Here is a 57,671-nt window from a genome sequence, read left to right on the forward strand (position 1 = left end):
TTCCTACAGGGGACTTTCACCCCATTAGTTCATGCCCATGCTGGGCGTACACAAATCAGTACAGCCGACCGCTAACGCGTCGGCTGATTGAAGCGTTAGATGTCCAAGTTACCCATGAAAAGTAAGCACCCAGTATAATTATATGGACTTCCCACGATATTGAGGACGGTTTTATGATTGATAATAAACTGCCCAAGTGGAGGGCTATGGACAAGCAATACGATGATGAACCTCGCAAAGAGGCTATTTAACGATTTGACAACTTCGGCGCGTTCAAGATTGGGTTGCGAAGGGTGTTGGTGTCAATCGGCGGCCATACTATGGTTTTATACTCCTTACTCTAGTCGCTTCACTGCGAAATGAAATGTGCTTAATCTGATGCTGAGTTTTGCTGTATCATGCGATTTTTGGGTTTTTTCAATCTTATCGTGGCTTCGCAGTAGTAGTTAATTGGTTGGGTTACTTAAAATACTATGCGCTTATACAATAAACAGGTAAGCGCGCAAGGAGAATCTTTTGGCGTTTTTGAAAAACTTGGGACTTTTATGTGTTTTGGCTTGCAGTATGGTTGGCTGCGAGAAGGGCGTTGATGAGAAGCCGAAGAGTGAGTCGAACATTGCTAAGCCTTATGTCGCACCGGATTCGGGCTATATAAAGAACCCGTTGTTTGTTGCGAGCGACAGTGGTGAGATGGCTGATTGGAAGCTTTTTCAGCACGCCAGTAATACTTCTTATCGTGTTAGTGTCGATGATAGCGTCTTGGCGCTTACCAGAGTCGGCGTTGAGCCGTGGGGAAAAATAAGCCAGCGGTACCGTAAAAAAGATATCGAGCCGCTGCTGGGTAAAACGCTGGAGTTCTCGGTGGATGTGAAGGCCGAGTATACAGAAGAGTATGGTGAGCCGATGGAACCGCCTTCTGTAGCCGTAAAAATTCGAGGCTTAAGAAAGGGCACCCCTGCCATGATGGGCAGTTCAAACTTATTCTTTAAAAGTGAGCCGATAGTGGAGACGTCGGGTCTGGCTCAGTGGCATCGGTACCATGTTAAATTTAATGTGCCGGAACCAAAAGAGGCCCAAGTGGTGGAAGTAGAGATTTCGGTTGTTATGACGATGGGGGGCACCTTGTGGATGCGGGGCCCCGCATTGGTTGAGTCGCCCGCTGAGTGATTAACGTCGGCAGGCTAGCGGGCTACGCCAGCCGATGCACTGCTGACAAAGTCTGTAATATTTACATCTCTTGGGCTCGCACCGCCTCGCGAGCTAATAGCTTCGCATTACTTTTTTCAATATTCAGCAGCTGCGCTAGTGTGCGGCGGCTGGACTCGCATTCGGCACGTTCGTGCAAATGTTCATACAAATCCACCAGTTGTGCATGGGTATCACTGATTTCCGCACAAATTTTTTCGCAGTCTAAGTTTTTAAAGTCGGCCTCACGCGGGTCGCGCAAGGTGATTGGGTGGCGGTCGGTATAAGCGTAAAACCACGTGTTGAGTGGCCCCAGCGCTTCTTGTTGGCGGAAAAAAGCCAGAGTCTCGGCGAGTTTTTGCTCGTGCGTTGCAAGATAGTTTAACAACAGTTGCTCGCGCTCCGGTGCGCCGCTATCGGCGCAGTCCACCAAGTGTGCCGCTAAGCCGGTGTGAAATTGTTCAATGGCGGATAACAGTTCATCCATCGTTTTGGGTACCATTGCCATTGTGTCTCCTTAGCCTCATCAAGGCTTGCCTTTGTTTTTTGCGCATGTTCATAATTAATGTTCGTTCATAGGCTTAAGCAGGATCAGTGCCAGAGCGTTTATGGTGACGGTGAATGTGGGAGTTTCCCACCACTAGATATAGGAGCCTTTGTGTTTAGATTCAGTTTGTTTGACCGGCGATTGCCGCACTTAAGTCCGCGGCATATTGAGATTAGCTCCCGGTATGACTTTTTTTACGCAATAAATGATTTGCTGGCCGGTGTTTTATTTATCGTGGGAAGTGTGTTGTTTTTTAAAGCCGAGACAGAGTATGCCGCCACTTGGTTCTTTTTAGTTGGTTCGGTTTTGTTTACTGTGCGTCCTGCAATCCGGGTAGTTCGCAACCTTCACCTGCAGCGAGTGAATGGAGGTACCGCGTCGGTTAGCGAGGGGCCGTAAGGGTTGTTTGCGCGCTGAACTAAAATTTTGGCGTAATTCTCTGCGTAAATGTGCAGTTTTTAGTAAAACGTGATCGGCCCGTGATACTTCTGTGAGGATTCGACTGTGTGCTCCCCTGACAATGGGTTATCGGCATTATTTCTGCCGTATTCCATATTTATGTCGAACAGGGAGAACACGATGAAGAGATTATCTGCACTGGCGAGCTTAATGATACTGGCCGCCACGGGCGCTAACGGCGCTGAGTACACTGTCGAAATTCAAAACCTAACACGCAGCACGTTTTTTACCCCATTATTGGTGGCCGCGCACCCGGCAGAGAACCACTTGTTTGCCGTGGGTGGTGAGGCCTCGTTACCGCTGCAGACGATGGCTGAGGGTGGCAACATTGAGCCTTTGGTGGGCGAGATAGATGGCCTTAGTGGTATTGCTGTCGCCAACCCCGCCGGAGGGCTGTTGGCGGCCGGTGCATCTGCCACCGCCATGTTTAACAATGACGATGCCCCCGATAATAATCACCTTTCAATTGTGGCTATGTTGCTACCGACTAACGATGGTTTTGTGGGGTTGGATGCTATGTGGTTGCCTACTGAACCGGGCACCTATCAGTACATGCTTAAAGGCTACGATGCCGGCACCGAGGCCAACGATGAACTGCGTGGCAGTGGGATGCCGGGCGAGCCGGGAATGCCCGTGCCGCCACCGCTAGACCCTCAGCTGGGCAATAACGGTACCGGAATGCCCGGCGAAGCAGAGGGGTTTGTGCATATTCACCGCGGCGTGTTGGGCGATACCGACAGCGTTGCAGGCGGTAGCGATATCGACGCCACCCGCCACCGTTGGTTAAACCCCGTTGCCCGCGTCACTATCACCGTAGAGTAAGGAGACCGCTATGAACAAACAATATCTAATCGCGGGTTTGTGCGTTCTGACACTGGCTTTGGCCGGTTGCGGTAGCGACGATGACGACAGCCCTATGGGGATGACGCCTACCCCTGAGCCGATGCCTGAACCTGAATCCATGACGTTTACCTATGCGGTTAACATTACCAATATGACTCGCGGTCAGCCGTTGTCACCACTGGCCGCTATGGTTTTTGATGGCGAGTTTCAGATGGCAAAAATGGGTGAGCCGGTCAGCGTAGCGTTAGAGGTGTTAGCTGAAAGTGGCGACAATAGCCAGTTACTGGACGCCGCCATGGGCAGCGAACATGTTTATCTGGCACGCTCTGCCGAAGGCGGACCCTTGATGCCGGGTTTAAGTCAGACCATGATGCTAGAGGTAAATACGGCCACCGATTCGCCCGAGGGTATGTATATTGGGCTAGTCTCCATGCTGGCGAATACCAACGACGGTATTACTATGCTCAGCGGCAAAGACCTCGGGGGGCTGCAAGTAGATGACACCATTACCTTTGAGACCCTAAGCTACGATACCGGCACAGAGCGTAATAGCGAAAGCGCCGATACCATTATTGGTCCGGCCGCCGCCGGTGGCTTGCAAGAAGGTTTTAATGCCGAGCGCGATGATTTCGTCGACGAACTTAGGCTGCACAGTGGCGTGGTATCGTTTGATGACGGGATGGCGAGCTCGGCATTAAGCGAGGCCCAGCGCTTTGACAACCCTGTGATGCAGGTAGAGATAACGCGCATGCAGTAATCGCGGGGCTGTGGCGGTGCTTTGCGGGGCTGTCACGGCATCAGTTTTTGGGCTTGCGCGCCCGCGTGGTGAGTTTTGTAACATTCGCCACACGGGTGCGTCTGTTTGTTATTCACCTCTGGTTGCCATTTTGCGAGCGAGGACTGCCCATGGTCGATAATGTCCGTTTAGCCTACGTTAATAAAAAACCACCCCAGCCTCAGGCGCGCAAACGTTTTTTGGTGGTGGAGGACGAACAAGATCTGGCCGAGCTGATCCGGATGCATTTGTCTGAGCTGGATGCCGAGGTTGAGGTGTGCCACCGTGGCGACGATGCCTTACCGCTGGCGCTGCGGCAAACCTGGCACGCTATTGTGTTGGATCTATCGCTGCCGGGCATCGATGGCCTGGATATCTGTCGCGAATTGCGCAGTCAGGGCGTACTTACCCCGGTGCTTATATTAACCTCGCGCTCCACCGAGCTGGACCGAGTGTTGGGCTTAGAGCTGGGCGCCGATGACTACCTCACCAAACCCTTTAGCACGTTGGAGCTGATGGCGCGCGTCAAGGCACTGTTGCGCCGCGCCGAGCACAATAAGACCCCCGCTAACAAACCCGCGCAGGTCATCACCGTAGAGGGCTTGCATATCGATCAAGCGCAGCGCAGCGTAAGCGTTAATGGTGAGCCGGTCGAGTTAACCGCCCGAGAATTTGAACTTATGTGGTATTTTGTCTCGCACCCAGGGCGCGTGTTTCGCCGCTCGGAGTTGCTGGATGCCGTGTGGGGGTATGGCCACGATGGTTACGAGCACACCGTAAACAGCCATATTAATCGGCTGCGCGGCAAAATAGAGCACAACCCCGCCGAGCCGTACTATTTAAAAACTGTGTGGGGGGTAGGGTATAAATTTTGTGGCGAGCCGTGCGCCGAGGTGACCCCGTGAGCCGCTGGTTTAGCACGCTTTATGCGCGTATGTCGCTGGTACTTATCGTGTTGTTTGCCAGCATCGGCGTGGCCTATTTAGTGTTGGTGTACTGGAGCAGCAACCGCTACTACCAAGAGATGACCCAAAGCCTAAATCGCAGTTTAGGGATGTATATTGTCAATCGTGCGCCTTTGATTGATAGCGGTGTAGTGAACCACGCCGCCATGCAAGAGCTGGCCGAGTTGGTGATGGTGGTTAACCCCATTGTCGAGGTGTACCTAACGGATGCCTCGGGAAAAATCCTGGACCACGCTTTTCCTGAGTCCGAGCTGGTTCAGCCGCGTATTGATGTGGCGCCCATTGAAGCATGGTTGAATGATGAGCGCCCGCTGCCGATTACCGGCACCGATCCGCGCACCGGCCGAACAGACAAGGTGTTCTCGGCTTGGCCGGTTGAAGACGATGGTCAGCGCGTGGGTTATCTATATGTGGTGCTGGGCGGCAAGTTGTACCAATCGCTGCGCGACTCCTTAACCGAGAGTTACGTGTTGCGTTTAAGTTTAGGCGGGTTAATTGCCATCGTGCTTTTTGCATTGATAACCGCGGTGTTAATTTTTGCGGCGATGACCAAGCCCTTGCGCCGCCTTGCCCGTGATATGCAAAACTTTCAGCGTGTGGAGCTGAATGTCGCGCACAGTGGCGCTGCATCCGGTGATGAGATTGCCTATTTGCACGATACCTTTCACCGCATGCAAGCAAAAATTCACGATCAATTACAGCGGCTAGAGCAAACCGACCGGCTGCGGCGCGAATTAGTATCTAATGTCTCGCACGATTTGCGTACGCCTTTGGCATCGATGCAGGGTTACTTAGAGACTTTGGCCATTCGTGACGAAAAACTCAGTGACGTCGAACGCACCCGTTATTTAAAAATTGCTTACACGCACTGCCGGCGCTTAACCAAATTAGTGCAAGAGCTGTTTGAGCTAAGCAAACTGGACACCGGCCGCACTGAGCTGAGTTGCGAAACCTTTTTGTTGGCCGAGCTATTACAAGATGTTTTGCAAAAATTTGAGCTTAAAGCCAGCCAGCGCAATATTACCGTCAACGCCGATTTAGCGCGGCGCCCTTATGCGGTAACCGCCGATATTGCGTTAATGGAGCGTGTGTTTGAAAACTTAATCGATAACGCTTTATGTTACACCCCCGACGGCGGCAGTATTACCGTATCGTTAGCGGCGGGCGATAACGGTGTGGCGGTCGATGTGGCCGACACCGGCGTCGGCGTGGCCAAAGATAAACTGCCACGTATTTTTGAGCGCTATTATCAAGCCAAAGGCCAGCGATTTGCGCAGGGCGAGGGCACCGGCCTTGGGCTCGCCATTGTTAAGCGCATATTGGATTTACACCAGTGCCAAATCTCGGTGACCTCGGAGGAGGGGGCGGGCACTTGTTTTTCTTTCGAGTTGCCGCGCGCTAACGTCGGGTAAGTGGCCGCAGACCGCCCATAAAAAACCGGACGGTGGACGTCCGGTTTTGGGTTGACTTGATGCGTTGAGGCTGATGTTAAGGGTTTGGCGCCACCAGAATATCTTTCTCTGGCCCCCAGCTGCCTTGCTCTCGGTTGTACACACCAAACGAGCCGTTATCGTCCCACACGGTAGCGGCGATACCATACTGAGTGGCAAAGTTAACGTGAGCGCGTAAATATTCTAACCGGTCGGCTTGGTTGCAAATGTTCTCAGGGTGTTCGTAATCTTCGTGGGCTGCGCCAAATTCATTAACGGTTACCGGCACCTCGTTGGTTTGTGCCCAGGTGCTGGCGGTTTGGTATACGTTTTCTAGCTCGTTTTTATCTGCCGTTGTGCCCCAGCCTCGGGTGCATTGGCCGGCAAACTCCCATGGGTCGTAGGAGTGAAAGTTGGCAATAAGCTTATTGTCGGCAGGCAGCTTAATATCGGCCAAAGTATCCACCGGGGTATAGCCACTACCGGCAATCACAACCAGTCGGTCGGGGTTGTTGGCTCGGATAATATCCAGTATGCGCGGGTTTAAGTCATTGCTTTGTGCGGGCGTCATACCGTTTGGCTCGTTGAGGATCTCAAACACCAAGCGCGCCGACTTGTGCGCAAAACGCTCGGCAATCTGTGTCCAAATGGCGTCAAAGCGCTCGCGGTTGGCGGCGTTTTGGTAATCCTGCTTTAGCCAGATCTCGTGGTGGGCGTTTAACACAACGTAGTAGCCTTGGGCCAGGGCCCAGTCTACCACCTGCTCGGTACGGTCCATGCGCGATGTGTCTACCGCGTAAGGCTCGCTGGTGGCTGTGTGGTTGTCCCAGGTGGCGGGTATGCGCACGTGGCCAAAGCCTGCATCGGCAAACGCGATTAGGTAAGACTCTTGCGCCGCCGGTGCCCAGTCGCCTTCGTTGGGGTAGGCATCGAGCGTGTTGCCAAGGTTAATGCCAATGCCCATTTGCGCTACCGCCTCGTGGGGCGTGTACTGGGTCGGCTCATCGTAGTGCAACTCTAGGTAATCGAGCGCGGCGCCTGCTTGGGCAAAGTTTAGCGCTATGGTTTGTGGGCCGTCGGTCAAATACACCGCTGCTGTGCTTACATCTTGCCACTCGGGCGCTTCGCTCGCGGCCAGCTCGACCTCACTGTTGCTTATTGTTTGTCCGCCGGCCGCTAACGCCCAACGGCTACTGCTGTTGCTGGCACGTGCCCGGTAGGTCACGGTGTATAGCCCCGAGGTTTGCACATCGACCCGGTAATCTAGGGAGCTGCCGGTGTCGCTAATAGCAAGCCCGCCCGAAAGCGCATCGTCGGCCTCGGTGGTTTTGCTTTGCTCGCTGCAACTGCTGTAGTGCTCGGCCTCAAGCCGGGTAGTGGTTGTGCCGATGGTGGCCGCCACGTCTGGTGCGCACCCGCCGGCCTCAGAGCTGCTGGATGCAACACCGCTAGAAACTGAGCTACTACTAGCACTGGATGCGATGCTGCTCGACGCATCGCTAGAGGTTGAGCTGCTAGAGGCTACGCTGCTAGCGCTGGATGACGCTGTGGGGGGCTCTGACTTAGTGCCGCCGCTGCTGCCGCAAGCGGTTAACACGCTAATGCTGGCGATTAAACCGGTACGTAAAAACAGTTTCGACCACTTGGGTTCAAGCTGGGTTTGCATAGTGAGACCTGTTATTAATATGTCTATCGGCACAATGGCAGGTGCAGCGTTAAGCCGCCCCTGCCATTGTGGGTGCTAATGTTTAAGCGTAGAAGTTAGTGGGGCACATACTCCAAATAATCGTAATAGGCCCACGTGTTTTCCCAGAAGTACTCTTGTGGAAAGTACATACCAGATGCTGAGTTGTCGCCATGCCAGTGGTTGAGCATGATGCGGGTTGGATCCTGAGGCCAAGCGTACTGGGGGATTTCGTTATTGGCCACATAGCCATCGCCATTATCTTTGTACAGAGTGCGGATCACTTGCTGGTTACCCCAAGCATCGTACACATACCACTCAATTTTCCAGCTGGACCAATCAAAGCCGATGGTGACCAGATCTTGGGTGATGTTTAGGCCGTACTGCCCTAAGTCGATGTCTTGCTCCCAGCTCTCGTAGGTGCCGCCTTGGGGTTGGTAAATAACGTTAGTATGAACGACATTGCCCAAGCTTGGCAGAAACTCAATGTCAATCTCCTGCCAGGGGCGCCCGGGTGTGTCGTACCAAGAGGTATAGGTAAAAATCGAGGCTACGGTGCCGGGTGCGTTGCCGGTTTTTAAGCTGCCTTGTATTTTGCCATAACCGAGGTTTTGGTTGGTGCGTAGCTCGGCGCACTGGCCCGGTGTTACACTTAGCGTGATGCCATGGGAGCTGGGGTTGATCATGCTCGGGTCAAACGTGCAACCAAAAGGTGTGCCATTACTGCCGCTGCGGGCTTGCCAAATACTGCTGTTAAAGCCCCAGCTAAAATCATCTTTAAAATAGCCCGATTGGGCGCTGGCGTGAGTGCTCGCCAACAGTGCGATACCGGCGGTAGTCAGTGCGATAGAGCGATAAATATTCTGTAGCATCTTTGACCTCTCGTTATTATCTGTCTTAGTCTTATAGCCTGACCGGCGAGCGCCCTGTGGGAACGGACGACAGGTCTAAGCTTTGTGGGTGGCGTACCTGTACGCTGTGCTAAGCGGCAAGGTGATTGTTGTATCCGCCACAGGTTTACCATAATGCCGGCGCATGAGCGGAGCGCCCGAATGGCCGATGAATCGTGAACTTGGCGCGTCCGACTTTCGGTATTTCTAACTCGGACACCCTGGCCGCGCCCTCTGTGGGCTTGTTGATGCCGGGGTCACTACAATAAGAGACATCACTTTGAGCCACGACTCTCTGCTGTTTAATATTCACGATTTAGTTTTGGTGCTGGCGGCCTCACAGTATGTGATGCTCGCGATCTTGCTGCTGGTCACCCGGCGCAAGGGCGATATTAGCGTGTGCCTATTAGCGGCCATGTTGCTTATAACCGCCGTACAAGAACTGGATACTCTGTTTATTTGGAGCAATACGTTGCGTCAGGCCGTGCTTAACTGGCACCCCAATTTGTTGTTTTTGGGTAGTTTTAGCTACTGGCTGCAGGGGCCGTTACTGTATGGGTTTGTGGCGAGCGTGCTCTATAAGCAGCGGCCCATTCGCAAGCGCTATCTCTTGCATCTGCTGCCCGCGCTGATTGCTGGCGTCCTGTTAATCAGCCACTATTACGTTTTGCCCCGGGCCGACAAAATTGCGGCAATGGCCGATTTGGCGTTTATGTGGACGCCGTTGATGACCCACTTTATGACCGTGTGGCACTTAAGCGTACTGGCCTATGGTGGCGCTAGCTTGTGGCTGCTGTGGCACTACCGGCGCCAGCTGTTAGAGCGCTACGCCAACGTCGAGGTTAGCGAGCGGCGCTGGTTACTGTGGGTGGTGCTCGGTTTTATGTTTATCGCGCTTTGGAAGCTTACGGTGCACTTGCTGGGTGAGCGGGTGGGGGAGGGGCTATCCAATATCCTGGGTATCGCCAGCCACTATATGGCGTTTATCTTTGTTAACGCATTGGTGTTTATTAGCATCCGTTATACGCACTTGTTTGGCGGCCTAGGTGCCGAGCCCACCGGCGGCGAGCCCGAACCCTATAAACCCGAGCAAGTGACACGGGTGAGTGAGTACATGCACACCGATAAGCCCTACTTGTCAGCCGACATATCGCTCGAGTTGTTAGCCAAGCGCTTATCGTTGCCCGAGCGCACGCTGTCGCGCATTTTAAATCAGCATTTTGGCAAAAACTTTTTTGAGTTTATTAACAGTTATCGGGTGGAGCAGACTAAGCATTTATTAAAAGAGCCTGATAAACAACACTGGACGATGCTGCAAATATTGGCTGAGTCTGGTTTTACCAGCAAATCAACCTTTAACGCGATTTTTAAAAAACAGGTGGGTAAAACGCCCTCGCAATATCGCAAAGAGCAAGGTCTGTAGCGAACGTAACCCGGCAATTAAGCAATTTAACGGAGTGAGTGTGGCAAAAAGTAAAACAGCGTTTGTGTGCAACGAGTGTGGTGCCGATTTTGGTAAGTGGCAGGGTCAGTGCAGCGAGTGCGGCACCTGGAACTCTGTGGTTGAGATGAAGCTTGGCCCTGCGCCTAAAGGGGGTGCACGGGGCGCAGAATTCTCGGGTTATGCTGGCAGCACCCAAGCGCAAGTACAAACTTTGGCCGAGATTAGCTTAGAGGATTTACCGCGCCTTTCGAGTGGTACTGGTGAGTTTGACCGGGTGTTGGGGGGCGGCTTAGTGCCCGGCTCGGTGGTGTTAATTGGCGGTCATCCGGGGGCGGGTAAAAGTACGCTGTTGTTGCAAACGCTGTGTAAGCTTGCCGAGTCAACGCCCGCGCTTTACGTTACCGGTGAAGAATCGTTGCAGCAAGTGGCCATGCGCGCAAAACGCTTGGGGCTGCCCACCGATAAACTGCAAATGCTCAGCGAAACTAGCGTCGAACTTATTTGTATGAGCGCCGAAAAAGTTCGACCTAAAGTATTGGTGGTGGATTCGATTCAGGTGGTGCATTTAAGCGATATCCAATCGGCGCCCGGTTCGGTATCGCAAGTGCGCGAGGCGGCGGCTTTTTTAACCCGCTTTGCCAAGCAAACCGGCACAGTCGTTATTTTGGTGGGCCACGTGACTAAAGACGGCTCGCTGGCCGGCCCCAAAGTGCTAGAGCATATGATCGATTGCTCGATTTTATTAGAGGGCTCACACGACTCACGCTTTCGAACCCTGCGCGGTAGCAAAAACCGCTTTGGCGCGGTTAACGAATTGGGCGTATTTGCCATGACCGAGCAAGGTATGAAAGAGGTCAGCAACCCCTCGGCGATTTTCTTGCAACGCGGTGAGGATGTCTCATCCGGCTCGGTGGTGATGGTGATGTGGGAGGGCACCCGCCCGTTGCTGGTCGAGATCCAAGCGCTGGTAGACGACAGCCATTTAGGTAATCCGCGGCGGGTAGCCGTGGGGCTCGATCAAAACCGCCTATCGATGTTGCTCGCCGTATTACACCGCCACGGCGGCATCATGGTGGGTGATCAAGATGTATTCGTCAACGTCGTCGGCGGCGTACGCGTCGCTGAAACCAGCGCTGACTTGGCGTTGTTGTTGGCGATTGTATCCAGCTTTCGTGACCGCCCATTACCACGGGATCTAATGGTATTCGGCGAGGTCGGCTTGGCTGGCGAAATTCGTCCCGTACCCAGTGGTCAGGAGCGTTTGCGCGAAGCCTCTAAACACGGTTTTAAGCGCGCGATTGTGCCGGCAGGCAATGCGCCGCAAAAAACTATTCCGGGGTTTGAGGTGGTTGGTGTAAGTAATTTGACCGAAGCGCTGGAGGCGATTGATTAGGCTGTTCGAACTTGTTGAGCGTTGTCACCCCTAGGGTTCGGTGTCTATCGGGAGGGGGCGAGGATGGGCAACACGAGCAGGAATGCTACATGATATTTTGTAAACGATTACCTTTAATATTTATCTGCACCGCTCTGGCAAGTTGTGGGAGTGATGATAAGCGCGATGATTCAAGCGTGACGTTTACCTCGCTGGCCTGTCCGACCGTGCCGGGAAACTCCTCGATAAAGGAGCCCGAAACTGAAGTGATTAATGACCCTCATCGGTACCTAGAGCGCTACATGAGTGCCGATCTAAACTCCCAGGATAGTCCTCCCCATGTGGATTTTGATACTAGGACGGTACTTGCCGTGTATTCGGGTATGAAAACCTCTGGCGGCCACAGCGTGGCGATAACCGAAATCCGAGAGAGCGATGAAGCGATTACCGTAAATTACGTCGACAAAGAGCCGGGTGGGGCGTGTGGTGTGGATGGGGCGTTAACCTACCCCTATTGTTTTGTCAGTACGGCAAAAATTAATAAGCCGGTTACCTTTTCCAGTAAAACAAAAACGGTTGACTGTGATTAAGTTTTTTAAGCAATTTTAGCCACATTACTGCTGCGCTTGTGTCCGTTACACCACTCCATCACTGGCTTGCATGCCGGGGTCTGCACGGCGTTCGCTGCCCCAGCTGCGGTAGATATAACCTTTGATGGTTTCTAGCTCGTCGATGGTGACGTTTTCGGGCTCGCCACGTTCGAGTGTGTCATAGTGGAAAATATATAAACGCGAGGCAAATAGGGCAACTGGCAAAGATGATTCACCGTAGACTTCGCCGTTGTCAGCGGTATCTACTTTGACGCCGTCGCCCCAGTCTTGCCCGCTGTCGTTATTGGGGTTAAAAAAGTACACCCGCATTTCGCCGCTGGGGTCCAGTGCCACCCGTTGAATAGTAATGGCATGCCAGCCTATAAAACGAGCGGCGCTGTCGGTAACGGCAATGCCTGCTGGCTGTGGATGAATAAGCGGTTGGTTGCCGTTGTAGTAAGGGTGATAATACGCGTAAAAGTGCCGCAAAAAATCATCTAGCGCTGTGAGCTGGCCGGTTGCCACATCGACATTAATACTAAACCCCCGGCCTACCCACCAACCGTGAAACTCGGGGTTAATCCAGCGATGTGGGTCGCCCTCGCGACCAATACACAGCTGGCCCATTTGTGAGTAAACATAATCCAGATGCGGCACTAACAGTAACGATACCGGGTCGAGATCGAAAGGCAATAAACGAGTCGGGTCGTCCAGTAGTGCGCGCGATGAAATAGGTTGGCCTTCAAAGTTCATCACGATTTCATCGTCGCGCACGGCCGACGCAATAATTTGCAGTAAGTAGTCTGGGTCGTTATATGCCCAAATAGAGAGCGCTCGTGCCGATTGGCAAGTCGGGTTATTGCCTTGTCCCACGCCTAATGGCAAACCCAGCATACACAGCACGCCCTCTAATAGTCGTGTTGTTGCCGGGACTTGATTGCCAAATACCAGCTGCAAGCGGTCGTGTGACCATTCGGATAAGACTAAATGCAGTTGCCGCCACAGTGATGGCGCAACTGCGGCGCGATAAAGAATGCCGCGTTCAAGCATCATCGCCAGGCCGTAAGCGGCCTGTGCGGTGGCCGGGTGCACCGCTTGCGCGATTAACGCACGGACGAGCTCACGGTAGCACAGTAGGCTGTCGCGTCCGGTGCCAGATAAGCCGAGTGCGTCGACCAATAGGTGATCGTGTTGTTCGTTTAGGTAGCGCAAAAACATGGCGTGATATGGCGACACTAAGCCTGTGTCGTGCATGGCGCGGGCAAAGCCGGTAGCTTCGGCTTGCAGTGCGGCACTGTCAAAGTATTCGATGCGTTGTTGGTATACCTCGACACCTGGGTCTTCGCGGCACGCCTGGGTGGGGCCAAATAAACTGCTGACTAAGCGCTCGGCGCCTACACCGCTGTTACCCAAATCGACATCGGTGCGAGTGCGGCAAATGGCAATTTGGGTAATCATCTGTTTGACTGGGTCAATCTGGATCGGCCGCTGACGGAGGATGCGCCAGATTTCATCGATTAACGTATCAATGACATGTTCATACCCGATGCGGTCGGCCAAGTGACGCACCAGCATCCGTGGCAGCTCGGCTAGGCGGCCCTGAGTTTCACGTTCGGCCTCGCCGGGGGAGGAGAACAGCAGGGTTAAGTTGATCGCTAAAACCTGGGTCAGGTAATGATGTGCTTGCTCGGCCGAGATGCTTGGATGAAGATAATCGCCTTTGGCCGTTGCCAGCAGGCGCAGCTCGCTTAGGGCCTCAATGGCGAGCACGTCGGCGTTATTGCTTTGCAGCGATTGTTGGGTAAGGCTGGGTACCAAGGTGTGCGGATCGGCCCAGTCGGAGCCGGCAAAGCTGCCGGCCTCCTCTATTGTTTGGGCGCGCGACTCAAGTGCCGCTGCGCCGGCCTCGGTTAGCAAAATGCGTCGCGCGGTGTCGAACACCCGACCGACTTTACCGGGTTTGGCAAAGTCGGGGGCGCTGGCAAGCTTGGCGATGGCATCGTCCATCTGTACCAGCAAACGCTGCAATTTGTCGGACTGTGGCAATTGGCTGGTCATAGGTTAGGCTTATCGCTTATAGAGTCCGCAGCTTAGCAAGGCTTCTTCACACATAAAAGTCTAATTCTTCCTGACGCTTGAGTAAGGTGTGCATTTCTTCGGCGTCCTCACCGACAAAGTACAGCAGCCCCCAGTGGGTGCCAAAGGCAGTGCGCTTTGTGACGGTCTCCTCCATGGGGGTACTCAAATCGTGCGATTCAAAATAAGGGTGGTTTTCGGTCTCTTCGGGAATATCTAAATGGCTAACAACCCGGCGGCGTGGATAAACCCCAAAGCAACCGGCATAGCCTTTGGCATCGACAATCTCGCGGGGGAAAAACTCGCTCACTTCCTGGTCGGTGGCTTTGGGGTCAAATGCCAGCATTAGCCCCTGATAGGCGTTAAACCCGTAAACTCGTTCCAGCAGCTCAAACACTTTAAAGCCCGGCGGACGATAGGCAACTTCGCCAAAGTACATTTCGCCATCGTTTGTTAAAAAGTATTCCGGGTGGACAAAACCAAAATCGATATCAAAAACTTTAATTAGTTTTTCTATTTGCTGGCGAATTTGATCGCGATATTTTTCTAGCTCTGGTGATGCTGGCACATACACCGAGTAGCCCAGAGAAACGTATTCAGAGATATTCAAAAAAGCAATTTTGCCGTTGTGTATCCAAGCCTCTACCGCAAATTCCCAACCATCTAAGTGCGATTCTATGAGCGCAGGAAATTCTTCATCGGGAATCGTGGCTACATCGTCGGGTGTGCGAATCACCCGGTGGCCTAAGCAGCCGGCTTTATCAAATGCTTTAAAGTGGATGGGGTCGGTGGGGTCGCCATCGAGTTTTAATAGGGTTTGATTAACACGCTTTAAAAAACGTACCACGTCTTCGTGATCGTGGGCCTCTTCAAAAATACCCACCCGAATGCCACCCAGCTGTGCGCGACGTTTCATGAGTGACTTATCGCGCATCAGCATGGACTGCCCAAGCAAGCGCGGGTTGTCTAGTAATACAGAGTTAATGGCACCGGCCCATTCAACGGTTTCTTCATACAAAGGCACCGCTACATCAACGCCTTCTTCTTTAAGTTTGTTGGCAATCTCAAACGAGCGTTCATTAAGCCGTTCAAAGTTCCAGGACAAATAAGGGATGTTGTGTTGCTCGCAGTACTCCTGCGCCCAATCGGGCGCCACCACGATATAGCGACGGTCGAAGGTTGCCGCAGCCTCTACTGCATTTAGGCTCCAGCCAAGTAGAGCGATATAACCTTTATTCGGATCGATATCCATAACATCCTCGCTTTATAATCAAGTGAACTGAACGGTTGGACCATAACCGGTCACATGGGGAATACATTGGAACAGTAAAGAACTCTGTTCGCCAGACTACCCACGGTACAGGGCATTGGCTGTTACCGCAAATGAATGCGGTTTAAGCGAAGGCTATAACCTGTTTAAAGCGCCACTCTAGGGCAGTAGGCCGCTGTAGCTTTCACACGTGCTACTGCTCGAGGTCACGATCGTCATAAAGTGGCATGGTTTTGCCGGATAACGCCATAACAGTGTCAGCATGGCGTAGCGATTCTCGGCTGGTCGAAAAAATGCCTATGATGTTTTGTTTACGTGTTTCGGGTTAGGTTTAGATGTATTAGGTTAGGGTTAATTTTTTGTCAAGTGAGGGTCGATATAAAGCGTTTAAGCCTTAGTGGTGTTCCTTTTCTTCCTCTGTGCTAGGTTATTTTTGTTAGCTTGAAGTAACGCTAGGGGTTTGATATGAATAAAAATATAAACGTTGGTAAGGTGGAGTGTGTGGGGCTGGTGATTCTCGCAGCGGTGTTTATTCTGTTGTTGGTAATAGCCGATTTTACTGTGGCGATAATGCTTGTATTACCTGCGGGTATAATATTAGAGCTGATGATTTTGGTTTGTAAGGCCAATAAAGCTTCACCGTGATGGCAGGTTTGTTGCGATAAGTTGGATAGTTAAAAATAGCTTAATGTGGATGGTGGCGAGGGCGATTACCTCCTTTTTGCTTAAACGTTTTTTTAATGCTTATGATGCTCCGTCGGCCAGTTTACCTCTGGCAAATATTCAAAGCCGGGCCGGGCAAACAGAAAGCCCTGAAACAGATTAAAACCCACGGCACGCAGATACTGATATTCCGCCTCGGTTTCCACGCCCTCGGCGAGTGGCGTTAGGTTTAATTCGGCACACAGGGCTAAGGTGTGGCGGATAATGGCCTGTTTGACGGGGTGGCTATCTATATCGCTGAGTAGCTCGCGGTCTACCTTTACAATATCCGGCTGGAAGGTGGCGAGCATATTTAAGCCAGCATAACCCGCACCAAAGTCGTCCAGTGCCGTACGAAATCCACTTTGCTGATAGTAGCGGATGATATCGCGCAGGTGCGACTTGTCGCGTACGTTCTCCACCTCAGTGATTTCGAACAAAATGCGCTCAATGGGAAAGTTGTAACGGACCGCCGCGTCGAGGGTAGTGCGTATACACAGTTCGGGCCGATAAACCGCGTTGGGAAGAAAATTAATACTGACGTAACCGGTAATACCCAATTGCGCCGCAAGGGCGATTGCTTTGACACGGCAGGTTTGATCAAAGCGATAAAGATTGTGCTCGTTTACCTGCGCCATGACTTGCCCTGCAGATTCGCCGTTCAGGCCTCGCGCTAGCGCCTCGTAGCCCACCACCTTTTGTTGACTAACATCGACGATGGGTTGAAACGCCATGGAAAAATCAAAACCTAGTGCCTGCCCATGGGCGCAAGCGGCACACGTTAGTTCGCTGTAATCGCTGGGAGTTGTACCGCGTTTGGGCATAAGGTAAGTCCGCCTCCTCGTGTGCCGGTGATGAGCTGCTTTGCCATAGTGAGGCAGCTTTGCCGCGTTGACTTTAGCATGTATAGCGGCGGCCTTTTAACCCTGTGTATTGTGGGGCAGTGACACAGGCCTTAGCTGGACAGCGTCGCAGTGCATTAAGTGAAGTATGGTGGAAAGTAACAAGGTTGACCACTCTTAAGGTTTTTAACGACAGGTGCTTTACCTAGCTTTGCTAAGGTGCGGTTTTCAGGCTTACGTTAAGTGCGCAAATGTATCATCGCCGACTAACCTCGCAGCGTGCGCGATGGAGAAAATAGGTGTGAATAGCGGTTCGATCAATAAAGAGCGCGGGGAGCTGTCTGAACTGTCGCAAGAGTTGGTTCGCGGCGCGGCGAACTTGCGAGAAATGACGTCGCAAAATCGGCTAGCCATTGCCGAGTTTAAAACGTAAAAGGGTGGTTTCGTCAAAGGACGCTGAGGTTTACGGGCTTAGGTTGCGCTTGTGAGCGTTGCTTGCGTCTTTAGAGCAGCTCATGCAGCTCTCGCTCGGCGGCTTCGGCACCGATGTTTAGCTCCAGCATGCGGCGCAGGTGGCGAATGCTGGTTACATCAATCGAGGTGCAGTTAAGGCCGGTGTGGTCGCTCTCGCGGTGTGCCACTTGAGTTTGCATACAGATCTCCTGTTGCTCTGAAAGTGCAATCTCGGCGCGCACCGGGGCGTCGGGGTCGACCTCTTCGGGCAAAGCGCCCTCTACGAGTAACCCTTTTAAAGAGATATCAAACAGCTGGGCATGCCAATGAAAACCGGCCTGAGATAGGATGACCTCTGTGTGAAACGGAATACGATGAAAGTGGCGGCGCTCTGAGTCAGTCATGGGGTGATCCGTTATTGGTTTCGCCATAATTGTAGTCGATCTGCACGGCTCTTGCCGGCTGTTATAATGGCCTTTACAACAGCTAGCCTGCGACACCGCAACGAGACAAGTTATGACGCAATTACGAGTAGGCATTGATCTGGGCGGCACCAAAACCGAGATCATTGTGCTAAACAATACCAGCGAGGAGCTTTATCGCAAGCGTATTCCCACTTATCGCGATGATTATCAGCGTACCTTGGCGGACCTTGCGCTGTTGGTCAAAGAGGCCGAGGCGGCGGTGGGGGGCAGTGAGATTCCGGTGGGTTTGGGGATTCCGGGTACCGTATCGCGTAAAACCGGATTCGTTAAAAACGCTAATTCGACGTGGTTGAATGGCCAGCCGTTGCAAAAGGATATCTCCGCGCAGCTTAAACGCGATGTTCAGATCACCAACGATGCCAACTGTTTGGCGGTTTCGGAGGCGACCGACGGCGCCGGCGCCGGGTACGATTTTGTCTTTGCGGCGATTTTAGGCACCGGCTGCGGCGGCGGAGTGTGTTATCGGGCGGCGCCCTTGGCGGGGCCTAATGGTGTGGGCGGCGAATGGGGCCATAACCCGCTGCCTTGGACCCCCGAGCCGCAACTGAATGCACGGCCCTGCTATTGCGGCCGCTACGGCTGCCAAGAGACGTTTATATCGGGCACAGGGGTTGCCGAAACGTATCGCTTAGCGACAGGTGCGCGCCTGAGTGGCCCAGAGATACTGGCCGCCAGCGATAGTGGCGATACGACCGCACTGCAGGTGGTCGATGCCTATATGGAGCACCTGGCTCGTGCGTTTGCGGCGGTAATTAACGTGCTGGACCCGGATGCAATTGTGTTGGGCGGCGGCGCCTCCAATGTCAGCGCTATTTACCGTGAGCTGCCTAAAAGGCTGCCACGCTACGTATTTGGCGGCGAATGCGATACCCCGATTTTACAGGCGCAACACGGCGACTCCAGCGGCGTGCGCGGCGCCGCGTGGCTGAACCCGCTGTAGCAACCTAGGCACAAAAAAGCCCGGCAGGCGCCAACCTGTCGGGCTTTTTTGTGCCTAGCCGTATCGGTTAAAACAAGTGGGCGTTAACCCACATATGGGTGACGATACTGCCGACGTAACCCAGCGCAATTACCGGTGCCCACTTGAGATGACCGGCAAAGGTGTAGTGGCCACGGGCTTGGCCCATTAGTGCCACACCGGCGGCGGAGCCTACCGACAACAAGCTACCACCGACCCCGGCCGTGAGTGTAATCAGTAGCCACTGGCCGTGGGACATATCAGGCTCCATACTCAGCACCGCAAACATCACCGGGATGTTGTCTACCACCGAGGACATTAGCCCTAAAAACACGTTGGCGTAGGTTGGATCCCAACTGGAGTAAAGGGTGTCTGACAGCATGGCAAGGTAGCCCATATAGCCCAAACCGCCCACGCACATCACCACACCGTAAAAGAACAACAACGTGTCCCACTCGGCACGCGCGACTTTGCTGAATACGTCAAACGGGATGACGCCCCCTAAACGCTCCAGCGCGCGCGAGTCGCCGGCGCGCTCGGCACGGGCGCGTTTGCGGGCCAGTGAGCCGGGCAGGGTACGGCGTAAAAAGTAACCAAAAAACTGCAGGTAGCCAAGGCCGGTCATCATCCCCAGTACCGGCGGTAGGTTAAGCACTAGGTGGCACAGCACGGCAGTAATGATGGTAAGCACAAACAGCGAGAGGATACGCAGCGCGCCGCGTTTAAGCTCCACCTCTTCGTTGACGGTGCCGGGTTTACGGTTGGCGACAAAAAAGCTCATGATCAGTGCCGGTATGCCGTAATTGACCAGTGAGGGCACAAACAGCGCTAAGAACTCGTGAAAATCGACCAAGCCCGCCTGCCAAACCATCAAGGTGGTGATATCACCAAAGGGGCTAAATGAGCCGCCCGCGTTGGAGGCGACCACCACGTTAATGCAGCACAGGCTAATAAAGCGCGAGTCGTCACCGGCCACTTTTAAAATTACCGCGCACATCAGCATCGCGGTGGTCAAGTTGTTGGCAAACGATGAGATAAAAAAGGCGAGTATGCCGGTCAGCCAAAACAGCGTGCGTAGCTTAAAGCCCTTACGTACCATCCAGGCGCGCAGCACATCAAACAGGCGGCGCTCTTCTAGGGCGTTGATGTAGGTCATTGCTACCAGCAAAAACAGCAATAGCTCGGCGTATTCCAGCAGGGTATGGCGAAAGGCCGCTTCCGATTCGTGCGGCAGGCCCGCTTGGGTGTACACCCAGCCGATTAGCATCCAGATAATACCGGCGGCAACCAACACCGGCTTGGACTTTCGCAGGTGCAGCTTTTCTTCCAACATTACGACGATGTAAGCAATCACAAACAGAAAGATTGCGATGTAACCAACCACCGAGTGGGTTAGGTTAATCTCACCGGTTTCGGCAAGAGCTGAAGGCGATATGATGCACAAACATATCCCCAATAACGCGAGCGCGCGGGAGTATAGGTTAGACATTGTGGCTACCAGATTTTAGTTTTTGAGGGGGCGTGGTGCGCGGGCAGGGGTCTAGGCCTTCAAGTGCACCAATAACGCGCGCGTATATTACCACAGTGTTTCACCGAGAACAGCGGGCAAAGCCGTTAGCGGCGGGCTTTTACGGCTTGTTAAGCGATGAAAGCGCTACCATGCACAATTTAATGAATGCTCGTCGCCTCTTGCTTCTTTGCCGGCTCGTGGTTGCGCACAGTGTTGGCTAAATCACACTTTGCAAAAACTGCCGGTGCTAAGGTGAGTTCACTCACAAAAAAGACCTGTGCTGGAGTTCGCTATGTTGTTTAACCGCAAAAACCCACAAGCTGCCACCGAAACTTTGCGCCACGCCGGTGCGGGTGCGGCCCCCGTCACTCCAGCCAGCCCTTTGCCCAACAAGCGCGACAAGCGTATTGCCGACGTTCCGGTTTCTCGCCTTAGCACGCACGCTCGCTGGCAGCCCGCAGGTAATTGGAGCGGTATTTTTGATCTGGCCGTCTGGTTGCGTCTGCCTCAGGGCAGTGCCCACCCCCTGCAATTAGCGCTGCGTTATACCGATCAAAAAGGCGAGAAAACCGTGCTGGTGGATATCTGCAAGCCAGGGACTTACAAAAGTGCCCTGCTCAATGGCAGCGTAATGATTGAAGCGCAAGGCCGGGTTCGCGATATGGGTTTGTTTTTACTGGGTCTGCCGGGGGATATCCCCATGGGCCTCGAAGAGTGGCACTTCTTGCCGCAGCTTAAGCGGGCGGTATAAGCCTCGTTTGTTTGACCCCCTCCTGAATCTTCCCCTTCGTCACGACCGCCGGCGCACCCTCTAGGCGCTGGCAGGTATTTCTTTATTAGGCTGCTATACTCACCCGTAGGTCGCGCGATTAAGCGATCGATTGCCGTTTTGTAAGGGACTGCTAAACCCCGCTGGTGGTCGATATAGCCGTTAAAAACAAATGCGCGCCGGTATGAAAGGATCTAACCGGATGACTGTACGCTTTACTCGAATTTTACCGCTGCCCTTTTTATGGTTATTACTGTGCTGCCACGCCCATGCGCGCGCCGATGCCGCTGTGCCCTCAGTGCGCGTGGTACTGGGCACCAACACTCCATCGGCCTACAGCGCCGATAAAACCTCCAATAGCCTCGGCCAATCTGCCGAGCTGGTCCGCTGCGTTTTTGCCCACCTACCCTTCGAGGTCAGTTTGCATGTGCAGCCGTGGCGGCGCGTACAGCAAGAGGTGCTAACCGGTGCCTCTGATGGCTTTTTTACCGCTATGTCAGATCCGCAAGTAGATCAGTATGCGGCGCTTACGGACCCCCTTGTGCTAGAGAAGTGGTATTGGTTTAGTCGCTCCGATACGCCGCGCGATGCCAACCCAGTCAGGTTGCGCAGCGGCACCATACTCGGCAGTCAGCAACAGCTGTGGTACGAGCTCAATGGTCACTCCAGCACCTTATCGGCACAAGATTTACCCCAGCTTATTAAACTGCTGCTCGCCGGCCGTATCGACGTGATTCTCGCCGATCGCGAACACTTTATTGAAGCTGCCAGCGCTTTGGGCGTGACGGCTGAGCGCTATCAGGCACAGTTTTTTCGCTATGTGCCTCTGGGGGTTTACCTCGGGCGGGAGTTTCTTGCCGATAACGCCGACTTTATTGCGCACTTTAATCAAAAAATACCCTTATGCGTTCCCGAAGGGTTTGCGTTGAACCCCCTTGAAGAGGCCATCATTCGCCAGCGTGTTGAGCCGGTAGTAAACCGCTGGTTAGCGTCGCCAGCACTGGCAGGGGTACTGGCTGAGTACAATCAAAAGCGAGCTCGTTTAACCGACTCGCATATTCAGCAGCGCGACCATTTTTGGCGCGAGGCATACCGCCGGGCAGATACCGAATCGCTCGATGACATGCTGGCGCCGACATTGATGGCTGAGCTGGCACAGTGGTACGGCGAGGATGCCACGGGGTATATCAGTGAAATTATCATTACCGGTGCGCGGGGGCTTAACCTTGCCGCAGTGCCTTATAGCTCGGACTACTGGCAGGGGGACGAAGCAAAGTTTCGCCAAGCTGTGGTGCAGCCGGCCGGGCAGTGGTTTTTTGACGAGGTTGTGTTTGATAGTTCCACCCATCGCTTTCAGGTGCAGGTAAGTCTGCCCGTTATGGTTGCGGAGGCCGTCGCCGGAGTTATTACGGTAGGAGTTGATATCGAGCGGGTGTTACACGAGGTCGATGGCTAAGCTGTTAGCGGTCGCGAGATGGTCCCATTAAGGCGGCCATTTTGTAAACTTTTCACTTGGCTCTGTTTTTTACGTCGTTATTTGTCTAATTCACCCGCGATAGCGGGGATTTAAATCGGCCCCAATTTTGCTCTGTAGTTAACACGGTAATGGACTAAACCTTCACAACAGAGCGTACTATGACGGATAAAACTCATAAACCCACAGTCATTATTACCGGCTGCGCCGGCAACTTGGGCAGCAGCTTAGTAGCCACGTTAAAGCAAGGTTACACAGTGATTGGCCTCGACCAAGATGAGTCGCCGTTAGCCGACGCAAGCTTCCAGGTGGATTTGACCTCGGCCGACTCGGTGCAGCTCGCCCTCGAGCGATTTGCCCGAGAGTACGGGCACGAGGTCGCCGCTGTCATTCATTTAGCCGCTTACTTTGATTTCTCGGGCGAGAAATCGCCGCTCTACGATGCCGTGAACGTCCAAGGGACTAAGCATTTATTGCAAGCACTTAAAGATTTCACGGTCGAGCGCTTTGTGTATTCAGGCACAATGCTGGTACATAAACCCGGTGTGCCGGGGCAAAAGATCACCGAGCAAACCCCCATCGCACCCGGCTGGGCTTATCCCGAATCTAAAGCGGAGACAGAAACGGTCATTGCCGAGCACGCCAGCATGCCTTATAGCTTGCTACATCTGGCCGGTCTGTACGATGAGCAAACCGCTGTGCCTACGTTGTCCCACCAGATAGCGCGTATTTATGAGGACAGTTTAAAAAGTCATGTGTACGCCGGCAACGTCGGTGCGGGCCAAGCGTTTATTCACCGCGATGACTTAATGGCGCTATTTGCCCAAGTGATCGAGAAACGCAACGACTTACCGCGCGAGCACGTCTTGCTCGCCGGCGAAGAACACACCGTTAGTTACGAGGCGCTGCAAAATCACATAGGTGCACTTTTACATGGTGAGGACAGTTGGTATACCCGCTCGGTGCCCGAGGGGATAGCAAAAGCGGGTGCTTGGTTAGAGGCGCGGTCAGAGCCGGTGGTGCCAGATGATTTTGACAAAGGCGAGAAGCCTTTTATTCGCGCCTTTATGATCGACATGGCCTCCGATCACTATGAGCTGGATTGCACCAAAGCCAGGCAAGAGCTTGATTGGCAGGCACAAAAAAATGTATACGATGAGCTGGAAGTTTTAGTAAAAAACCTAAAGGCAAACCCGCTCGAATGGTACAAAGCAAACGGTATAACGCCTCCCGACTGGATGACCTCGGCGGCGCAAAAAAAGCAAAACCCCGATACGCTGTTAAATAACTATCACGACTATATTGCGCGCGCCCACTACCAAAACCTGTGGGCGCCTTTTTTGACCATTGCACTGGGGGCCTGGTTGGTTACCTCCCCCGAGGCGATGGGATATGGCGATTCGCCCCTAGCCATTAGTGATCGTATTAGCGGTGCATTGTTAGGCTTGTTTGGCACCTTGGCGATTAGCTGGCGTATGCGACTGGTACGCTGGGCCAGTGTGTTGGTGGGGTTGTGGCTGATGTTCGCGCCTTTAGTATTCTGGACGCCCAGTGCCGCCGCGTATTTAAATGGCACGGTTATCGGTATGTTGGTGATTGGTTTTGCCGCACTCGTACCGCCTATTGTTGGTGTGTCGCCAGCGGCCGAAATGAGCGGGCCAACGATTCCACCGGGCTGGCGTGTTAATCCATCCAGCTGGTTTCAGCGCGCGCCGATTATTGCCTTGGCCTTAGTAGGCTTTTTGATTTCTCGTTATCTAACCGCGTATCAGTTAGGGCATATTGATGGCGTATGGGAGCCATTTTTTAGCGGGCCAAACTCCCCTGACAAAAACGGTACCGAAGAGATTATTACCTCTAGTGTCTCTGAGGCGTGGCCAGTGCCCGATGCGGGGCTCGGCGCTCTTACCTACGCGTTGGAGATTTTAACCGGCTTGCTCGGTTCTACCCGACGCTGGCGCACCATGCCGTGGTTGGTGGTATTGTTCGGGTTTATGATTGTGCCGCTTGGTATTGTCTCTATCACGTTTATCATTATTCAGCCTATTGTTATTGGCACTTGGTGCACTCTGTGTCTGCTTGGCGCTCTGGCGATGTTGATTCAAATCCCCTACTCATTGGATGAGCTGATTGCCACGGGGCAGTTTTTAAAGCGTTGTAAAAAAGCCGGTAAACCCGTACTAAAAATATTCTTTGTTGGCGATACCGATGAGGGCAAGAGCACCAAGGCGCCCGACGATTTTACCCGCTCGCCTTTAACCGTTATTAAAGACATGGTCGGTGGCGGTATTACCGTGCCGTTAAGCTTGCTCGCGGCCATACTGATTGGCATCTGGTTAATGTTTACCCGCTTAACCTTAGGGCATGCCGATCAACTAGCTAACTGGGAGCATTTAATCGGCGCGTTGGTGGTTACTGTCAGTGTCTGCGCTTTTGCTGAGGTGGCAAGGCCGATGCGTTACGGATTGGTAGTGCTTGCGCTTATGCTCTTACCCGCGCCGTTTTTTGCCGGTGCTGGTATGCTGGCCTATGCAAGCTCGGGTATTTGTGCCGCCGCACTCATTGGTTTGGCGCTGGTGCCTTTGTCGGTGCGCGGAGAGTATGGCGGCTGGAACAAACTATTGCGGCGGGAGAAGGTTTATAGCGAGTCAAGCGCACCTAATAGTAACCATTGATACAGTTTTTCTTTGACGCCGCTCGGGGCCGCTAACGCCATGCGCGCCAGTTCATCACGGTATTGCTGTTGATTGGCGTTCAGGCCGCAGCGCAACAATGTGGCGGTGGCTTTGTTAGCGCCGGCGCTTTCTGAGAGCAGCGTTAACGCCCGGCTTAACCTTTGCTCAGTGGCGGTAAAATCGCTGCCCAGAGGAAAGTGCTTGAGTGAGCCGCTATCAAAACCGCTTTTCAGTGCGCTGTGTAACCGCTCTGGCGTGTTGTGGCAAAACGCCGCGGGGACTTGATAGCTCTGGGGTAATTTCCCACGGGCTTTCGCTTCGTTAAGCAATGACTCTTGAAAGCGGGAGTCGGCAATCTCAATCATCGCGGCAATCACCTCGGCATCGCTTTTTCCTCGCAAGTCAGCGACACCGTATTCGGTGACGACAATGTCGCGTAGGTGGCGAGGAATTGTGGTATGGCCGTAGTGGGTAACGATATTAGACGATAGCTTGCCGCCGCGTTGGCGTGTGGCCCGCACCGTGATTATAGAGCGCGCATTTTTTAACGCGTGAGCTTGTGCCACAAAATTATATTGTCCGCCCACACCGCTAATCACCTGGCCGTTTTCTAAGCCGTCGGATGTGACGGCACCGTCGGTGGTAGCAATCATGGCACAGTTGATAAACCGCGCGTTTTGTCGGGCTTGGCGTTTATCCTGCTCGCTGCCAAGCGCATGACCATAGGCATCGTTGATAAAGTTAACTGGCATCATCGCGATTTGCTCGCGCTTATTTTGCGGAAGCGCTTGCAGTTGTCGGTAAAACAACGGGCTGCCCATAAAAAAGCCCGCATGCAAGCAGTAGCCGTTTACTGTACGGGTAAGAATACCCGCTTCTATCAGCTCGACAAACCCTTCGACGAGCATTTCACTTAAACCGTACAGACCTTGTTTAAAAGGCCCGCTTTCACTTTTAGGCCAGCTGGCGGCGCACTGCAATTGGTGGGTGAGTTGTTTGAACTCTTGTGGTGATTGCTGGCGCAGCACGAGTGCAGCGGCAATGGCATCGCCGATGGAGCCGATACCAATTTGCAAGGTTCCGCCGTCGGGTATTAAACGGGCGCAGTGTAGCGCTATGGCATGATCGGCGTAGCTTACCGGTTGGTGCGGCGGCATAAAAAGCGCAAAGTCGTAGGCCCGCTCGTCCAGTACTAAATCTAGCTCGTCGCTTGCGCGTATAGCGGCGCCGCCTAAAAATGGCAGTTGCCGATTAACTTGCACTGCCATTAAAAAGTCGATTTCGCCACGGCTGCGTTTGTCGAGTAAGTCGACCGTTATATCGGGATTACAGCTTAAACTGTAACTCGCGCCCAATGGCTCGGACGAGCTCTCTGGGGCAACTTGTTGAGTAATAACATTCACACCGGCGCTAATCAGGTAGTCCAAAGCATCGGTGTAGTTAATGGAGGTGTAGTTCTGTTGCACAAGGTCGCAGCCGATCCAGCCTGCAGGCTGCAAAAAAAACTCGGTTACCGATATATTGTTGGGCAGGGCTTTTTCTTTTAATGCTTGGGCGTACTCAAGGCGCGGGTAACCGCCAAAAAAGCGCTTTGAGATTGGCGCTAAGAAACGCCGGCCGAGCTCATTGGGCGCCGTAGGCGTCTCAAGTGTCAGGGCGGTAAAAATATCGAGGGTTAGGCTGCTGTCTTGGCGGGCTCGCTGGTACAAAGCATTCACTAAGTGGTTGGCTTTGCCCAAACCGAGCGGTAGGCCAAGCACAATGTGCTCGCCTACTCGCTCAATTATGTCGTCAACTAGTGCGTCGGGGGTGTGGCAGTGCTTCATTATGTCTCGGAAGACCAGCCCGCGTCAGGGGTGTAACGCTCCCCGTGTTGCCCTGCTAATTTTTCTAGCTCGGCTTTAATTGCTGCGTGACCTCGGGCTTGACTGTAGTGCATGGGGCCACCACGGAAGGGCGCAAACCCGGTGCCAAAAATCATAGCGCCATCGAGTAAGTCGGCGTCGTCAATTACGCCTTCGCGCAAGCAGCCCATACAGGTGTTTAGCATAGGCAGTAGCAAACGGTCGGTTAGGTTGTCCGGCCCGGAGGCGGCGTTGTCCGACTTTTTAGGTTTGCCTTTTTCCCACACGTACAAACCTTTGCCGGTTTTTTTACCTAAATCGCCTTTGGCGACTTTGTCCGCTAGCCACTGGGGTACCGCTGGCATGGGTTGTTCGAGTCCTGCGTTAAGCATCTCGGCCACGCCCATGCAAATATCCAAACCGACCACATCGGCCAGCTCGACCGGCCCCATGGGCATGCCAAACTTCTCCGCAGCCCGGTCGATGGTTTCGGGGGCGATGCCCTCGTCCATCAGTACCATGGCTTCGAGCAGGTAGGGTGTTAGTGCACGGTTTACTAAAAAGCCAGGGGTGCCGGTCACGGGAGTGGGTAAGCGTTTAATTTGTCCGGCAAACGCCAGTGCTTTTTGGTAGGTGGCGTCACTGAGCTTGCTGTGGCGCACAATCTCTAGGAGCTGCATTTGCGATACCGGGTTAAAAAAGTGCAGCCCCACTAAACGGCTTGGGTCTTGTAGCTCTTGCTGTAAATCGTCCAGCGGAATACTCGAGGTGTTGGTGGCCAAAATTGCCCCGTCTTTTAACAGTGGCTCGACTTGGCTGTACACCTGCCGCTTGATCTCAATTTTTTCGGGCACCGCCTCAATGATTATATCCGCGTGGCGTGCGCCGTCGTGGGTTAAATCGGGAATCAAGCGATCGAGTACGGCGCGTTTGGCTGCGACACTCATGCGTTTTTTGTCGCACAGCTTGGCGGTGCGGGCCACAGCTTTACCGATGATTTCGGCTTTCATATCGAACAGGGTAACGGTTAAACCCTGCAGGGCGCACCAACCGGCAATATCGCCGCCCATGGCGCCGGCCCCGATCACGTGTACGTGTTTGGCTTTCTCTACGCTCTCGATATTACTGGCGAGTTTTTTCATTTTTTCTTGCAAAAAGAAAACCCGCACTAAGTTGCGCGAGGCGTCGGTAAGTAGCAGCTCGGAGAATGAGTCCACCTCGGCGGCCAGCATTTTTTTGGGGTCGCCATCGGCGTTTTCCCATAAATCAATGAGCTTGCCCGGGGCGGGGTAGTGTGCCGGCGGCGCTTTAGCGGCGGCTTGGTCGCGCATTTTTTTGGCAATAAACTTGCGGGCCGGGCCGGTGTTCATCAGTTTGGTTTTAAGACCTGGTTGTTTGTGCTTAAGCTTACCGGAAATGGCCGCGTCGATGGCGCCGTATACATGGCGCTCGGGCACCAGCGCATCAATAAGCCCGAGGCTTTTAGCGCGTTTATCGCGCACGGTTTTGCCGGTAAGCATCATGGTCATGGCCTCTACCGGGTCGATTAGCTTAACGCTGCGACCGGTGCCGCCAAGGCCTGGGTGTAAGCCTAGTAAGATTTCGGGAAAGCCGAAACTGGCCCCAAAAACACCCACGCGGTAATCGCACACTAATGCCAATTCTAGGCCGCCACCAAAACAGTGGCCGTGTACCACCGCGACTTTGGTAAATGGGAGTGCGGCGAAGCGGTTAGCTACCGTGTGGGCGGCCTGCAATTTGTCGCGCGCGGCATCAAGGGTGTCGATTTGGCGAAATTCTTTAATGTCGGCGCCCACGCAAAAACTACCGGCTTTGGCCGAACGCAACACCAGCGCTTTAGGCTTGTCGGCTTCAAGGGCCATTACCACTTCGTCTAGCTCTTGGAGTGCGGCTTGCGACAATACGTTGACCTCGGCGTCGGCGCAGTCGAACATTAACCAAGCGACACCATCATCGGCGACGCGCAACTGCCAGTGCTGCCACGCTGTGGCGACGTGACCACCAGCTTCACTAAATGGGCCTATGGCTTTTGCCCGGTCGCTCAGGGTTTTAAGTACTAATCCGTTCATAAGTTTCTCCTGGCTTAGAGCATTTCGATCAGCATGGCGCCAGCTTGGCCGCCGCCGATACACTGGGTGGCAATACCGCGCTTGAGGCCTTTTCGCTCCAGCGCGTTTACCAAGTGCAACACTATGCGGTTGCCGCTGGTGCCTACTGGATGACCAAGGCTGATGGCACCGCCATCAATATTAAGCCGTTCGCGGTCAAATTCACCCAATACACCGTCAATGCCAAATACACCGTGGCAAAAGTCTTTGTCGTTCCAGGCGGCAAGGCAGCCAAGCACCTGCGCGGCAAAGGCTTCGTTTAGCTCCAGCAACTCGATGTCGTCGAGGGTCATGTTGTTGCGAAGGGCCAGGCGACCAACGCTGACGGCAGGCCCCAGTCCCATAATTTCGGGCTCTAGCCCCGACCACTCGCTGTCGCGGATTACGGCTTTGGGTTTTAAGCCGTGTTTTTTAACGGCCTCTTCGGAGGCGAGAATTACCCAGGAGGCGCCGTCGGTGATTTGCGAGCTGTTGCCAGCGGTGACCTTGCCGTAGGGCCGCTCGAATACCGGCTTAAGCTTGGCTAGGTGCTCCTCTGAGCTGTCGGGGCGCACGCCGTCATCGTGGGTGTAGACGCTGCCATCGCTGGCCACCATGGGCATCACTTCGTTATCGAGCCAGCCGGCTTTTTGCGCCTCGGCCAGACGCAGATGGCTGCGCACTGCATAGGCATCGGCTTCGGCTCGGCTGATATTAAATAAGTTGGCGACTACCTCGGCAGTCTGGCCCATGTTTAACTCCACCACCGGGTCGGTCAGGCCTTTTTTAAGGCTGATCTCGGGTTTGAAGTAACCGGGCTTGAGTTTGAGTAGATGCTTGAGTTTGTCGGGTAGTGAGCGCGCTTGCCCTAGTTCGGCCAACCACTTGGTGGCGTCATCTTGCAAGATGAGTGGCGCGTGGCTAAGCGCTTCGGCGCCGCCGGCCAAAATTAAATCGTCGTTGCCCTCGCTGATGTAGCGAAACGCGGTTTCGATCGATTGCATGCCCGAGCCGCAGTTAATCTGCATAGTAAAGGCGGGCATAGTCTCGCCAAGACCCAGGCGCAACGCGGCAATACGTGCCGGGTTCATCTCGGCGGCAATCACGTTAACACAACCCAAAATGACGCGGCTGAAGTTCTCGGCGGCTACCGGCTGACGCAACAACAAAGGCCGGCCAGCCTGGACGGCTAAGTCGACCGGGGTAAAGGGGCCGGGTTTGCCCCGTGCTTTGATAAACGGGGTGCGCGCCCCGTCGACGATATAAACCGGGCGGCCGCCGTTGGTGCTGGCCTGGGTGTGCAAGCTCATAGAGGTTCCTTTTTGTTGTCCACTCACAGGGTTTCAGTATGGCAGCAAAACCATGATTATGCAGATATTGTACGCCACCTGAGTGCCCATTAGACGCTTACATTGCTGTCTTGTTTGGCGCCGTAAGGTGGTAGCGTTTGTGATAAAGGTAGCAGGATTGATGCCGATTTGGCGCCTTTGTCGGTTTGCCCGCCGGAGCGGCCCAGTGGGCGGCCTAGCTCGCTGGCACCTAAACCGGAGCTTATCTCGGGCTAAGAATATTGCAAAATTTACCAGTTACGGTGTTCTCTACAAGATTTAAGTCGCCATAGTAAGCCCGCAGCGAGGCCTGGCCGCGAGCGGCGTGCTGGCATGGTGTTTGCGAAACTGCTGGGGAAGGCATTGGCTTGTTGTGGGTTCGACTCCGCTGCACCAATGGTAACGCGTAATAGCAAACAGGAGAGCGCAATGAAAGTTCAAGATGTAATGACGCAGAAGCCTGAATATTTAGATGTTAACGCCAGTATCCGCGAAGCCGCTTTGGGGATGCGTGAGTCCGGTCGCGGTTTTACCCCGGTAGCCGATCATGAAAAAATTGTGGGTATCGTCACCGATCGCGATATTGCCCTGCGCGCCGTGGCCGAGGGTAAAAATGGCGACGATAACGTCGGCTCTATTACCAGCGGCAAAGTATTGTATTGCTACCAAGGCGATCAGTTATCGGACGTACTGCAAAACATGCAAGATCAGCAAGTGCAACGTTTGATTGTTTTGAACAACGACAAAAACAAAGATTTTGTCGGGGTGGTAAGCTTGGCGGATATTGCCAATCACTGTACAACGGACGATTTAGGCCGTCGCGTGGTTAATGCGTGCCGGCACTATCATTAATATACCGGTTAATGCTTGGGCCGCTTAGCCAGCCAGCGGTCCAAGGCGTTGGCAAAGCGCTGGCGGTCTGCTTGCGACAGCGTGGGTGATCCACCCGTGTCTATGCCACTCGAGCGCAAGTTGTCTAAAAAGTCTCGCATGTTTAACCGCGCTCGAATGTTTTCTTTGGTATAAAGCTCGCCTCGGCTATTAAGTGCCGTGGCGCCTTTGTCGATCACATCGGCGGCCAGCGGAATATCTCCGGTAATTACCAAATCGCCGCTATTCACCCGCTGATGAATCTCGTTGTCGGCCACATCAAAGCCGCGCTCAACTTGGCGGAATTGAATGTAAGGTGACTTGGGTATTTGCAGCGACTGATTGGCCACTAGGGTTACTAGCACCTGAGCACGGTTAGCCGCCTTAAAGAGAATCTCTTTCATGGCGACGGGGCAGGCGTCGGCATCGACCCAGATTTGTGTGGTAGCAAGCTCCGTCACTTATAAGTCAACTTTGCCGCGGAGCTGCTTGGTGCGCCCGCGCTGAGTTTTTTTGTCCATACGCTTTAGTTGCGAGCCGCGGGTGGGCTTGGTCGGGCGCCGCGATTTACGTTGCACACCTGCCTGTTTAACCAGCGCTTGTAAGCGCGCGAGCGCATCGTCTCGGTTTTTTTCCTGGGTGCGAAACTGCTGCGCCTTGATGACGATAACGCCTTCTTTCGTAATGCGTTGATCCGTCATCTTAAGCAGTTGCTGTTTGTAAACATCCGGTAGGCTTGAGCGGCGGATATCAAAACGCAGGTGCACGGCGCTGGAAACTTTATTGACGTTTTGGCCCCCCGCGCCTTGCGCGCGGATGGCCGTCAGCTCGATTTCCCAGTCGGCGATTTGCACATTGTTAGTAATAAATAACATGGCGCTAAAGTATCGCAACCGGGAAGTAAAAGAAAGGCCTTAACCGCGAGCTACATGCTTGGATAGTCGGTATAACCTGCAGCACTGCCGCCGTGAAAGGTGCTCGGGTCGGGCTCGTTTAGCGAAGCATTTTGGGCAAAGCGCTCGGGCAAATCCGGGTTGGCGATAAACTTAACCCCAAAGGCGACGGCGTCGGCTTTGCCTTCGGCCAGCCATTGGTTCGCCTGATCTTTTTCAAAGCCTTCGTTGGCAATATAAACTCCTCCAAACATTTGTTTTAAGTCAGGGCCCAAGCTGTCGTCCGCCTCGTGCTCTCGGCTACAAATAAACGCTAGTTGGCGTGTGCCCAGCTCGCGAGCGATATAGCCAAAGGTTTCGGCGGGGTTGTCATCGCCCATATTCTGGCCATCGCCGCGTGGCGCTAGGTGCATGCCGACCCGGCCAGCGGGCCACACCTCTAGCACGGCGTCGGTCACCTCAAGCATTAATCGCGCCCGGTTTTCGAGGCTGCCGCCGTAGCGATCGGTGCGCTGGTTGGTGCTGGTTTGTAAAAACTGATCCAGCAAGTAGCCATTGGCGCCATGAATTTCTACGCCGTCAAACCCGGCTTTTTTGGCGTTTTCGGCGCCCTGTTTAAATTGTGCGATTACCTCGGGAATTTCTTCCAGCTTGAGTGCTCGCGGGGTGACGTAATCTTTTTTCGGGCGCACTAAGCTCACGTGCCCGGCCGGTTGAATGGCGCTGGGGGCGACAGGCAATTTGCCATCCAGATAAAGAGGGTCGGATATACGTCCTACGTGCCACAATTGCAGCAGTATTTTGCCGCCCTTGGCGTGTACTGCATTGGTAATTTTTTTCCAGCCCGCCACTTGGGCCTCAGACCAAATGCCCGGTGTGTCTGGGTAACCTACGCCCATGGGGGTTACCGAGGTCGCCTCGGTTAAAATCATACCGGCGCTGGCGCGCTGGCTGTAGTACTCCAGCATTAGCTCGTTGGGCACCCGGCCTTCACTGGCGCGACAGCGGGTGAGCGGCGCCATAATAATGCGATTGGCAAGCGTTAGCTCGCCGAGGGTAATTGGATCTTGCAGGCTGGGCATGGTAGCTCTCCGTTCTGGTTGGGGCTAAAGTTCACGCGAGGCAGGTTTCTATCGGTTGCCTGATAATAGATATGGGGCGCATGCCGGTCATATCAATCCTTGACCAGCATGGTTAACGAAACTTGATTGTCGCTCTGAGCAACTTGGTGCGGCTTTATCTGTTGCGCTAAAAGGTGACGCCCAGGTAAACGTAGGCACTTTTTTTACCTGTGTCGGATTCGCCGTAGGCTAGGTAGGTGGGGCCTAGAGGGCTGTCCCAGCCCAAAAATAAGCTACCGCTGCGAATCAAATCACTGTAATCAATAGCGTCTTGATCCTGCCATGCGTTGCCCGCCTCGTAAGAGAGGCCAAAATACAGAGGCAGGTTGAGTATGCGATAGTCGTTATCGGCAATTCGATAGGTATATACAACACTTGCAAAACGTGTGTGCTGGCCAGAGATAAAATCGCTCTCATTACCTGATAAGTTTAAAAAACCGCCTAAGCTGTATGAGCCTACCAGTGACAGGGGATCGTCGTTAAATGTGCTTTGCAGTTGTAAGCGGCCGCGCAAACTGTGGCGACCAAGCGATAGCGCTTTGTTTACCTCAAGCTCGACTTGAGTGGCGTTATCTTTAGTGCCAAAAAGGCTGATGTTGCTGCGTTTAATGGCCGATAATATCTTCCAGCCGCGCACCGGAAAGCTGGCGTTATCTAGGCTGTCGTAATCGATGGTTAAGACGCCGCCTTGTTCGCGGTAGTCTACCTCCGGTTGTGCAAGTTCGGCGGCGATAATAGCGGGTAAGGTTAGGTTGCCGTCCGAGTAGGTGTAACCGGTAAAAATATCCAGGCGGTCGTACGAATCCCACCCTACGCCCGTGATCGCGCCGTATTCGTTAGAGATAACCTCGCCAAAGGATTTCCCTTCAAGGGTGTACGAGAATACATCCCGCTCGGCAAGCATTCTGCCGCTGGCGTAAAAGCCAGAGGTTCTAAGTGGCCAGTAGAGTGCGGTGTTAAAGCTTTTCTCAGTGCCGAACGCAGCGGTGGTGTACCACTCGGCGCCGTACGGTGATAGGTTAGTGCGGCGGTATGAGGCGCCCAGCTGGTAGCGACTAAAAGATTTGAGGTTGTCTTCAAACGATAGTTTAAAATCTAAATAGCCTGGGCCCCACTCTTTTTCCTCAACCACAGTATAAAGTCGGTTGCGCTCATCTTGCTCGTCTATGCTGGAGCGAGCGCGAGCGATAGTGCCTTGACCGTATAACCGCTCGATCCCTTTGCGAATCTCCCACGGCGAATAGGCACCGCCGGCGTGGATTTCCATGCGGTGCAGAATATAGTCATCGCTAAGGCGGGTGTGGTTAATCAAGGATATATCGTCAATGGTGATTTTGGCATCGCCACGTAAAGATTTCGCCGGGCTTTTGGGTACGGCACTGCCACTTATTTGCGCAATGCTGGCACTGGCCTCAAAAGCCGCTATGGTTGCATCGTAGCCTTGGTCCGCAGCGCTGGCTGCTTTGTCAAAGCTCAGCAGGGTGACCTCGGTGAGCTCGGGGTGGATAAGCACGTCTTTTTCGGTGAGTAAGTCGATTTGTTGGCGGACGTTTTCTTCAGTTAAAAAGCTGGTGAGTTGCCGCAAAATACTAAGGCCTGATTGTAGGTCGTCACGAGTCATCGCCGGTGAGCCAATGTCTACGGCAATCACCATGTCTGCCCCCATCTCTTGGGCAACGCTAATGGGTAAGTTATTGGCGATACCGCCATCGACAAGCAAGCGTCCATCGCGTTCAATGGGGCGCACCACACCGGGCAGTGACATGGAGGTTTGCAGTGCGGTGGTTAAATCGCCGCGTTTTAGTATGACTTGCTCGCCGGTTTCTATGTCGGCAGCTACGGCGCGAAAGGTGATAGGCAAGTCGTCAAAGCTTTTAAAGATAACGTGGGTGCCCATTAGCTCATCAAGCAGTGATTTCATCCCTTGCCCCTGCAGAAAACCTTGGGGCAATCTTAGGCTGTGGCCGTCAAACCCTAAACCTAATTGAATGGGGAACTCGTCAATTTGCCGCTTGCGGCGATTGGGAATTTGGCTGCGCGGTAGGTCGTCGTGGTAGCCTGCGTCCCAGTCGGCTTGTTCAAACATTTGTAGAATTTCGTTGGAGGTTTTACCACTGGCGTAGAGCGCGCCGACAAAGGCGCCAATGCTAGTGCCCACCACAATATCCACCGGGATGCCGCGCTCTTCCAAAGCGCGAATTACCCCGATATGGGCGCCACCGCGGGCGCCGCCCCCACCCAATACCAGCGCGACGCAAGGGCGGTTAAGCTCGGCGGGGCAGGGGGTGGTCGCTGCGTAACTTTGATTGGCGCCGCTGAGACAGAGCAGAAGTGCCAAAAGCATTAACGCGATTCGCTGCATAAGGGTAAAGCCTTGCCGACCAAGACAAACGTGTAGCGGTCATTAAATAACGTTAAGGGAGCAATTGCCAGTGCAGTGCTTTAATGATGGGAGTGATATTGGGTCGAGCGGAATAAAAACAAATGCGGCGGATGCCCGTTGCAAGCATCCGCCGCGCTAACGATTAAGCTTTTAACGGTTTGTATTTAACCCGCTTAGGCTGGGCGTCGTTACCCTTACGTTTGACAAAGTCTTCATGGTAATCGGTGTAGTTACCTTCAAAGAAGACCGCCTCTGAGTCGCCTTCGTACGCCAGAATATGGGTGGCAATCCGATCCAAAAACCAGCGATCGTGCGAAATAACCATCACGCAGCCGGGGAAGGCTAAAATCGCGTCTTCCAGTGCGCGCAGGGTCTCAACGTCCAGGTCGTTTGATGGTTCATCCAGCAGCAAAACGTTGGCGCCTTGCTTTAGGGTGTTGGCCAGATGCAAGCGGCCGCGCTCACCACCGGATAACTCGCCGACGCGTTTTTGCTGATCGGAGCCTTTAAAATTAAAGCGCCCCACGTACGAGCGGCTTGCTACTTCGTAGTTGCCGATGCGCAAAATATCTTGCCCGCCCGAGATTGCCTCCCACACGGTTTGTTTGTCTTGCAGGTTCTCACGGCTTTGCTCTACGTAAGCGACATTAACCGTCTCGCCTAAAGTAATGGTGCCGCTATCGGGTTGTTCGGTGCCGGCAATCATACGGAACAAGGTCGACTTACCTGCACCGTTACCGCCGACAATGCCCACCACGGCGCCTTTGGGTACGCTCATGGTTAGGTTGTCAATCAACAAGCGATCGCCATAGCCTTTGCTGACGTTTTCCAGTTCGATAACTTTATCGCCTAAACGCTCACCGGGCGGAATGTAAATCTCGTTGGTTTCGTTGCGGGTCTGAAACTCCTGGCTTTGCAGCTCGTCAAACCGTGCCAAGCGCGCTTTGCTTTTAGCCTGACGGCCTTTGGGGTTGGTGCGCACCCACTCGAGCTCGGCTTTAATGGCTTTTTGGTGCGAGGCTTCGGCTTTGGCCTCTTGCTCCAGACGCTTTTCTTTGGTTTCCAGCCAGTTCGAGTAGTTGCCCTCGTAGGGGATACCGTAGCCGCGGTCCAGCTCTAAAATCCACCCGGCGGCGTTGTCCAAAAAGTAGCGATCGTGGGTAATGGCCACCACGGTACCGTTAAAGTTTTGCAGAAACTGCTCTAACCAGTGAACACTCTCGGCATCCAGGTGGTTAGTAGGCTCGTCCAGTAACAGCATGTCGGGGCGCGATAACAGTAACCGGCACAGGGCGACACGGCGACGCTCACCACCGGATAGCTTGGTGACATCGGCATCCCATGGCGGCAGGCGCAACGCGTCGGCGGCGATTTCCAGCGTGTTGTCCAGGTTGTGGGCATCCCACGCCTGAATAATGTCTTCACAGCGCGCCTGCTTTTTGGCCAGCTCGTCAAAGTCGGCATCGGGCTCGGCGTAAGCGGTGTAAATACCCTCCAGCTCGGCCAGTGCATCCACGGCCTCGCGCATGCCGTCTTCCACATTGCCGCGTACGTCTTTTTCCGGGTCGAGCACCGGCTCTTGCGGCAGGTAGCCGATTTTAATGTCGGGCATGGGGCGGGCTTCACCGTTAAATTCGGTGTCAACGCCGGCCATAATGCGCAGCAGAGTGGATTTGCCCGAGCCGTTTAAACCCAGCACGCCGATTTTGGCGCCGGGGAAAAACGACAATGAGATGTCTTTTAGAATTTCACGCTTAGGCGGGACGACTTTGCCCACCCGATTCATGGTGTATACGTACTGTGCCATTTAGCTTGCCTCGTGCTGGCCGCCAGCGGGCGGATATGGCCGGAGTCGGCCGATTGCAGATAAACGCGCAAGTTACCGAAAGGCGCCGCTTAATTCAATCTTTTATGATCGTTAAACGATCAGCCAGGGGGCTTATTAGCTCACCGATTTGGCGCGTGTGTAGACCGCCGCCACAAACTTGTAACAATCGCTCAGTAGTCTCATGCGCACAATTACCTCTTGGAGTTTGCTATGAGAAAGAGTTTTCCTTATATCTTAGCCGCGTGTAGCACCTTGGCGCTGGTAGGTTGCGGCAGCGATGATGACGACAACATCACTGATGAGCCGGTGGTAGAAACCCCTTCTGGGTTATCGTTGGAATTTGCTGGCCGCTACAGTGCAGGTCAGTTTGATGAAAGCGCTGCGGAGATTCCCGCTTACGATGCCGACAGCCAACGCTTGTTTGTCGTGAATGCCGAAAAAGGCATGCTGGATGTACTGGACTTGTCAGACCCGGCAAACCCGAGCCTGATTGATACGATCGAAGCTGGCAGCGTACTGGCTGACGGCGAGGTGAACTCGGTAGCGGTTAAAAATGGCATCGTCGCGATCGCGATTGAAGCCGATGCAAAAACCGACAACGGTGCCGTGGCGCTATACAATGCCGATGACTTAAGTTTTATATCAAGTGTGGCTGTGGGCGCTCAGCCCGATATGCTGGTATTTACCCCAGACGGAAACTACCTACTGGCGGCCAACGAGGGGGAGCCGAACGATGATTACAGCATCGACCCAGAGGGCTCGGTTGCGGTTATTGATATCTCTGATATGGCCAACCCAGCCGCGACTCTCGCAGGGTTTACTGCCTTTAATGGCCAGCGCGATGCTCTGCGTGATCAAGGTGTTCGCGTATACGGCCCTAACGCCACGCTCGATCAAGATCTGGAACCCGAATACATCGCGGTATCGTCCGACAGCGAAACGGCTTGGGTGGTACTGCAAGAGAACAACGCCATAGCGCAGGTTGATATTACGGCGGCCAACGTACAGCGTATTATTCCGTTGGGCTACAAAGATCACGGCACCGATGGCAATGGCATTGATGCCAGCGATGAAGGCCCGGTAGAGATCACCACTTGGCCCGGTGTGCGCGGTTTGTATTTGCCGGATGCGATGGCCGCCTATGAGGTGAACGGTATGACCTACCTGGTTACCGCCAACGAAGGCGATGCCCGCGCCTGGGGTGAAGATAACGACGACTATTGGGCCGGCGACGCCAGCCAAGGTTTTGTCGAAGAATTTCGCGTTAAGCACTTAGTGCACAAAGATGGCTTTGACCGTCGCGCCGGTGACGATCTGCCGCCGCAACTGCGCCAGCTTGCCGCCGGGGCTCTGCTTAACCCAACCACCTTTAGTTACTGTGGTGCCACCGCCGGTGATCCGGGTGACTGCCGTGATGACGAAATGCTGGGGCGCTTAAACGTTACTTGGACCGAAGGTTATCGTAAAAACGCCGACGGCTCTCCGGTTATGTTTGACGCCGCCGGAAACGAGTCGGCCGACGGTGACCGTTTAATGTACGACAACCTCTACAGCTACGGCGCGCGTTCATTTACCATTTGGGATGACGAAGGTCAGCTGGTGTGGGACTCGGGCGATGCCATCGAGCAGTTTTTGGCAAGCGATGACTGCATGCTAAGCGCAACTCGCGACATTCCCTGTAAAGACTTTTTTAACAGTGCCCACGACGAGGGCGATAGTGCCGACAGCCGCAGCGACGCCAAAGGCCCCGAGCCCGAAGGCATCACTATTGGGCATGTCGGCGAGAAAACCTTTGCCTTTATAGGGCTTGAGCGTATGGGCGGTGTATTAGTCTACGACATTAGCAATCCCGATGCGCCTGCATTTCAGGATTACTTAAACACTCGGGAGGATTGGACGACTGAAGATGCCGAAAGTATTCTGGCCAGCATCGGCGATCTTGGCCCGGAGGGCTTAGTGTTTATCTCCGCCGAAGATTCACCTACTGAGGATGCATTAGTGGTGGTGGGCAATGAAGTGAGTGGCACCACGGTAATCTATAAAGTGGTACAAACGTTTGAGTAGGCCTGCGTGCTGAAATTTAAAAAGGGGTGCCGATGTAGGTCGGCACCCCTTTTTATTGCTTTAAACTGCACTCTTTAACGCGGACGCGCGCTATTTGGAGGTGTCTTTTAGTGTGGCGTAGGTTCAGTTTTCACGATAACGTTACTCGCTGGTAATAAACTTCATTGTAATCAACCGTATACAAATAAAAAATTAAGTCACTATCAGCTGCAGTCATTATGGCGTATAGTGCTGCGGTTAGCCTTTTCTTTGTATCGAGCCTACTGGCACACGCCTCTATCCTCCTTATTACACTTTTAGGTAATTTGGGTGCTTAATCAGCATTCTAATTGGTTCTTATTCGTCAGCACCTAAAGTTGATCCCTAACATCTGTGGTGGTGTTTCTTAGTTCTAGTGAGAACCGCCCGATTTAAATGTATTTCTGTGTTTTTTCAAGCAGTAATCTTCCGCGCACGTGATTCCTATGTATAAGGTGGGTGCGCCTTCTATTTCTTAATTTTTGGAGCGCCATGACGGCCACTAACGAAGAATCCCAAGCGCTACAACCTACGATAATCTCATTTGTTAAAGATTTGCCAAATGTCTGCTCGCTGGCTGGGTTGGCGTGCACGTTACTTGCGATTTATTTCAGTGTTATCGGTGTTTTTTATGCGGCCATGATTGGAATGATTTGGGCCGTTGCGTTTGACTGGGCCGATGGCCTAGTGGCTCGAAAAATGAAAGGCCGTACTGGCAGTGATCGGATTTTTGGCGGTCAGCTCGATCTTTTAATCGATATCGTTAGCTACGGCGTTACGCCGGCTATTGTCTTACTGAGTTTTAGTGATTTTAACCCCATTATGTTGCTTGCCGCGTTTGTTGTGGTCGCCGCTAGTGCCATTCGGTTGAGCTACTTTAGCACTTTTGGTTTATCTAATAAGTCAAAATACACCGGCTTAGCACTTGATAACAACAGTATCGCATTGGTTTTTGTGTTTCTGTTAGAAAGTGTCCTTCCCGCTGGAGTGTTTGCTTTCGTGCTTTGTGCCTGCGCGCTGGGGCTGGCGGTACTCAATGTCTCGCAAATAAAAACCCCCAAGCTTTCTGGTAATCCACGCAATGTATGTTTTCTTGCTGGTTACACGCTGATTATAACAGCCTTGTATTTGTGGAAACTTCTGTAGATAAAAAGTAGCACTTAATGTGTCGAAATATTTAAAGCAATTTATAGGAATTAATAAATGATTGTATATACCGTAGGGACCTTTGACTTATTGCATGTAGGTCATCTCGCATTACTTGAATACTGTAAGTCGCTGGGCAGTTCGCTGGCCGTGGGTGTGGCATCCGATCGCGTGGTAAATTCCTATAAGCCCAATGTTCCCGTTATCCCACTTGCGCAACGGATGGAGATGCTGAGCGCTCTGCGCTGTGTCGATATTGTGCGGCCCTACGATGAGTTGGAGTATGTCTCGGGTTGCCAAGAGATAAACCCCGATATCTTCGTTGTTGGGGAAGACTGGGGCCGCAAACCACACAATCTTGCCGTGGAATCTTATTTAAAGTCAGCCGGTAAGCAAATTAAGCAAGTGCAGTATAACCCGCGCACCTCTTCAAGCTCGATCAAACGCGACGTCATGTCTCAGAAGCGCCCTGTTCAGCGTCTGCACATGGCTGCTGTCTAGGTAAGCTCTTAAAGCCACAACTTAACGTTGTCTGCCAGTGATAATAGCAAGGCCATTCAAGGCGCGTAGCCTTTGGCCTCGGGTAGCATTGGTTATGCGAACAGATAGCGATCCAACGATGGTTGCGCTAAGCCGCTAGAGCCGTTTGGCAGTTGTCGATATGTGCCCTAATGATAATACCCCAAAAAATAGGCCATTCGCGCAGCTGCTAAGAGTTTTTCATCGAGCTGATTGAAGTATGTGTAAGCCGATACTGAGCTTAAGGTTGAGCCCGCCGATACAAAAGAACTGTTGTCCAGTCCATAAGCCTCGCCTTCGAATTTAATGCTAATAGCGAATTATTTTGTTGGTTCCACGGCTCCTGTAGTCTCTTAATTTTAATAGAGCTGGCGTTGGACTTACTTGGGACGTTTTCGAAAGTAAAGTCGAGGGCGGAGCTGTTCGAGCGTTCCGTGTTGAGGGTACATTCGGTTGATTCTTATGGGAGTCATACTGCAAACGCGAATCGCGGTGGGCTAAGACTGCTGTCACCAGGTGAAAAGATCGATAGTGTTAATGGGAGGGCCGCTGGTAGAGGGAGGTTGCCCAGGCGGCGGAAACGACTATGATGTCGGTTAGATTAAATACGGGAGCTTAGCATGAAAAAGAATAGGTGGTTGTTGGTCGGAGGTAGTCTGAGTTTGGTGGCCGCGTTACTGCACCTAGCCATCATTTGGGGTGGTCCCGGCTGGTACCGGGCGTTTGGCGCCGGTGAGCAAATGGCGTTGATGGCCGAGCAGGGCTCCAGTTACCCCGCGCAGATGACCGGTGTTATTGCGTTTGTGTTGGCCAGTTGGGGGCTGTACGGGTTTGCCGGTGCGGGCTTATTGCCACGCATGCCGTTTATGCGTATTGCCTTAGTGCTTATCTCGGTGGTTTACGTGTTGCGCGGCTTGTTGGGTATACCTGCCGTATTGTGGGCCGATCAACCGTACTTTGCCGAGCTTGCGCAAAATATGACGTTTATGGCGGTGTCGTCGGCGGTGTGTTTGCTGCTGGGGGTGTGCTACGCCGTTGGTACTTGGCAGGTTTGGCCGCGCATTAAAAAGCGCGGAGGCTCGGACATTCCGGTTTATTAAGCTGAAGGCGCTTATGGTTTTAGGGTTGTTGCTCCTGAGGGTTGCTAGCGCTGGCACCGGGTAAATCGGCAGGTGCTAATCGCAGTTGTCGGCACAACTTTTCTTGCTCGGTGCTGTGGTCATCGCTTGAGGCGAGGCATGCGGCCAGTCGCATTAACAGTAGCTCGGGGTTTACCTGGCCGGCGCCCGCAGAGTATGTCGCGCCAATACGTTCGCGTAAGACCAACGGCAAGCGCCATTTAATTTTTAGCTGGTTGCCGTATTGGGCTGCGTGTTTGAGAAGTGCGCTGTTTATTTCCTCGTCGGTAATCGTCTCTCCTCCCGAGTCGAGATAGAGCTGAATCGCCTCTAAAACGGCACAATCCCCGATCTTGACCAGCAACCCTGCGGTATAACAGTTGGCCACATTAAGCTTTAGGCGTTTTGCCAATAGTGCGGCGTATTCGGCAAGCTGTTGCGACTGCTCGGCAAACGTTTTGCTAAGGCTTTGTAGGGTGTTGTGGCGCAGACCGCTCGTATTGGCAAGCGCTAGCGCGAGTACCTGCGTTAGTGCCATCTCGACACCTAAGGTGGCGATGGCATCACGCAGTGTGGTTATAGCGCCGCCAGAGCGCCGCATTAAGCTGCTGTTGGCCAAGCGTATTAGTCGAGTTGTAATGGCCATATCGCTTTGCCACTGCTGCGCAAGTTCAAGTGCTGAGGGTTGGTCGGCGTGGGTGATGCTCGACAGTGCCGCCTCGGCCCCAGGCATGATGGTGAGACGGGCCAGTACACTGTCGTGCTGAGCAACAAAGGTTTCTAAGTCCGGATCGTCCGCTGTATTACGGTCGCTGTCGGGCTCAGCTTCAGGCTCCGTCAGGTATCGTTTGAGCCTTTCCATCACCGCACTAGGGTCAAATGGTTTGACGATAAATTCGTTAACTTTGTTGCGCAAGCTATCGGTCACCGTGGCGCGGTCGCCGCGCCCGGTAATCATTACGATGGGCAGCTCGCAATCTTTAGCCCGAATCGCTTTTACCAGCGTTAACCCCGATTCTTGATTGGGTAGGTTCCAGTCGCACAACAATAAATTAATGGGGTGCTGTCGCCACAAGGTTAATCCAGTAGCGACGGTTTCGGCGTGGTGAATATGTACGCGGCTGTCTAGCCCTCGCAGCAGTGTCGCTAACAGTTCCTGCATGGCGATATCGTCTTCAACCACTAATACGTGCATAGGTTTTACTCTGACGTTGGTATGGCTCGTCGATTATTTGACTGTTTCGACTAGGGCGCTGGTTGTTGTGCCTCCCGGCACCAGAGACGCTGCGCTGATTAGCGCAATCCATAGACGACGTTTCTCGTCATCTAATTTTGGTGTTTTTTCAACATAACTTAACGTCATCGCTCCGGTTGGCGTATCCACTATACGTTGAACTTGATGCTGCGCTGGATGCTCCTGACAGCCTTGGTGGTGCCACTCTAGAAGCATGTCGTCCGGCTCGGACTTAATAACATCGATCTGGTAGGACTTGCAGGTTTTGGCAAACTGTTTTTCATATACGGTTAGCATGTAGTTGCCAAATCCACCGATTTGTTCAATATGCTGACGGGCGGGGCTGGAAGAGTCAATGACAAAATAAGCGCTGGAAACCAGCTCGCTCCACTCTTTGATATCCACCCCTTCTGGGACGTACTCTCTTAGTACTTGGGTTTTACTGGCGCCTTTGTTGCCTAGTACCCACGTGCGTTCATCAAAGGTGAAATCCCAGCGTTCACTATCATCAAGTGTTACCTGTTGGTTTTTCTTGAGTTGACCAGGGCATTGGTAAGGGCTTTGTTCTTTAAGCTCTAGGTTGGTGTCGATGTTTGTGATGCGAATGAGAGCGCCGGGAAGGGCGATGCACAAGGAGTTTCGCACCGAGTAAACAGCGCTACCTTGCGCAATCATAGTGGAGTTGTTGCCTAGTAACTTGCCGTTGTTGTCGAATGCCTGCAATTTATAAGAGCCAGACAGAGTGGTGCATGCTGCCAGCGACACACTCAACGTCATTAGTAAGATTCCTTTCAACATAATATCCTCTTAAGTCTTCGGTATAAGTGTTGTCGCTAATGTTGTTGCGCCCAAGGTGAGTGAAAGCTATCGGCGAATCAGTGCTCTGAGTGTGCTACTTATTGCCCCATATTTTCGCCACTGCCCGATCTTCGCCCAGCAAGCCCACCAGTAAGCCGTAGCCGCCCGCCAAGATGAAGACGATAACGGGAAAGTAGTAGCCTGGGTCGGCGTCGGCGGGAATCAAGTACGCGGCCAGCGCGCCAAGCCCGACAAAGGTCACCCCAAAAAACAGCAAAATTTTGCGGCTGAGTGGTTTGTAGTGGTAGGGCTCGGTGCCGGATTCGAGCCCCTTTAGCAGGGGCGCAAAGATTTTACGCAGGGCAGTTTTCACGGCTCGGCTCAAGCCTCTGCTTCAATGGCGTTTTTGTAACCATCGGCATCCAGTGCGTCGTCCAGCTCGGATAAGTCGCTAGGTTTAACTTTAAAAAACCAGCCGTCATCGTAGGGCGATTCGTTGACTTGCTCGGGCGAGTCTTCCAGCGCTTCGTTGACGGCGATGACTTCACCGCTCACCGGTGAGTAGATGTCAGAGGCGGCTTTTACCGATTCAACCACGCCGGCTTCTTCTCCGGCGGTTACGGTAGCGCCGACTTCTGGCGTCTCGACGTAAACCACATCACCCAGACTGTCTTGGGCGTGATCGCTAATGCCGATAGTAACGGTACCGTCTTCTTCGACACGAGCCCACTCGTGGCTGGGCAGGTATTTTAGTTCGTTGCGAATATCGCTCATGGTTGTGTCCTTAAATAAAAAGTAGGCTCAAAAAGTGTAGACGTTAGTGTGCGGTTTGCCGCTAAACAAGCGCATTGCCGTGGCGAACAAAGCAAGGCTTTACCACCTCAACGGCGACTGATTTGTTGCGTAAGTTGACCTCGGCACTGTCGCCAATGGCACTGGGTACGCGGGCCAGCGCGACTGAAAAACCCAACGTGGGCGAAAAAGAGCCGCTGGTAATAATGCCAGAGGCGTCGTTGCCGACCACGTTAACGCTTTGTCCGGCGCGCAGTACGCCGCGTTCACGCATTACCAGACCCACCAGCTTGGTGGCGGGGCCGCCGTTGGCGCGAATCGTCTCGATCGGTTCGCGGCCGATAAAATCGCGCTCCGGGTCTTCCAGAGCTACAGTCCAGCTCATGTTGGCTACCAGCGGTGAGGTGGTATCGTCCATTTCGTGGCCGTAAAGGTTCATACCCGCCTCTAGACGCAAGGTGTCGCGTGCGCCCAGGCCGCAGGGGGCGACGCCGGCATCCGTCAGGGTTTGCCACAGGGCGCAGGCGTCATCGGCGCTGAGCATAATCTCTAGGCCGTCTTCACCGGTGTAGCCGGTGCGGGCGATAAACCAGCCATCGCACTCGACGCCGCAAAAGACTTTTAGGGTGCTAATAGCCTGGGCTTGTGCGTCGCTTGCGGCTTTTTGTACTTGCCCGATAGCCTCGGGGCCCTGAATCGCAATCATGGCAAGCTCGGGGCGCTCGGATACCGTTACGTCAAACGGCGCGGCGCACTCGTCCATCCACGCCAGGTCTTTGTCGCGGGTGGCGCAGTTCACTACCACGCGGTACCAACCATCAAGGTGGTAGACGATCAAGTCGTCGATCACGCCGCCCTCATGGTTAAGCATGCCGCTGTACAAGGCTTTGCCTGATGTGTCGTCGAGTCGCGCGACATCGTTGGCCAGCAGTTTGCGAAGATAGGCGCGGGCGTCGGAGCCGGCGACATCGACAACGGTCATGTGGGATACATCAAACAGCCCCGCGTGGCGGCGCACCTGATGGTGCTCTTCGATTTGCGAGCCGTAGTTGATGGGCATATCCCAGCCGCCAAAATCCACCAGTTTGCCGCCAGCGGCTTTGTGCAGATCGTACAGTGCGGTTTTGTGTCCCATGGAATTTCCTAATGCCAGTGTGGCCTAAAGGGCGTTATTTTAGCGCGAGCAGGGGCGCTATAACCAGCCGTTGAGCGGTTTCGGTGTCATATTTCGCAGCATTTGTGCCGGTAGCGGCTGATAAGTTCCGTTTGCCGGGCACCGGAGTCGTCTTATCGGTGCGCTGGCGCGCAAAAAAGCATTTTCGTCACGCCGCCCCATGGCGACAAATGCTATGCTCAGGCTTTACCCGATTACTCAAGGAGATGGTGGTGAAAACGCTATTAAAGGTACTTGTCGTGTTACTGCTGCTGATTGTGTTGGCTGTGGCGGCGCTGTTTTTCTGGCTCGACCCCAATATCTTTAAGCCCCGAATCAAATCGCTGGCGGCCGAGCAAGGCGTCGCGCTGGAGATTGCCGGCGACATTAGTTGGCAGTTTTGGCCCAGTATCGGCATTGAGGTCGAGGATATTACTGTGGCCAGCTTAAGTGCTCCGGATGACCAGCTTGCGCACTTGCGCAGCGCGAGCTTACTGGTGGCCACCCGGCCACTGTTTGATAAACAGCTACAAGTTGAGCATCTAATTATCGACGGCGCCTCCTTGGCGTTTGAGCTCGACGAGTCTGGCGCTAGTAACTGGAGCCGTTTAGCCGACGAAGCAAAACGCAAGGCCGAGCGGGCCGGCGTTGCCGACCCAGCGCAAGTGCCTGCCGACGCGATGGCATCGGCCGACAAAGCCAAAAAAGATGCGACCCCGCCAGTTTCTAACGAGAGCCAAGAGGATGCCGGCAGCAGTGGCGGCGAGCTGCAGCTAGCGGTCGAGGCAATCAGTATTTCGGATGCCCAGGTGAGTTATAGCGATGCTGCGCTTTCGCGCACGGCTGAGTTTAGGGTAAATGCTTTAAAGCTCACTGGGTTTAACACAGAGAACCAGCCCTTCGCGCTAAGTAGCGATTGGCTGGTCAGTGTTAAAGACCCCGCAATGTTTGCCGAGCGTGAACTGCAAGTGGCGGGGGAGCTCAGTGCCGATGTGCAAATAGCCTCCGACTTATCGAAAGTGTCTATTAACAGTGGTGATGTCACACTCGATATCAGTGGGTTGGATGACGAGGCGTCGGTGAGCACCGGGTTTGAGCTTGAGATTGAAAACCCCACCGGCGAGCTAATGTTTAATGGTCACGTGGCGTTGGCGCCAGTCAATGTTAAAACATTGTTGGCAAGCTTAGGGCAGAGCGTTCCGGTAACGGCCGAGGACGACGCTTTGACCCATTTAAGCATCAACACCAACGTCTCTGGCAGCGCACGCTCGATGACCTTGGCGCCTTTAACACTGGAGTTGGACGATACCACTGTTAGCGGCGAGATGGCGGTAACCGACCTTGAGCGTATGGCGTTAGAGGTGACCTTAGCGGGGGATCGAATCAACGTCGATCATTACTTGCCGCCGCCGGTAGCAGAAAAGCCGCCAACGAATACCACTGGTAATACGCCGCCCAAAACAGACAAAACACCCGATAAACCCTCGGTTGCCAGTGGCGACGAACCATTGATACCGCTGGATGCAGTACGGGCATTAAATGCACGGGTGCGGATTGATTTGCGCGAGGCGATTGTCAGTGGTTTAACCATGCAAAACTTGCGGTTGCGCTTGAATGCCGCTGACGGCTTAGTGCAATTGACGGAGGCGAGTTTGGACGCCTACGAAGGTCAATTGCAAGCGTCGGGCAAACTGGATGGCCGTGGGTCTGCGGCGCGACTTAGTACCAAGTTCGAGATGCAAGGCTTGAATGTGACGCCACTGCTGAGCGATTTAGAGTTGGATGAAAAAATTCAGCTAAGCGGACTGATGAACCTAGACGCGACTGCCAGCAGCGTCGGCTTAACCAAGAACGAGCTAACACAAGCGGCCATTGCCGACGCTAATTTCAATGGCGCTCAGGTGACGGTTGCGCCCATTAACGTCGAAAAATATTTTTGCCAAGCGATTAGTTTGACTAAATCACTGCGCGAAAAAGACCAAGCACCCGCTGAGGGCGAAGCGACTGACGGCAAGGGCGCTAAGCAAGAGCCGCGCGCCGAGCAAGACTGGCCAGAACTGACCGAGATGCATGACTTACAGGGCCAGATTCAGTTGCGTCAGCAAGTGATCACCATAAAAAGCTTTACCGCTGGGGTTGAGCAGTTGCTGATGGGGCTAAACGGCCAGATCGATTTGGCCGGTCAGACGTTTGATCTGCGCTTGCCGCTAACGCTAGAGCAACCGTCTACGAGTGCTGAGGGTTGTACGGTTAACAGTAATTACTGGGTTAACCGCAGTCTGTCTTTGCTGCGCTGCCGTGGCTCGATCACCACACTGGCACCGGCAAAAGATTGTCGCCTCGACTCAAAAGCGTTAGAGTCGCTGCTCGGTGACTACACCAAGCAACGGCTAAAAGACGAGCTGGTGCGCAAGCTTGGCGGCGACGAGAAAAATGCCGAGGGCGATGAGGAAACCGACCCCACCAAAGCGGCCGTTAAAGGTTTGCTGAACCAGTTTTTAAACAAAGACAAAAAAGACAAAGAATGACCGATACTTTCTCGGCGGCCGTGCTCGATTGGTTTGATCAGCACGGCCGCAAGCATTTGCCTTGGCAACAAAATATCACTCCCTACCGCGTTTGGCTGTCAGAGATCATGCTGCAGCAAACTCAAGTAACGACGGTAATTCCATACTTTGAGCGCTTCACAAAACGTTTTCCCACGGTTGCAGATCTGGCGTCGGCGCCAGTCGATGACGTGCTGCATTTGTGGACCGGACTTGGTTACTACGCCCGAGCGCGCAACTTGCATCGCTGCGCGCAACAAGTGGTGAGCGATTTTGGGGGCGAATTTCCCGCCACAGTTGACGAGCTTTCGTCTCTGCCTGGTATTGGCGAGTCCACCGCCGGTGCCATTGTCAGTATTGCGTTTAAGCAAACCGCGACTATTTTAGATGGCAATGTTAAGCGGGTACTGGCGCGCTATCACGCCATCGATGGTTGGCCCGGTCAAAGTGGGCCGCTAAAAGCCCTGTGGCAAGTCGCGCGTCAGCACACTCCTGAGTCACGCTGTAATCACTATACGCAAGCGATGATGGATTTAGGCGCGACTGTCTGCACCCGCACTAAACCCGCATGCGACACTTGCCCCTTGGGCGATGGCTGTATCGCCCGCGCCACTGGCACCCAGTTGCAATACCCGGGCAAAAAGCCGAAAAAAGACAAACCCGTTAAGGCAACCTACTTGCTGATGTTGCGCGCCCCCAGTGGCGATTTACTGCTGCAACAGCGACCGCCGCAAGGTATTTGGGGCGGACTGTGGAGCTTTCCCGAGCTGGCGCTGGAGCGCTCAGTGACCGATTACTGCGCCGATTATTATGGCACCCCTGGCGAGATCGAGTACTGGGACAGCTATCGCCATACCTTTAGCCATTACCATTTGGACATCACCCCAGTATTGGTACAATTGCCCGAGCCAAGTGCGGGCGTCATGGCGCCGGGGCAAGCGCTCTGGTATAACGTCAGCCAGCCGCCAGCGGTGGGTTTAGCCGCACCGGTTAAGCGCCTGCTAGAGCAACTGCACGAGCTGGCGCCGCTGTCGAGTTAACGCAGTGCGAGCGTCCTTTGAGCAAACATCAGGAGATTTTATGAGCCGTACCGTCATGTGCCGCAAATACAAACAAGAGTTACCGGGCCTGGCACAGCCGCCATTTCCTGGCCCCAAAGGTCAAGATGTGTACGACAACGTCAGCCAAAAAGCGTGGCAAGAGTGGATGAGCCACCAAACCATGCTTATTAACGAAAAACAATTAAATTTAATGGATACCGGTACCCGAGTGTATCTTGGTGAACAAATGACCAAGTTTTTATCCGGTGACGACTACGATGCCGCCGAAGGCTATGTTCCGCCCACAGATGACAAATAATTTACCTCTGACCCCTTGACTCAAAGCGACTCAAACGGTTTAATACGCGCCTCTTGTGACAGCCGCTTGATTCAATAGCAGCTACAGCAAAGCCCAGATAGCTCAGTCGGTAGAGCAGTGGATTGAAAATCCTCGTGTCGGTGGTTCGATTCCGCCTCTGGGCACCATATAACTTAAAAGGCTCGTTCTTCGGAACGGGCCTTTTTTGTGTCTTTCGGTTTAGTGCCGGCGCGGTAAACCCTGCTTTATATTTGATGGGACGTTTTGGCTGTAATCGGTCAGCTTGCAATTTTAATGGCGGGTGCTTTTTTGGGGGTCGCTAACGAGCCGAAATAGGTTTTGGCTAGCTTACGGTTACTTCTGCTAACGGGTACGCGCAAACCTGTACTCATTAAACAAAAAGCGTCTTTGCCCGATAAGCACAAACGTTCTACATGGGCTTTGGCGATCCAGTGCGAGCGGTGTATTTGTAGCCCTTCCTCCGCAAATGCTTCGGCGTAATACTTTAGGCTTCCCAAAATCATGGCTTTGCCTAACGTGGTGTAGACATTCAAATAATGTAAATCCGATGAAATGGCGATTAAGTCTTGGCCGACCACTTCGGGCAAGCTGGCAAAAAATGCGTCGCGGCGTGCCTGCATTGCATCCTGCTCTGTTTGTTCGCCTGTGGGGGGCTCTGGCGGAAGCGGCGGCTCAAGCAGTGTTGGCTTGTTGAGCATGAGCGGTAAATTAACGGTTCCCCAGCCCACCAGTACCAGTGGTAGCACCTGAAAAAACTCACTGACGACTGCTTGCCAATGCCCTTGCATTGCATATCGGTCCCAGAAGCTATCGGGCGTATCGGTAGGTATCAGCTCGGGCAGCAGCACTTCTATAGCGAGGTAAAGTGGCGCCGAAATAACGGCCCCGAGCACGCCGGTTACTAGTACTAATATCCACAGTGGCCAGCGGCTAAGGTGACAGTGACGAATGACCACACTAACGAGCAATATAGCGCCTAGGGCTATGCCGATGTGCAACACCCAGAAACCTAATCGTGCGGCGAGCCCTAGGCCTTGAGAGGCTTCGGGCTCGACAAGGGTGAAGAGCACCGTCAGAAACCCGCACACGCCCAGCAAGCTGGTACGAATGGGCGCAATACTTAAAATAGTTCGGTCGATGACTCGCATCCGCGGTTAAGTCCTTTTTGGCTGTGTTGCGACGTCTATTGTGCAAAATAATAGGTCTGTTGCACGAGTAATTACATCAACGGTTCCTATTATTCACCAGTGGTTAGGTTACCCATTCGTGGTGGCGCCGCCTGTTTTTGGCGTAAGCACTCATTAGTGTACGGCTGGTACATCATTGTAACCATTAGTGCATTGTGGCAGAACTGCCTGTGGTTTCTTATCGTATAGTCCTGCAACGTCATCCATTCTGGGGTTAGGGATAATACTCACTATGAACACTTTTATGCATCGCCCGTTGTGGGCTGTCGTTATTTTTTGTCTTGCTGTTCTGCCTGCCACGGCAGCTGACCTGATGGTCGATATTAAGGATCAGGCTACGTTAAGAACGCTCGAGAGCGCGCGAGTGATAGTAACTGATCGGGACGGTCGCCGTACCGAAGCTACCAGCAATACCCAAGGGCGCGTTAGGTTTGAGGGTTTGGCTCCTGGCTTATATGAGCTGCGCATTACGCAAGCGAATTACAACAGCGTACGGCTGCCGAGTGTGCGTGTCATAGAAGATAAGACCACACCGGTCAATGTGGCGTTGGTGGCGGTACCGAGCGGCATGGAGGAGGTGCTGATTTTAGGTAGCGGCAATACCGGCCGGTGGCTCAGTTCGGCTGGTGCAACGGAGCTTGATCGCGAGGCGCTGCGCAGTTCGGCCGGTAGTGGAGGGGATGTGTTACGGGCGCTGGATGGTTTGCCTGGGTTGTTCTCCGATGGCGAATATTCAAGCTTTACCGTGCGAGGTAACGGCCCACGGGATAACCAAATTTTAGTGGACGGTGTGCCCTTTGATAATGTGGTGCATTTTAGTGATAACTTTGGTGAATTAGAGGATGTAGAAGGCGGCGGGCGCTATAGCGTGTTTGCGCCTAACACGATCGGTAAAGCGGATTTTCAGCCAGGTGGCTGGTCCGCCGCTTACGGCGGACGTGCCGGTTCTTTATTGCAGTTGGAGGTCGCCGAGGGTAACCCCGAGACGCCATCTTACAGTGCGAGAATAGACATTGCCGGGCTTGAGGTTGGCTACGATGGGCCGACGGGGGTACTGGATAACACCAGCATGCTGTTTTCGGCGCGGCAGCTTAACTTTGGTCGTCTGTTTGAGATGGTAGGTTTGGACGACGTAGGCGAGCCAGAGCTGACCGATATAATTTTAAAAACCACAACGCGCTTTGACAGTGGCGGCACGTTTAACTTTCTCGCCATACACGCACCCGAAGAGTACAACCGCGACATCGACCATGTGTTGGCGTCGGATGAAGATAAACCGGGTACTTATGAAGATGTAGACTTGGTGTCCCAAACGGCCGACAACACCTTGGTGTCACTGCGTTGGCAGCATCTGTTGGGCGAGAGCGCCGATTTAACCAATAGTTTATATTATCGTCATTACGGTGAAGAGTCACAAAGCGGTGAGGCCTATCCGGATCTAGTTCCACTGGATACGCCAGCGTCTGAGGTGCCGCAGCGGTTCCCCATAATTACCTCCCAGCGCGATGAGTCAGAAATTGGCTGGCGCCTTGATTTTGGTTACGACAACATTTTTGGGCGCTTTAGCGCCGGGGTGCGAGTTTTACAGTTGGACTTGGATCTTTCCCTCGCGCTGGATGATGACTGGATTCGCTATGAGTACGATCAATCCGATTTTCGCCCGTCGTCCGAGCAAAAATATATCGTGCTAACACCTGAATCACTCAATTCTGCCTATGCCGATAAGTCGGTGCAGTACGCGGGGTACCTTGAGCAAAGCTTTGCACTAGGACCGTTAGATTTGCGCGCCGGGCTGCGCTTTGATGCCGACGAGCTAACTGGGCACGATGCTGTCTCGCCTCGACTGGGAACATCGTGGCCTGTGGGTGAATCGGTTACGTTAACCGCGACCGCCGGACGTTACTTACAGGCGCCACGCATTGATGAGTTGGCTATTGATTCCGCCAATACCAATCTCGATTACGAAAAAATAGATCAGCTAACGGTAGGTATGAGTTACCGTTACAGCGATAACATCGAGATTTTTATCGAGCCTTACTATCAAGTCATTAGCGATCGAATCGTTCAGCTCGATGGAGTCAATCAAACCTACGGTAATATCGGCGAGGGCACCTCGTTTGGGGTAGATACGGCGATAACCCGCTACTTTGCTAATGGCTGGTCGGCCAGTGCCACGTACTCGTACAACGACGCCGTTTATAAAGACTCGGCACAAGGCGAAGAATACGATGCCGATTACAATCGCCCTCACGCGTTTGGTTTGGGTGGCGTGTGGGAGATCAACCAACGCTGGAAAGTTTCCAGCCGGGTGAAATGGGCCTCGGGCCGGCCGTTTGGTGATTTTATTGTCAACGATAACGTATTGGGTGACGGTGAACCACTGCGCTATAGCAAAGAGACCATTAGCAATAATACCGAACGCTATGACAGCTATAGCTCCGTGAATATTCGGGTCGATTACCGCCGCGACATAGGTCCGATGGATGTGATTGCTTTTGTCGATATCATTAATGTGTTGGGGGCCGAGAATCCCAACAACAGCGAGTTTAACGAACGCACAGGTGAGGATACACCCGAAGAGGGCTCAATGTTGCCATTGTTGGGGCTGCGCTTTGAATGGTAGAGCATAGACTTAGCAGGATTTCCCTTTTTGGCGCTGTTTTCTGCCTTAAAGTTGCGTAGCTACACCCCTTTGGGGGCGTAGCTATTTTTCTAAGAGCCAACCTGTTTAGTCATTAACTTGTTCAAGTACCACCAACGTTTGCCCTGGTTTAACGCCGCCGCCAGGGCTTTTTAGCAGCTGTTTAACACGGCCTGCGATGGGTGCGGTGATGTTGATCTCCATTTTCATGGACTCTAACACCAGTAGAGTTTGTCCGGCGTCTACTTCGTCGCCGACCTCGACGTTTAATTGCCAAACACTGCCAGACACTGAGCTGTCTACCGGCGTGTCGCCTTCGGCAAGGTCGAGCTCGTCTTCGCTATCGGTTTGCTCGATGGGGGTGAAGTTAAATTGTCCGTCGCGGTGCCAGCGTGCCAGCTCCGCGTCAAACGCCTGTTGTCGGGCGGCGTTAAAGGTTTCGATCTCGGCGCTGGCTGCGGCAATGTTTGCCTCGTAGTCGGCCAAACTAAACTCGGTGTGCTCGATGGTGAGCGGGTATTGTCCGCGCGGAAAGTCTTGGCGAATTTGTTTTAGCTCATCACGGCTTACAGGGTAAAATTTCACTTGATCAAAAAAGCGCAATAGCCAAGGCTGTTCGAACTCTTTGGTGGTTCGGTAACGGTTCCACATTTGCAGTGTGCGGCCGACAAACTGATAGCCGCCCGGGCCCTCCATGCCGTACACGCACATATAGGCGCCGCCGATGCCAACTGAGTTTTCGGCGGTCCAGGTGCGGGCGGGGTTGTACTTGGTGGTAACCAGGCGATGGCGTGGATCCATGGGGGTGGCGACCGGTGCCCCGAGGTAAACGTCGCCTAACCCCATCACCAAGTACGATGCATCAAAGACGATTTTTTTAACGTCGTCGATGCTGTCTAAGCCGTTAATACGGCGAATAAACTCTAGGTTAGACGGGCACCAAGGCGCGCCGGGGCGCACGCTTTGCTGGTATTTTTCAATCGCGAGCTGGCAAGCTTCGTCATCCCATGACAGCGGGATATGCACGATACGCGATGGCACGCTTAAGTTGGCGATTTGTGTCGCCAGGTAATGCTCACCTTTTTGCAGGTGCGTTAGTAGCATGTCTAGCGAAAGTGCCTGGCTGTTGTAGTGAATTTGCAGCGAGCGAATCCCCGGGGTGAGTTCACGCATACCTTCCAAAGCATTTTCTTGCAGCCACTGCATCAATGCATGAGCGCGAAAACGCAGACGAATATCCAGTTGCAACGGGCCGTACTCGACCAATAAAAAGTGATCGCCCGCGGTGCGGTAGCGTACTTGCTCGCCGACTTCATCGGCATTGAGCTCGCCAACGATAGGGGTGGGCAGCTCATCAATGGTTACGGTTTTTCCAAGTTCTAACGGCGTAGAGATTAGTGCATCGATACTATTTTGTTGTTCAGCTTCAATACTAACGGCCTGGGCAACGGTTACGGGCGAAAAACGGATCGTATCACCGGCGCGCAACTGCCCCAGCTTCCATAAATCTGCACTAATAACCGTAGCGGGGCAAACAAAGCCACCCAGCGATGGGCCGTCGGGGCCGAGAATAACCGGCATGTCGCCGGTAAAGTCGACGGTGCCAAAAGCATAGGCATTGTCGTGAATGTTGGACGGGTGCATGCCCGCCTCGCCACCGGTGGTGCGTGCCCACTCGGGTTTGGGGCCATTCAGGCGCACACCGGTACGGCTGGAGTTATAGTGTACTTCCCAGTCGGTGGTAAAAAAGGTGTCGATGTCGCCTGGGGTAAAAAACTCTGGTGCGCCGTGGGGGCCGTAAATAACGCGCAGCTCCCAATGGTTGTCGATCGCGGGCTTAAGCGTGGCGGGCAAGTTATTGCTTTGTTCTGTGTTGCTCGATGTAAAACATTTAAGTACATCGCCGGCGAGCAATGCCCGACCATTGTGGCCACCAAATTGGCCGAGCGTAAAGGTAGATTTAGATCCGAGATAATCGGGGCAGTCGATACCCCCGGCTACGGCGAGGTACGCACGCGCACCTTGCTCGCTAACGCGACCAAGGCTTAGAGTTTGGCCCGCCGCCACGAAAAACGGCTGCCAGCTGGCAATGGCTTTACCATCGAGTTTTGCATCAATCTCGGCGCCGGTTAATACGCACTGAGTGCTAAAACCAAACTGCAGTGTCGGACCCTGTACGGTAATTTCGAGGGCAGCGGCCTCGGCCGGGTTATTAAGCAGGCGGTTGGCGATCCGGAAACTGTAGTTGTCGAACGGGCCCGAGGGCGGTACGCCAATGTCCCAGTAGCCGCTGCGGCCGGGAAAGTCCTGAATTGTGGTTTGCGTGCCGCCACTTAAAATATCAATGCGTGCCTCAGAGAATGCACGTTCATTTAGGTAGCGCGTGGTAATTTCACCCTTAATAAAAATTGGTTCGCGTAACAGCTCCGTGACATAGTCTTTGTTAGTTTGAATGCCGTACAGTGAGCTGCCTAACAGACTGGCTTCGAGCAAATCTACGGCTTGATCCCGGTTGCTGGATTTAGCGATAACTTTGGCCAGCATTGGGTCAAAGTAGGGTGAAATCTCTAAACCGGATTCGATCCAGTGGTCGATACGCAGTACGTCGTCTGCTTTGCGAAAGGTCTCAGGCCATTTTACCTCACTTAATAACCCCGCACAGGGCTGAAAGTTTTTTACCGGATCTTCGGCATACAGCCGTACTTGGATGGCGTGCCCTTTGGGGGTAAGGGTGCTGTGCTCTTGAGCAAGGTCCGCTAGCTCGCCGGCGGCCAGACGAATCATCCAGCTGACCAAGTCAACACCCCATACCTCTTCGGTGACACCGTGCTCTACTTGAAGGCGCGTGTTTACCTCTAGAAAGTAAAACTTTTCATCCTGCGCATCGTAAATATACTCGACGGTTCCGGCACCACGGTATTGTACGGCGGCTAATAGATGTGCGGCGGTTTGGTGCATTTGTTCACGCACAACTTGTGGTAGGTTGGGGGCGGGGCACTCTTCAATGACTTTTTGATTGCGTCGCTGGCTCGAGCAGTCGCGCTCACCCAGGGCTACGGCGTGGCCTTTACCGTCACCAAAAACCTGTACTTCAATATGACGTGCCTGACCGATAAATTTCTCTAGAAATACGCGGTCATCTGAGAAGTTATTAGCCCCGAGTTGGCGAACTGCGTCAAAGCTTTCGCGCAGCTCGGATTCACTGTTGCACAGCTTCATGCCAATGCCGCCGCCGCCAGCGCTGCTTTTAAGCATAACCGGGTAGCCGATCCCGTCGGCCTGTGCGCAGGCCTCGTCCAAAC

At 53.5% G+C, this 57,671-nt stretch carries 47 protein-coding genes and 1 tRNA gene (1 of these 48 running past the window's edge); 25 read left to right on the top strand and 23 right to left on the bottom strand.

The genetic code is table 11. The features are described from left to right. Window positions 1-516: 516 nt before the first annotated feature. Window positions 517-1,167 carry a hypothetical protein gene (locus AACY82_RS15920; protein ID WP_339617834.1) on the top strand — a complete coding sequence of 217 codons (651 nt, stop codon included), beginning with the start codon at window positions 517-519 and terminating at the stop codon, window positions 1,165-1,167. 61 nt (window positions 1,168-1,228) lie between these two features. Here the strand turns inward: AACY82_RS15920 and AACY82_RS15925 are convergent, their stop codons facing one another. Next, complete coding sequence (locus AACY82_RS15925; protein ID WP_339617835.1) at window positions 1,229-1,693, bottom strand: hypothetical protein; 465 nt, start codon at window positions 1,691-1,693, stop codon at window positions 1,229-1,231. 150 nt (window positions 1,694-1,843) lie between these two features. On the opposite strand from AACY82_RS15925, the gene AACY82_RS15930 reads away from it, so the two are divergent. From AACY82_RS15930 to AACY82_RS15950, 5 genes are all read left to right on the top strand, one after another. After that, window positions 1,844-2,131 carry a YrhK family protein gene (locus AACY82_RS15930; protein WP_339617836.1) on the top strand — a complete coding sequence of 96 codons (288 nt, stop codon included), beginning with the start codon at window positions 1,844-1,846 and terminating at the stop codon, window positions 2,129-2,131. Window positions 2,132-2,311: 180 nt separating this feature from the next. After that, window positions 2,312-3,013, top strand: a complete 702-nt coding sequence (locus AACY82_RS15935; RefSeq protein ID WP_339617837.1) for a spondin domain-containing protein — start codon at window positions 2,312-2,314, stop codon at window positions 3,011-3,013. Window positions 3,014-3,023: 10 nt separating this feature from the next. Beyond that, window positions 3,024-3,791: a spondin domain-containing protein gene (locus AACY82_RS15940; protein WP_339617838.1), complete on the top strand. Its 768-nt coding sequence runs from the start codon at window positions 3,024-3,026 to the stop codon at window positions 3,789-3,791. Between the two features lie 149 nt (window positions 3,792-3,940). Further along, complete coding sequence (locus AACY82_RS15945; protein WP_339617839.1) at window positions 3,941-4,714, top strand: response regulator transcription factor; 774 nt, start codon at window positions 3,941-3,943, stop codon at window positions 4,712-4,714. After that, on the top strand, window positions 4,711-6,186 hold the full coding sequence (locus AACY82_RS15950; RefSeq protein ID WP_339617840.1) for an ATP-binding protein: 1,476 nt from the start codon (window positions 4,711-4,713) through the stop codon (window positions 6,184-6,186). The genes AACY82_RS15945 and AACY82_RS15950 overlap by 4 nt, the downstream gene beginning before the upstream one ends. 76 nt (window positions 6,187-6,262) lie before the next feature. Here the strand turns inward: AACY82_RS15950 and AACY82_RS15955 are convergent, their stop codons facing one another. Next, window positions 6,263-7,870 carry a cellulase family glycosylhydrolase gene (locus tag AACY82_RS15955; protein WP_339617841.1) on the bottom strand — a complete coding sequence of 536 codons (1,608 nt, stop codon included), beginning with the start codon at window positions 7,868-7,870 and terminating at the stop codon, window positions 6,263-6,265. A 95-nt stretch (window positions 7,871-7,965) separates the two neighbouring features. Beyond that, window positions 7,966-8,760: a family 16 glycosylhydrolase gene (locus AACY82_RS15960; protein WP_339617842.1), complete on the bottom strand. Its 795-nt coding sequence runs from the start codon at window positions 8,758-8,760 to the stop codon at window positions 7,966-7,968. Between the two features lie 298 nt (window positions 8,761-9,058). On the opposite strand from AACY82_RS15960, the gene AACY82_RS15965 reads away from it, so the two are divergent. The 3 genes from AACY82_RS15965 to AACY82_RS15975 all read left to right on the top strand — a co-directional run bounded on the left by AACY82_RS15965 (window position 9,059) and on the right by AACY82_RS15975 (window position 12,184). Further along, complete coding sequence (locus tag AACY82_RS15965; RefSeq protein ID WP_339617843.1) at window positions 9,059-10,201, top strand: helix-turn-helix domain-containing protein; 1,143 nt, start codon at window positions 9,059-9,061, stop codon at window positions 10,199-10,201. A 40-nt stretch (window positions 10,202-10,241) separates the two neighbouring features. Next, window positions 10,242-11,615: a DNA repair protein RadA gene (gene radA, locus AACY82_RS15970; protein WP_339617844.1), complete on the top strand. Its 1,374-nt coding sequence runs from the start codon at window positions 10,242-10,244 to the stop codon at window positions 11,613-11,615. Window positions 11,616-11,704: 89 nt separating this feature from the next. Further along, window positions 11,705-12,184 carry a protease complex subunit PrcB family protein gene (locus tag AACY82_RS15975; protein WP_339617845.1) on the top strand — a complete coding sequence of 160 codons (480 nt, stop codon included), beginning with the start codon at window positions 11,705-11,707 and terminating at the stop codon, window positions 12,182-12,184. 45 nt (window positions 12,185-12,229) lie between these two features. Here AACY82_RS15975 and AACY82_RS15980 read toward each other — a convergent pair whose 3' ends face one another. Both AACY82_RS15980 and AACY82_RS15985 read right to left on the bottom strand, forming a co-directional pair. Next, a complete protein-coding gene (locus AACY82_RS15980; protein WP_339617846.1) occupies window positions 12,230-14,242 on the bottom strand; it encodes a hypothetical protein in 2,013 nt (670 codons plus the stop codon). A 46-nt stretch (window positions 14,243-14,288) separates the two neighbouring features. Further along, the gene (locus AACY82_RS15985; protein ID WP_339617847.1) at window positions 14,289-15,512 is read right to left on the bottom strand and encodes an ATP-grasp domain-containing protein; all 1,224 of its coding nucleotides are present in this window, start codon (window positions 15,510-15,512) and stop codon (window positions 14,289-14,291) included. Window positions 15,513-15,995: 483 nt separating this feature from the next. Between AACY82_RS15985 and AACY82_RS15990 the strand changes: the two genes are divergently transcribed. Continuing rightward, window positions 15,996-16,175 (top strand): hypothetical protein, encoded by a 180-nt coding sequence (locus tag AACY82_RS15990; RefSeq protein WP_339617848.1) that lies wholly within the window; start codon window positions 15,996-15,998, stop codon window positions 16,173-16,175. Between the two features lie 92 nt (window positions 16,176-16,267). Here the strand turns inward: AACY82_RS15990 and AACY82_RS15995 are convergent, their stop codons facing one another. Next, entirely contained in the window at window positions 16,268-17,056 is a 789-nt protein-coding gene (locus AACY82_RS15995; protein WP_339617849.1) for an EAL domain-containing protein, read from the bottom strand. A 319-nt stretch (window positions 17,057-17,375) separates the two neighbouring features. On the opposite strand from AACY82_RS15995, the gene AACY82_RS16000 reads away from it, so the two are divergent. Further along, window positions 17,376-17,507 carry a hypothetical protein gene (locus tag AACY82_RS16000; RefSeq protein ID WP_339617850.1) on the top strand — a complete coding sequence of 44 codons (132 nt, stop codon included), beginning with the start codon at window positions 17,376-17,378 and terminating at the stop codon, window positions 17,505-17,507. A 70-nt stretch (window positions 17,508-17,577) separates the two neighbouring features. Here the strand turns inward: AACY82_RS16000 and AACY82_RS16005 are convergent, their stop codons facing one another. Continuing rightward, window positions 17,578-17,931 (bottom strand): PilZ domain-containing protein, encoded by a 354-nt coding sequence (locus AACY82_RS16005; protein WP_339617851.1) that lies wholly within the window; start codon window positions 17,929-17,931, stop codon window positions 17,578-17,580. 112 nt (window positions 17,932-18,043) lie between these two features. Here AACY82_RS16005 and AACY82_RS16010 point away from each other — a divergent pair, with 112 nt between their 5' ends. Beyond that, window positions 18,044-18,952 (top strand): ROK family protein, encoded by a 909-nt coding sequence (locus AACY82_RS16010; RefSeq protein ID WP_339617852.1) that lies wholly within the window; start codon window positions 18,044-18,046, stop codon window positions 18,950-18,952. A gap of 67 nt (window positions 18,953-19,019) precedes the next feature. On the opposite strand, the gene nhaD is transcribed toward AACY82_RS16010, so the two are convergent. After that, window positions 19,020-20,459: a sodium:proton antiporter NhaD gene (gene nhaD, locus AACY82_RS16015; protein ID WP_339617853.1), complete on the bottom strand. Its 1,440-nt coding sequence runs from the start codon at window positions 20,457-20,459 to the stop codon at window positions 19,020-19,022. A gap of 313 nt (window positions 20,460-20,772) precedes the next feature. Between nhaD and AACY82_RS16020 the strand changes: the two genes are divergently transcribed. The 3 genes from AACY82_RS16020 to AACY82_RS16030 all read left to right on the top strand — a co-directional run bounded on the left by AACY82_RS16020 (window position 20,773) and on the right by AACY82_RS16030 (window position 25,398). Continuing rightward, on the top strand, window positions 20,773-21,231 hold the full coding sequence (locus AACY82_RS16020) for a hypothetical protein (RefSeq protein ID WP_339617854.1): 459 nt from the start codon (window positions 20,773-20,775) through the stop codon (window positions 21,229-21,231). Between the two features lie 220 nt (window positions 21,232-21,451). Further along, window positions 21,452-22,705 carry a transporter substrate-binding domain-containing protein gene (locus tag AACY82_RS16025; RefSeq protein WP_339617855.1) on the top strand — a complete coding sequence of 418 codons (1,254 nt, stop codon included), beginning with the start codon at window positions 21,452-21,454 and terminating at the stop codon, window positions 22,703-22,705. Between the two features lie 179 nt (window positions 22,706-22,884). Then, window positions 22,885-25,398: a vitamin K epoxide reductase family protein gene (locus tag AACY82_RS16030; RefSeq protein WP_339617856.1), complete on the top strand. Its 2,514-nt coding sequence runs from the start codon at window positions 22,885-22,887 to the stop codon at window positions 25,396-25,398. On the opposite strand, the gene AACY82_RS16035 is transcribed toward AACY82_RS16030, so the two are convergent. Genes AACY82_RS16035 through AACY82_RS16045 form a run of 3 tightly spaced genes read right to left on the bottom strand, consistent with a single transcriptional unit; the run spans window position 25,362 to window position 30,660 of the window. Continuing rightward, window positions 25,362-27,224: an acetyl-CoA hydrolase/transferase C-terminal domain-containing protein gene (locus AACY82_RS16035; RefSeq protein WP_339617857.1), complete on the bottom strand. Its 1,863-nt coding sequence runs from the start codon at window positions 27,222-27,224 to the stop codon at window positions 25,362-25,364. The two genes, AACY82_RS16030 and AACY82_RS16035, sit on opposite strands and share 37 nt — an antisense overlap. Then, window positions 27,224-29,332 carry a 3-hydroxyacyl-CoA dehydrogenase NAD-binding domain-containing protein gene (locus tag AACY82_RS16040; protein ID WP_339617858.1) on the bottom strand — a complete coding sequence of 703 codons (2,109 nt, stop codon included), beginning with the start codon at window positions 29,330-29,332 and terminating at the stop codon, window positions 27,224-27,226. Before AACY82_RS16040 ends, AACY82_RS16035 begins: the two co-directional genes overlap by 1 nt. A gap of 14 nt (window positions 29,333-29,346) precedes the next feature. Beyond that, window positions 29,347-30,660: an acetyl-CoA C-acetyltransferase gene (locus tag AACY82_RS16045; protein WP_339617859.1), complete on the bottom strand. Its 1,314-nt coding sequence runs from the start codon at window positions 30,658-30,660 to the stop codon at window positions 29,347-29,349. Between the two features lie 447 nt (window positions 30,661-31,107). Between AACY82_RS16045 and AACY82_RS16050 the strand changes: the two genes are divergently transcribed. Further along, on the top strand, window positions 31,108-31,530 hold the full coding sequence (locus tag AACY82_RS16050; protein WP_339617860.1) for a CBS domain-containing protein: 423 nt from the start codon (window positions 31,108-31,110) through the stop codon (window positions 31,528-31,530). 8 nt (window positions 31,531-31,538) lie between these two features. On the opposite strand, the gene AACY82_RS16055 is transcribed toward AACY82_RS16050, so the two are convergent. From AACY82_RS16055 to ettA, 5 genes are all read right to left on the bottom strand, one after another. Further along, window positions 31,539-32,009, bottom strand: coding sequence for a YaiI/YqxD family protein (locus AACY82_RS16055; protein WP_339617861.1), 471 nt, complete (start codon window positions 32,007-32,009; stop codon window positions 31,539-31,541). Continuing rightward, window positions 32,010-32,423: an alternative ribosome rescue aminoacyl-tRNA hydrolase ArfB gene (gene arfB / locus AACY82_RS16060; protein WP_339617862.1), complete on the bottom strand. Its 414-nt coding sequence runs from the start codon at window positions 32,421-32,423 to the stop codon at window positions 32,010-32,012. Between the two features lie 50 nt (window positions 32,424-32,473). Then, entirely contained in the window at window positions 32,474-33,523 is a 1,050-nt protein-coding gene (locus tag AACY82_RS16065; protein ID WP_339617863.1) for an alkene reductase, read from the bottom strand. Window positions 33,524-33,689: 166 nt separating this feature from the next. Next, a complete protein-coding gene (locus AACY82_RS16070) occupies window positions 33,690-35,924 on the bottom strand; it encodes a patatin-like phospholipase family protein (RefSeq protein WP_339617864.1) in 2,235 nt (744 codons plus the stop codon). 163 nt (window positions 35,925-36,087) lie between these two features. Next, complete coding sequence (ettA, locus tag AACY82_RS16075; protein ID WP_339617865.1) at window positions 36,088-37,752, bottom strand: energy-dependent translational throttle protein EttA; 1,665 nt, start codon at window positions 37,750-37,752, stop codon at window positions 36,088-36,090. Window positions 37,753-37,983: 231 nt separating this feature from the next. On the opposite strand from ettA, the gene AACY82_RS16080 reads away from it, so the two are divergent. From AACY82_RS16080 to AACY82_RS16095, 4 genes are all read left to right on the top strand, one after another. Beyond that, a complete protein-coding gene (locus tag AACY82_RS16080; RefSeq protein ID WP_339617866.1) occupies window positions 37,984-39,837 on the top strand; it encodes a choice-of-anchor I family protein in 1,854 nt (617 codons plus the stop codon). Between the two features lie 510 nt (window positions 39,838-40,347). Further along, window positions 40,348-41,001 (top strand): CDP-alcohol phosphatidyltransferase family protein, encoded by a 654-nt coding sequence (locus AACY82_RS16085; protein ID WP_339617867.1) that lies wholly within the window; start codon window positions 40,348-40,350, stop codon window positions 40,999-41,001. A gap of 57 nt (window positions 41,002-41,058) precedes the next feature. After that, complete coding sequence (locus tag AACY82_RS16090) at window positions 41,059-41,502, top strand: adenylyltransferase/cytidyltransferase family protein (RefSeq protein WP_339617868.1); 444 nt, start codon at window positions 41,059-41,061, stop codon at window positions 41,500-41,502. Between the two features lie 638 nt (window positions 41,503-42,140). After that, entirely contained in the window at window positions 42,141-42,620 is a 480-nt protein-coding gene (locus AACY82_RS16095) for a hypothetical protein (protein WP_339617869.1), read from the top strand. A gap of 19 nt (window positions 42,621-42,639) precedes the next feature. Here the strand turns inward: AACY82_RS16095 and AACY82_RS16100 are convergent, their stop codons facing one another. From AACY82_RS16100 to gcvT, 5 genes are all read right to left on the bottom strand, one after another. After that, window positions 42,640-43,833, bottom strand: a complete 1,194-nt coding sequence (locus AACY82_RS16100) for an HDOD domain-containing protein (protein ID WP_339617870.1) — start codon at window positions 43,831-43,833, stop codon at window positions 42,640-42,642. Between the two features lie 33 nt (window positions 43,834-43,866). Next, window positions 43,867-44,670 (bottom strand): hypothetical protein, encoded by an 804-nt coding sequence (locus AACY82_RS16105; protein ID WP_339617871.1) that lies wholly within the window; start codon window positions 44,668-44,670, stop codon window positions 43,867-43,869. A gap of 94 nt (window positions 44,671-44,764) precedes the next feature. Then, the gene (locus AACY82_RS16110; RefSeq protein WP_339617872.1) at window positions 44,765-45,043 is read right to left on the bottom strand and encodes a hypothetical protein; all 279 of its coding nucleotides are present in this window, start codon (window positions 45,041-45,043) and stop codon (window positions 44,765-44,767) included. Window positions 45,044-45,051: 8 nt separating this feature from the next. Further along, complete coding sequence (gcvH, locus tag AACY82_RS16115) at window positions 45,052-45,444, bottom strand: glycine cleavage system protein GcvH (protein ID WP_339617873.1); 393 nt, start codon at window positions 45,442-45,444, stop codon at window positions 45,052-45,054. A 61-nt stretch (window positions 45,445-45,505) separates the two neighbouring features. Further along, entirely contained in the window at window positions 45,506-46,597 is a 1,092-nt protein-coding gene (gcvT, locus tag AACY82_RS16120; protein WP_339617874.1) for a glycine cleavage system aminomethyltransferase GcvT, read from the bottom strand. A gap of 251 nt (window positions 46,598-46,848) precedes the next feature. On the opposite strand from gcvT, the gene AACY82_RS16125 reads away from it, so the two are divergent. The 4 genes from AACY82_RS16125 (at window position 46,849) to AACY82_RS16140 (ending at window position 50,687) form a co-directional block, all read left to right on the top strand. Next, window positions 46,849-49,143 (top strand): AsmA family protein, encoded by a 2,295-nt coding sequence (locus tag AACY82_RS16125; RefSeq protein ID WP_339617875.1) that lies wholly within the window; start codon window positions 46,849-46,851, stop codon window positions 49,141-49,143. Further along, window positions 49,140-50,201: an A/G-specific adenine glycosylase gene (mutY, locus tag AACY82_RS16130; protein ID WP_339617876.1), complete on the top strand. Its 1,062-nt coding sequence runs from the start codon at window positions 49,140-49,142 to the stop codon at window positions 50,199-50,201. The genes AACY82_RS16125 and mutY overlap by 4 nt, the downstream gene beginning before the upstream one ends. A 40-nt stretch (window positions 50,202-50,241) precedes the next feature. Then, window positions 50,242-50,520 carry an oxidative damage protection protein gene (locus AACY82_RS16135; protein ID WP_339617877.1) on the top strand — a complete coding sequence of 93 codons (279 nt, stop codon included), beginning with the start codon at window positions 50,242-50,244 and terminating at the stop codon, window positions 50,518-50,520. Between the two features lie 91 nt (window positions 50,521-50,611). Beyond that, window positions 50,612-50,687: transfer RNA gene (locus AACY82_RS16140), tRNA-Phe, on the top strand. A 111-nt stretch (window positions 50,688-50,798) separates the two neighbouring features. Here the strand turns inward: AACY82_RS16140 and AACY82_RS16145 are convergent. Then, window positions 50,799-51,689 carry a LytTR family DNA-binding domain-containing protein gene (locus tag AACY82_RS16145; RefSeq protein WP_339617878.1) on the bottom strand — a complete coding sequence of 297 codons (891 nt, stop codon included), beginning with the start codon at window positions 51,687-51,689 and terminating at the stop codon, window positions 50,799-50,801. A 352-nt stretch (window positions 51,690-52,041) separates the two neighbouring features. On the opposite strand from AACY82_RS16145, the gene AACY82_RS16150 reads away from it, so the two are divergent. Further along, window positions 52,042-54,351: a TonB-dependent receptor gene (locus tag AACY82_RS16150; protein WP_339617899.1), complete on the top strand. Its 2,310-nt coding sequence runs from the start codon at window positions 52,042-52,044 to the stop codon at window positions 54,349-54,351. A 105-nt stretch (window positions 54,352-54,456) separates the two neighbouring features. Here the strand turns inward: AACY82_RS16150 and uca are convergent, their stop codons facing one another. Then, window positions 54,457-57,671, bottom strand: the 3' portion of a protein-coding gene (gene uca / locus AACY82_RS16155) for an urea carboxylase (protein WP_339617879.1). The gene runs 415 nt beyond the window's last position; only the last 3,215 of its 3,630 coding nucleotides appear in the window; the start codon falls outside the window, past its right edge — the gene reads right to left on this strand; it ends in the stop codon at window positions 54,457-54,459.

It is taken from the genome of uncultured Gilvimarinus sp., assembly GCF_963972205.1.
Classification (GTDB): Bacteria; Pseudomonadota; Gammaproteobacteria; order Pseudomonadales; family Cellvibrionaceae; genus Gilvimarinus; species Gilvimarinus japonicus.

Excerpts from the sequence above, each read along its gene's own strand:
- AACY82_RS15925 (WP_339617835.1), bottom strand. The coding sequence starts at position 1,693 with ATGGCAATGGTACCCAAAACGATGGATGAACTGTTATCCGCCATTGAA.
- AACY82_RS15935 (WP_339617837.1), top strand. The coding sequence starts at position 2,312 with ATGAAGAGATTATCTGCACTGGCGAGCTTAATGATACTGGCCGCCACG.
- AACY82_RS15940 (WP_339617838.1), top strand. The coding sequence starts at position 3,024 with ATGAACAAACAATATCTAATCGCGGGTTTGTGCGTTCTGACACTGGCT.
- AACY82_RS15945 (WP_339617839.1), top strand. The coding sequence starts at position 3,941 with ATGGTCGATAATGTCCGTTTAGCCTACGTTAATAAAAAACCACCCCAG.
- AACY82_RS15955 (WP_339617841.1), bottom strand. The coding sequence starts at position 7,870 with ATGCAAACCCAGCTTGAACCCAAGTGGTCGAAACTGTTTTTACGTACC.
- AACY82_RS15960 (WP_339617842.1), bottom strand. The coding sequence starts at position 8,760 with ATGCTACAGAATATTTATCGCTCTATCGCACTGACTACCGCCGGTATC.
- AACY82_RS15975 (WP_339617845.1), top strand. The coding sequence starts at position 11,705 with ATGATATTTTGTAAACGATTACCTTTAATATTTATCTGCACCGCTCTG.
- AACY82_RS15980 (WP_339617846.1), bottom strand. The coding sequence starts at position 14,242 with ATGACCAGCCAATTGCCACAGTCCGACAAATTGCAGCGTTTGCTGGTA.
- AACY82_RS15985 (WP_339617847.1), bottom strand. The coding sequence starts at position 15,512 with ATGGATATCGATCCGAATAAAGGTTATATCGCTCTACTTGGCTGGAGC.
- AACY82_RS15990 (WP_339617848.1), top strand. The coding sequence starts at position 15,996 with ATGAATAAAAATATAAACGTTGGTAAGGTGGAGTGTGTGGGGCTGGTG.
- AACY82_RS15995 (WP_339617849.1), bottom strand. The coding sequence starts at position 17,056 with ATGCCCAAACGCGGTACAACTCCCAGCGATTACAGCGAACTAACGTGT.
- AACY82_RS16005 (WP_339617851.1), bottom strand. The coding sequence starts at position 17,931 with ATGACTGACTCAGAGCGCCGCCACTTTCATCGTATTCCGTTTCACACA.
- AACY82_RS16010 (WP_339617852.1), top strand. The coding sequence starts at position 18,044 with ATGACGCAATTACGAGTAGGCATTGATCTGGGCGGCACCAAAACCGAG.
- nhaD (WP_339617853.1), bottom strand. The coding sequence starts at position 20,459 with ATGTCTAACCTATACTCCCGCGCGCTCGCGTTATTGGGGATATGTTTG.
- AACY82_RS16020 (WP_339617854.1), top strand. The coding sequence starts at position 20,773 with ATGTTGTTTAACCGCAAAAACCCACAAGCTGCCACCGAAACTTTGCGC.
- AACY82_RS16025 (WP_339617855.1), top strand. The coding sequence starts at position 21,452 with ATGACTGTACGCTTTACTCGAATTTTACCGCTGCCCTTTTTATGGTTA.
- AACY82_RS16030 (WP_339617856.1), top strand. The coding sequence starts at position 22,885 with ATGACGGATAAAACTCATAAACCCACAGTCATTATTACCGGCTGCGCC.
- AACY82_RS16035 (WP_339617857.1), bottom strand. The coding sequence starts at position 27,224 with ATGAAGCACTGCCACACCCCCGACGCACTAGTTGACGACATAATTGAG.
- AACY82_RS16040 (WP_339617858.1), bottom strand. The coding sequence starts at position 29,332 with ATGAACGGATTAGTACTTAAAACCCTGAGCGACCGGGCAAAAGCCATA.
- AACY82_RS16045 (WP_339617859.1), bottom strand. The coding sequence starts at position 30,660 with ATGAGCTTGCACACCCAGGCCAGCACCAACGGCGGCCGCCCGGTTTAT.
- AACY82_RS16050 (WP_339617860.1), top strand. The coding sequence starts at position 31,108 with ATGAAAGTTCAAGATGTAATGACGCAGAAGCCTGAATATTTAGATGTT.
- arfB (WP_339617862.1), bottom strand. The coding sequence starts at position 32,423 with ATGTTATTTATTACTAACAATGTGCAAATCGCCGACTGGGAAATCGAG.
- AACY82_RS16065 (WP_339617863.1), bottom strand. The coding sequence starts at position 33,523 with ATGCCCAGCCTGCAAGATCCAATTACCCTCGGCGAGCTAACGCTTGCC.
- AACY82_RS16070 (WP_339617864.1), bottom strand. The coding sequence starts at position 35,924 with ATGCAGCGAATCGCGTTAATGCTTTTGGCACTTCTGCTCTGTCTCAGC.
- ettA (WP_339617865.1), bottom strand. The coding sequence starts at position 37,752 with ATGGCACAGTACGTATACACCATGAATCGGGTGGGCAAAGTCGTCCCG.
- AACY82_RS16080 (WP_339617866.1), top strand. The coding sequence starts at position 37,984 with ATGAGAAAGAGTTTTCCTTATATCTTAGCCGCGTGTAGCACCTTGGCG.
- AACY82_RS16085 (WP_339617867.1), top strand. The coding sequence starts at position 40,348 with ATGACGGCCACTAACGAAGAATCCCAAGCGCTACAACCTACGATAATC.
- AACY82_RS16090 (WP_339617868.1), top strand. The coding sequence starts at position 41,059 with ATGATTGTATATACCGTAGGGACCTTTGACTTATTGCATGTAGGTCAT.
- AACY82_RS16095 (WP_339617869.1), top strand. The coding sequence starts at position 42,141 with ATGAAAAAGAATAGGTGGTTGTTGGTCGGAGGTAGTCTGAGTTTGGTG.
- AACY82_RS16100 (WP_339617870.1), bottom strand. The coding sequence starts at position 43,833 with ATGCACGTATTAGTGGTTGAAGACGATATCGCCATGCAGGAACTGTTA.
- AACY82_RS16105 (WP_339617871.1), bottom strand. The coding sequence starts at position 44,670 with ATGTTGAAAGGAATCTTACTAATGACGTTGAGTGTGTCGCTGGCAGCA.
- gcvH (WP_339617873.1), bottom strand. The coding sequence starts at position 45,444 with ATGAGCGATATTCGCAACGAACTAAAATACCTGCCCAGCCACGAGTGG.
- gcvT (WP_339617874.1), bottom strand. The coding sequence starts at position 46,597 with ATGGGACACAAAACCGCACTGTACGATCTGCACAAAGCCGCTGGCGGC.
- mutY (WP_339617876.1), top strand. The coding sequence starts at position 49,140 with ATGACCGATACTTTCTCGGCGGCCGTGCTCGATTGGTTTGATCAGCAC.
- AACY82_RS16135 (WP_339617877.1), top strand. The coding sequence starts at position 50,242 with ATGAGCCGTACCGTCATGTGCCGCAAATACAAACAAGAGTTACCGGGC.
- AACY82_RS16145 (WP_339617878.1), bottom strand. The coding sequence starts at position 51,689 with ATGCGAGTCATCGACCGAACTATTTTAAGTATTGCGCCCATTCGTACC.
- AACY82_RS16150 (WP_339617899.1), top strand. The coding sequence starts at position 52,042 with ATGGTCGATATTAAGGATCAGGCTACGTTAAGAACGCTCGAGAGCGCG.